Here is a 56445-nt window from a genome sequence, read left to right as displayed (position 1 = left end):
GCGGCCGAAGTCGGCCAGCCCCACGGCGGCCGGGTCCACGGAGTGGAGGTCGGCCAGGGTGTCGACCAGGGCGTCGCCGATGGCGCGGCGCTGGTCGGGGGAGTCGGCGTAGCCGGCCGGCAGCTCGCTGACGACGTGGACCCCGACCACGCGCTCCATGACGTAGAACGGGGCGCCGAGCACCGCGGGGTCGGTGCACAGGTGCAGGGTCCGGGGGACCGGCACGGGCGTCGGGCCGAGCGCCGAGATCACCCGGTGCTCGCGGGCCATGTCGTGCGCGGTGGCCAGGACGGCACCCGTCGGCGGGCGCCGGAGGATCACCGCCTCGCCCGGGCCGCCCCCCTCGGGCGTCACGACGTAGGTGAGGTTCGACATGCCCGCCGCGATGAGCTCGACGGTGACCGAACGCCATTTCTCGTGCCCCAGCGCGGAGGCCAGGTACGGGCCCACGACGGCAGGATCGGCACCCGGGGGAGTCGCCACGGCGGCAGGGTAACCTCTGCGGCTCCGCCCGCCCGCCCGACCGCTGCCGGGCCCGATGTGTCCGCTTCCAGGAGGCGGGCACAAACCGGGCTCGTCCGGCGTTGGGGGGGCTGCCGGTCCTCTGCGAGGAGGACCGGGTGGACCGGGAGCCCCAGCAGCGGGCCCCGCCTGCAGACCACCGGTCGCCCACCGGCGACAGGAAGGACGACGGCGCGCACCCGACGCCGCGTCAGACGAACGGGCACGACGCCCGAGAACCCGGAGGAGGGGCACACCCCATGGCCACCGACTACGACGCCCCGCGCCGCAACGAGACCGACGAGCTCGGCGAGGACTCGCTGGAGGAGCTTAAGGCCCGCCGGGCCGAGGCCCAGTCCTCCTCGGTCGACGTCGACGAGACCGACTTCAACGAGAACCTCGAGCTCCCGGGCGCCGACCTGTCCGGCGAGGAGCTCACGGTCCGCGTCCTCCCGAAGCAGGAGGACGAGTTCACCTGCTCCCGCTGCTTCCTCGTCCAGCACCGCAGCCGCCTGGCCGCCACCAAGGGCGACCAGCTCTACTGCCGCGACTGCGCCTAGAAGGACCCCCGTGCCCCCCACCGCTCGCAGGCTCGCGGTGGGACCCTGCACGAGGGCCGTTCCATCCGGTAGCTGAGGGGGACCGATGAGTGAACCGCGCACCGGGGCGCCCCGCGACGTGCCGCCGCCGCGGCCGGTCTCCCCGCCGCCGGCACCGCCGGTGGAGGAGAGCCCGCTCGCGCGGGCCGGCCGGGCCGTCGCCGACGCCGTCGCCGGCCTCGCGGGCACGGCTCCGGGCCGGTCGGCCGCGGGTGGCCTGCGCGACGTCGTGGGCGCCGTCGCCGGAGCCGTGGCGGGCGCGTTCGCGACGGGCTCCGACACCCCCGGCCCGACGGACGCCCGCACCGGCGACCCCGCTGCGGCACCGTCGGCCGGGCGCGGTCCCGGCGCCCTGCTCGGCGAGCTCCTGGCGGTCGCGGTCCCGCGGCTGCCGGTGCGCGACCGGGACCGGCTGCGCGCCGCCCACCCGGGCGCCTCGGACGAGGAGATCGCCGACGCGCTCGTGCAGCGCGCGGTGCGGGCGACGTCGGGCATCGGGGCCGCCGCGGGCGGGCTCTCCGCGGCCCACTGGCTGGCACCGCCCTCCCTGGTCGCGGTGCCGCTGGAGCTCGGGGCGGAGACCGTCCTGGTGGCGGCCGTGGAGATCGTGCTGATCGCCGAGCTGCACGAGCTGCACGGCCGGCGCCCACCCGGGGACGCCGCCCAGCGGGGCGAGGCCTACCTCGCGGCCTGGTCCGAGCAGCGGGCGGTCGGCGCCCAGGGCGCGAGCCTGGGCTCGGTGCTCGGCACCGCGGGCATGCGCGCGCTGCGCCGCCGGATGACCCGCCGGCTCGCGGGCGCGGTGCCGGCGGCGGCACCGCTGCTCATCGGGGCGGCGCTGTCCGGCCGCGGCAACCGGCGGGCCACCGAGAACCTGGCCCGTCGGGTCCTCGCCGACCTCCGTGCGCGGCGAGGCTAGGGTCGCCGTCGTGCCCGACCCACTCGCCGAGCCGGACGTCCCGGTCCGGCTCACCGCACCGGACGGCGCGCTGCCGAGCTACGCGCTGCCCGGCGACGCCGGCGCGGACCTCACCGCGGTCGAGGACGTCGAGCTCGCCCCCTTCGAGCGCCGCCTCGTGGGCACCGGGGTCGCCGTGGCGATCCCGGACGGCTACGCCGGCTTCGTGCACCCCCGGTCGGGCCTCGCGCACCGGCTGGGCCTCGGCATGGTCAACGCGCCGGGCACCATCGACGCCGGCTACCGGGGCGAGATCAAGGTCAACCTGATCAACCTGGACCCGCAGCGCACGCTGCGGCTGAGCCGGGGGGACCGCATCGCCCAGCTGGTCGTCCAGCCCGTCACCCGCGCGCGCTTCGTGCCGGTCGCCGAGCTGCCGGCCAGCGAGCGGGGCGAGGGCGGGCACGGGTCCACCGGCGGGCACGGCCCCACCGATCCACCAGCACGCGAGGGGCGGAACTGAGATGCCGTTCGGACGGCGGCGCAACCGCATCGACCGGAGCCTGCGCGAGCGCGGCGTCCCGCCGGAGCCGCAGCAGCGGGTCCGGGACGTCGAGGCCACCACGGGCCCCTGGGACGAGGCCGACGCACCCGAGGACGGGCTGGCGCGCATCGACCTCGGCGCGATCCGGCTCCCGGCGCTGCCGGGCATGGACCTCCGGGTCGAGCTCAACCAGCAGCAGCGGGTGATCGCCGCGACGCTCCGCTCCGGCGAGTCGCTGCTGCAGGTCTCGGCCTTCGCCGCCCCGCGGGCCGCGGGCATCTGGGACGACGTGCGCACCGACCTGGCGCGCAGCGCCTCGGGCCAGGGCGCCTCGCTGCGGGAGGTCGAGGGACCGTTCGGCATCGAGCTGGCGGGCACGATGGTGGCCCCCGGGCCCGGGCAGCCCGGCGGGCCGCCGCCCCAGCCGGTGCGCCGCCACGCGCGCTTCCTCGGCGTCGACGGGCCGCGCTGGTTCCTGCGCGGGCTGCTCAGCGGGCCGGTGGAGGACGAGGCGCGGGCCGGCGAGGAGCTGCTCGAGGCGGCGTTCCGCGGCATCGTCGTCGTCCGGGGGGCAGAGCCGATGCCCGTGCGGGAGCCGCTGCCCCTGACGCTGCCCGCCCAGGCGGCCGCGCAGCTCGCCCAGCAGCAGCAGGCCCAGCAGCAGGCGGACCGGCCCGGCGCCGGTCCCGCCTGACCGGCACGCGCCGTGGCACCCCTGTGCACCCGGTCGCACTACGCTGGTGACGTGACCGAGACCCGACCCGCCGGCTGGTGGTCGCGCACGCTGCAGCGGATCACCGCTGACGACCACGCCATCGACGCCCAGGAGCTGCGCGCCGGGTCGGCCAGCGCCGGCTGCGAGCCGGTCAGCGCCTGCCGCAAGGGCGAGGTGGTCACGGTGACCGGCCGCCTGAAGTCCGTGGTCTACACGCCGCGGGAGACGGTGCCGACGCTGGAGGCCGAGCTCTTCGACGGCTCCGGCTCGGTGACGCTGGTCTGGCTGGGCCGGCGGCGCATCCCCGGCATCGAGCCGGGGCGGTCGCTCACCGCTCGGGGCCGGTTCGCCGCCTTCGACGGCCGGCAGGTCATCTACAACCCCTGGTACGAGCTCAGCGCCGGCTGACCCGCCGGGCGGGCAGGACCGCGGGCGGGGCCGGACGGCAGGACAGGGGGACGAGCGTGACCGGAGCAGGTCCGGCGGGCGACGAGGTGGGGGACCGGGCCACGGAGCCCGCTCCCGACCGCGAGCCCTCGATGTTCGACCGCGAGATGGTCCTCGAGCAGCTCGGTGGCTGGCGCGGCATGGTCGACGCGACGCTGCCGACCGTGGCCTTCGTGGTGGCCAACGGCATCGGCGGGCTGCGCGTGGGCATCTGGGCCGCCATCCTCGCGGCCCTGGTGGTCTTCCTCCTCCGGATGGTCCGCCGGGAGACCATCCAGCAGGCGGTCAGCGGGCTGTTCGCCGTCGGGGTTGCCGTGGCCATCGCCTCGGCCTCGGGCCAGGCCCGCGACTACTTCGTCCTGGGCATCGTGCGCAGCCTCGCCGTCGGCGTCGTGCTGCTCGGCTCGATCCCGTTCCGCTGGCCCCTGGTGGGCGTGGCCGCCGAGTTCCTCGCACCCAGCCACGTGGGCTCCCTGGCCGGGCACACGCTGCGCCGGGGACGCGTCCGGCCCGAGGAGGGCGGGAGCGGGACCCCGGACGGCGAGACCGGGCAGAGCGGGGCGGACCCGGAGCCGGAGCGGCACTGGCGCGACGACCCCCGGCTGCTGCGCGCCTACACGTGGCTGACCGTGCTGTGGGCCGCCAGCTTCTTCCTGCGCGCGGGTGTGCAGTGGGTCTACTACCTGGCCGACGAGGTGGAGCTGCTGGGCACCTTCTCGGTCGTGCTCGGGCTCCCGCTCACCGCTGTCGTCCTCGCGGTGACGCTGTGGGTGGTCGCCCGGCTGCACCGCCACCGGACGCAGCCGGACGCCTGAGCCGGCGCCCCGGCGGCGTCAGCCGGCGAAGGCGCCCGGGCCGTCGGCGGCGAACACCTGCTGGAGCTGCTCCTCGGTGTCCCCGTGGGAGACGAACAGCAGCTCGTCGCCGGACTCCAGCGGCTCGTCGGGCGTCGGGGTGATGACGCGGTCGCCGCGCAGGATCGTGGTGAGCACCGTCTCCCGGGGGAGCGGCACGTCGCGCAGGGGGTGGCCGACCCAGGGGGTGTCGTCGCCCAGGGTGATCTCGACCAGGTTGGCCGCACCCTTGCGGAAGCTCATGAGCCGCACGACGTCGCCGACGCTCACCGCCTCCTCGACCAGCGCGGCCAGCACCCGCGGGGTGGAGACGGCGACGTCCACGCCCCACGCCTCGGTGTAGAGCCACTCGTTGCGCGGGTCCTTGACCCGGGCGACGACGCGGTTGACCGCGAACTCGGTCTTGGCCAGCAGCGAGACGACGAGGTTGGCCTTGTCGTCACCGGTCGCGGCGACGACGACGTCGCAGGTGGCCAGCTGGGCCTCCTCCAGGGAGGACACCTCGCAGGCGTCGGCCTGGACCCACTCCGCGCCGGGCACCGAGCGGGTGCGCACCTTGCGGCCGTCCTTCTCGATGAGCATCACGGTGTGGCCGTTCTCCAGCAGCTCCCCGGCGATGGAGCGGCCGACGGCGCCGGCGCCGACGATGGCGACGCGCATCAGTGCTGCCCTCCCTGCGGTCCGCGCTCGACGATCTCGTGCACGTGGGTGGTGAGCTCGTCGGTGGCGGCGACGATCAGCTGGTCGCCGTCCTGCAGCACCGTGGTCGCCGTCGGCAGCTGGGCCTCCCCGAAGCGGACCAGCCACGCGGCGCGCGCGCCGGTGGCCGACTCCAGGTCGGCGAGCCGCCTGCCCACCCAGCCCTCGGTGACGGTGACGCGGATCAGGAGCACCTTGCCGGTCGGCTCCCGCCACAGCTCGCTGACCTTGACGGAGAGCAGCTCGCGCAGCAGGCGGTTCACCGTCCAGGGGACGGTGGCCACGCTGGGGATGCCCATCCGCTCGTAGACCTCGGCCCGCTTGGAGTCGTAGATGCGGGCGACCACGTGCTGGACGCCGAAGGTCTCCCGGGCCACGCGGGCGCTGATGATGTTGGAGTTGTCGCCGCTGCTGACCGCGGCGAAGGCGCCCGCGCTGTCGATACCGGCGTCCAGCAGGGTCTGCCGGTCGAAGCCGAGGCCGGTGATCTGGCGGCCGGCGAAGTCGGGACCGAGCCGGCGGAACGCCTCGGGGTCCTGGTCGATCACCGCCACGCTGTGGCCGATCTGCTCCAGCCTGCGGGCGATGGCCGAGCCGACACGGCCGCAGCCCATCACGACCACGTGCACGTGTCACTCCCTGTTCCGGGCCGCGCCGGCGCCGTCCGCCCGCGCATCACCGGGCGCGAAGCTACACCCGGACCGGGCCGGCGTCGGCGCAGGCGCCCCCGTTCCCCCCAGGGGGCGAGGTGGGCCGAGTCACCCGCACGCGGTGCCGCCAGGTCCGTACCATCGCGCCGTGCCAAGCCTGTCCGACCTCGGACAACTACCGAAACGTCTCGTCGTGGGGCGCCCGGTCCGCAGCGACCGCGCGGGGGAGTCCCTCCTGCCCAAGCGGCTGGCGCTGCCGATCTTCGCCAGCGACCCGCTCTCCTCCGTGGCCTACGCCACCCAGGAGATCCTCATCGTGCTCACCCTGGCCGGGACGGCGTTCCTGTACCTGGCGCCGTGGCTGGCCGCGATGGTGGTCGTCCTGCTGGTGACCGTCGTCCTGTCCTACCGGCAGGTGGTGCGCGCCTACCCCTCGGGCGGCGGCGACTACGAGGTCGCGATGAAGAACCACGGGCAGTTCGCCGGGCTGGTGGTGGCCAGCGCGCTGCTGACCGACTACGTGCTGACCGTGGCCGTGTCGGTCTCCGCCGGCACCGACAACATCATCTCGGCGTTCCCGTCGCTCAACGAGCACCGCGTGCTGATCGCGCTGGGCCTGGTGGCGCTGCTGTCGGCGGCCAACCTCCGGGGCGTCCGCGAGTCGGGGCGCGCGTTCGCGCTGCCGACCTACCTGTTCATCAGCGGCATCCTCGTGATGATGGTGACCGGCCTCATCCGGTACTTCGTGACCGACGGCGCGCTCACCGCCGAGAGCTCGGCCTACAGCGTCACCCCCGAGCCGGGGTACACCCAGCTGGCCGGGCTGGCGCTGGTCTTCTTCGCGCTGCGGGCGTTCGCCTCCGGCTGCACGGCCCTCACCGGTGTCGAGGCGATCGCCAACGGCGTCCCCGCCTTCCGGCCGCCGAAGAGCAGGAACGCCGCCACCACCCTGGCGCTCATGGGCGGCATCGCCGCGACCATGTTCGTCGGCGTGACGGCGCTCGCCCTGCTCGCCGGCATCAAGTACGTGGAGCACCCCTGCGACCTCGACGGGTTCGCGAACTGCGAGACCGAGCCGCAGCGCACCGTCATCGCCCAGCTCGCCGCGGCCGTCTTCGGCGGCGACGGCACGGTCGGGTTCTACTTCATCCAGGCGGCGACGGCGCTGGTGCTCATCCTCGCCGCGAACACCGCCTTCAACGGCTTCCCGCTGCTGGGCTCGGTGCTGGCGCAGGACCGGTTCATGCCGCGCCAGCTGCACACCCGCGGCGACAAGCTCGTCTACAGCAACGGCATCCTCGTGCTCGCCGGCTTCGCGGCCCTGCTGATCATCGCCTTCGAGGCCGACGTCTCGCGGCTGATCCAGCTCTACATCATCGGGGTCTTCACCAGCTTCAGCATCGGCCAGTGGGGCATGGTGCGGCACTGGAACCGCGAGATGAGGAGCGCGGCCGACGCCGGCGCGCGGCGGAGGATGCGCCGCTCGCAGGTCATCAACACCGTCGGCGGCACGCTGACCACCGCGGTCCTGGCGATCATCGTCGTCACCAAGTTCACCCACGGCGCGTGGCTGGTGCTGCTGGCCATGCCGGTGCTCTTCGCGCTGATGAAGGCGATCAACCGGCACTACCGCCACGTCTCCGACCAGCTCCGGCCGGACACCGACGCCCGCACGCTGCCGAGCCGGGTCCACGCCGTGGTGCTGGTGTCGAAGGTGCACAAGCCGACGCTGCGGGCGCTGGCCTTCGCGCGGGCGACCCGGCCGGATGCGCTGACCGCGCTGACGGTGAACGTCGACGACGCCGAGACCCGCGCGCTGCGGGCGGACTGGGAGCGCTACGACATCCCGGTGCCGCTGACCGTGCTCGAGTCGCCGTACCGGGAGATCACCCGGCCGGTGCTCGACTTCGTGAAGGGCATCCGCCGCGACAGCCCGCGCGAGCTGGTCGTCGTCTTCGTGCCGCAGTACGTCGTCGGCCACTGGTGGGAGAACATCCTGCACAACCAGAGCGCGCTCCGGCTGCGCGCCCGGCTGCAGTTCCAGCCGGGGGTCATGATCACGACGGTCCCGTGGCAGCTAGAGAGCAGCATCGGCCACGACGACGACGGCGACGGGCGGCGCGGGGGCCCGGCCCCCGGCGACCTGCGGCGCGGGTTCACCGACGACCAGGTCGACGTGACGCCCTATGGCTGACGGCCGGCGACGGCACCGCCGCCCCGCCCGCCCGCGGGAGAACCGCAACGTGGGCTGGACCGGTGACGAGTTCGAGGTGACCGTCGGGCCGGTCGCGCACGGCGGGCACTGCGTCGCCCGGCACGAGGGCCGGGTGGTGTTCGTGCGGCACACGCTGCCCGGCGAGCGGGTGCGCGTGCGGGTGACCGAGGACCGGCACCCCGGCTTCTGCCGGGCCGACGCGATCGAGGTGCTGGAGGCCGCGCCCGCCCGCGTCGAGCGGCCGTGCCCGTACAGCGGGCCGGGCAGGTGCGGCGGCTGCGACTGGCAGCACGTCGACCCGGCTGAGCAGCACCGGCTCAAGGCCTCCGTCGTCCGCGAGCAGCTGGTGCGGCTGGGCGGACGGGACGCCGACGACCCGGTCGTGGCCGGGCTCGTGGTCGAGGAGCTGCCCGGCGGGGCGCTGCGGTGGCGCTCGCGGGCGCGGTTCGCCGTCGACGCCTCCGGCGCGGCCGGGCTGCGCCGGCACCGCTCGCACGACGTCGTCGTCCTCGACGACTGCCCGATCACCGTGGAGCCGGCCGCCCAGGCGGTCCTGGCCCGGCGCTGGCCCGGGGCGGGGGCCGTCGACGTGTCGATCGACTCGACCGGCGCGGTGACCACCGCGCGCCTGGACCGCCGCGGCCGTCCGCAGCTCGCCGAGGTGCTGCAGGCGGGGGAGGAGCTCCCCGCGGAGCCCGTGGGCCGTGCCGCCCGCCGCGCCGGTGGCCGCGACTGGGAGGTCGAGGGCACCGGGTTCTGGCAGGTGCACCCGGCCGCGGCCGACGCGCTGGTCTCCGCGGTCGCGGGGTTCGCCGCCGTGGCCGAGGGGGAGACGGTGCTCGACCTGTACGCCGGGGCCGGGCTCTTCGGTGGGGCGCTGGCGCCCGCGGTGGGCGAGGAGGGCCGCGTGGTGTGCGTGGAGGCCGACCTCGGTGCGTGCGCGGCCGCGGACGCCAACCTGGCCGCGCTCCCGCAGGCCGAGGTGTGGCAGGGCGAGGTGGACGCCGAGGGGCTCGAGGAGCTGCTCGCCGAGCTCGGTGGCGCACCCGACGTCGTCGTCCTGGACCCGCCGCGCGCCGGCGCGGGCAGGGCGGTCAGCCGGCTGCTGGCCGGGACCGGCGCGCGAGCGGTCGTCTACGTCGCGTGCGACCCGGCTGCCCTGGGGCGTGACGTCGCGGCGTTCGCCGAGGCGGGCTACCGGCTCGCCGGCCTGCGCGGGTTCGACGCCTTCCCCATGACCGCGCACGTGGAGTGCGTGGCGCTGCTCGTCCCCGCCTGAGCCGGTCCCGGTCCTGGTGCGGGAGGGCCAGGAGCCGCGGAGACCCGCCCGGCGCGCCGTGAGGTGGCCCACCTCGATAACGTCTGGGGGTGCCCACGTGGGAATACGCCTCGGTCATCACCGCCAACGACGCCGAGTCGCAGCGCGCAGGGGTGAGCGTCAAGCTCCCCGGCGGCCAGTCGGAGCGGCAGCAGGGCGACACCAGCTCGGTGCTCAACAAGCTCGGTGCGGAGGGGTGGGAGCTGGTCAGCTACCACTCCAGCGGCGCCGGCAGCTGGGGCTTCGAGCAGTTCTGGCTCAAGCGCCAGGTCCCCTGACACACCCCCCATCCGTCGAACAGGTGTTCGACGGATGGGGCAGAATGGCCGGGTGGACGGAACGGTGCCGCCGGGGTGGCCGGAGGAGGTGCGCCCGCCGGGCGCGCCCGACTGGGAGCGCACCGCCGTCGCCTGGCTCTTCGACCTGGTGCCGCCGGACTACCGGGCGCACGAGGTGCTGCGCCGCTACCCGGTGCTGCTCGCCCGCTTCGCGGGCGACCACGTGACCGCCGGGCTGGAGGCGGCCCGCGCGGGGTGGCGGACCGTGCGGGTGGAGCTCGCCGACCAGCTGCCGGCCGACGCGCTCGAGGCGGCCATCGCGGCCTACGAGCGGGAGGGCGCCCGGCTGGCGGCCGCCGCCCGGGGCGTCGAGGTGGTCGGGGGCGCCCTCCGCGGGGAGCGCTGGGTGCCCCGTCTGTGACGGGGTGATCGTGATCGCCCCCGGTCGTCCCCGGTTCCGCGACTACAGTGGGCCGGCGGCCTGCGTCCGGGTCGCGCTGCCCCTGGAGAGAGGACACCGCCGAGCCGTGCCGCTCCTGCGATCGCTCCGAGGCCCGGAGGACCTGCGGGCCCTCCCCGCCGAGCAGCTCCCCGCCCTCGCGGCGGAGATCCGTGACGCGCTGGTCACCAGCGTGGCGAAGACCGGTGGCCACCTCGGCCCCAACCTGGGCTGCGTCGAGCTCACCATCGCCCTGCACCGGGTGTTCGACTCCCCGCGCGAGCCGATCGTCTTCGACACCGGCCACCAGGCCTACGTGCACAAGATGCTCACCGGCCGCGTCGAGGGCTTCGACCGCCTGCGCCAGCGCGGCGGCCTCTCCGGCTACCCGAGCCGCGCGGAGAGCGAGCACGACTGGGTGGAGAACAGCCACGCCTCGACGTCGCTGTCCTACGCCGACGGGCTGGCCAAGGCCTACGCCGTGCGCGGCGACACGCGCCCCGTCGTCGCGGTGATCGGCGACGGCGCCCTCACCGGCGGCATGGCCTGGGAGGCGCTGAACAACATCGCCGCCGCCCAGGACCGCCCGGTCGTCATCGTGGTCAACGACAACGGCCGCTCCTACTCGCCGACCATCGGTGGTGTCGCCGACGCGCTGGCCACCCTGCGGCTGCGCCCCGGCTACGAGAACGCGCTGCTGCAGGTCCGCCAGGCGCTGCACAAGGCGCCGGTCGTCGGCTCGGCGCTGTACGACGCGCTGCACGCGATCAAGAAGGGCCTCAAGGACGTCCTGTCGCCCCAGGGCATGTTCGAGGACCTCGGCATGAAGTACGTCGGCCCGGTCGACGGTCACGACATCGAGGTCATGGAGTCCGCGCTGCGCCGCGCCCGGTCCTTCGGCGGGCCGGTGATCGTGCACGCCGTCACCACCAAGGGCTTCGGCTACCCGCCGGCCGAGACCGACCAGATCGACGCCTGGCACGCCACCGGCGTCTTCGACCCCGACAGCGGCGCGAGCGTCGCGGCCGCCCGCGACTGGACGACCGCGTTCTCCGACGAGCTGGTGCGCATCGGGTCCGAGCGCTCCGACGTCGTCGCCATCACCGCGGCGATGCTGCACCCGACCGGCCTGGCGGCCTTCGCCGAGCGGTTCCCCGAGCGGACCTTCGACGTCGGCATCGCCGAGCAGCACGCCCTCACCTCGGCCGCGGGCCTGGCGATGGGCGGCCTGCACCCCGTCGTCGCCGTCTACTCCACGTTCCTCAACCGGGCGTTCGACCAGCTGCTCATGGACGTCGCGCTGCACCGCCAGCCGGTGACCGTGGTGCTCGACCGGGCGGGCGTGACCGGCACGGACGGCGCCTCGCACAACGGCATGTGGGACATGTCGATCCTGTCGGTGGTCCCGGGCATCCGGCTGGCCGCGCCGCGGGACGAGCCGACCCTGCGCGAGGCGCTGCGCGAGTCGGTCGCGGTCACCGACGGGCCGACCGTCGTCCGCTTCCCGAAGGGCGCGCCGCCGGTCGACATCCCGGCGCTGGAGCGGCGCGGCCCCGTCGACGTGCTCCGCCGCGACGAGCGGCGCGACGTGCTCCTGGTCGCCGTCGGCTCGATGGTCCCGACGTGCCTGGCCGCCGCCGAGCGCGCCTCCGACCACGGCATCGGGGTCACCGTCGTCGACCCCCGCTGGGTGCTGCCGGTCGCGCCGGAGCTGCTCGACCTGGCGGCCGGGTACCGGCTCGTGGTCACCGTCGAGGACGGCGGCCGGGCCGGGGGAGCGGGCACCACGCTCACCCAGGCGCTGCAGGACCGTGGCGTCGACGTGCCGGTGCGCACGCTGGGCCTGCCGCAGGAGTTCTTCGAGCACGGCAGCCGGGGCCAGGTGCTGGCCGACGCCGGGCTCACCGAGCAGGACGTCGCCCGCCGGATCGCGGAGTGGACCTCCCGGCTGGCCGAGCGCACCGACAACCACGTCGTCGAGCCGGTCGACGGAGCCCAGCAGTGACGGTGATCGCGGAGATCCAGGTGGCGCCGTCGCCGCCGGGGACCGAGGAGAACCCGCACGCGCACGTGGAGGCCGCGATCGCGGTGATCCAGGCGTCGGGGCTGCGCTACGAGGTCGGGGCGCTGGGCACCACGCTCGAGGGCGAGGCCGACGAGGTGTGGGCGACGCTGCGGGCCGCGCACGAGGCCATGCTCGCCGCCGGCGCGAACGCGGGCCTCTCGCACATCAAGGTCGCCTCGGTGAACCGCACGATGGACAGCCTCACCAGCAAGTTCCGCTGAACCCCCAGGACGACGAACGGCCCGGTCCCCTCGACGCTGAGGGGGCCGGGCCGTCGTGGTCAGGTGGTCGCTACGCGGGCAGCGAGGCCACACCCTGCGGCAGGAACCGGGAGCCGGTCACCCGCTCCGAGACACCGGTGCGGTCCAGGTAGGCGGTGATCCCACCCAGCCAGAACGGCCAGCCCGCGCCGAGGATCATGCACAGGTCGATGTCCTGCGCCGCCTGCACGACGCCCTCGTCCAGCATCAGCCGGATCTCCTGCGCCAGCGCCTCGACCGCCCGGTCGTGCACCTGCTCGGCGGTGAGCGGGGAGTCGCCGGTGAACGCCTCGGCGAGCTCGGGGTCGACGACGCCCGGCTCCGAGAAGACGCTGGCCTTGCCCAGCTCCACGATCCGCTTGAGCCCCTCGCCGACGGCGAACCGGTCGGGGAAGGCCTCGTGCATGCGCTCGGCCACGTGCAGCGCGACCGCCGGGCCGACGAGCGACAGCAGCTCGAACGGCGTCATCGGCAGGCCGAGCGGGTCGAGGGCGCGCTCGGCCACCTCGACCGGCGTGCCCTGCTCCACGGCCGCGGTGACCTCGCCGAGGAAGCGGGTGAGCAGGCGGTTGACCACGAACGCCGGGGCGTCTGCGACCAGCACGCAGCTCTTCTTCAGCGACCTGCCGACGGCGAAGGCGGTGGCCAGCGACGCGTCGTCGGTCTGCTCGGCGCGCACGACCTCCAGCAGCGGGAGGACGGCGACCGGGTTGAAGAAGTGCAGGCCGACCACGCGCTCGGGGTGCTCGAGCTTGGAGGCCATCTCGGTCACCGACAGCGCCGAGGTGTTGGTCGCCAGGACGCACTCGGGGGAGACGATCGCCTCCACCTCGGCGAACACCTGCTGCTTGACCGACATCTCCTCGAACACGGCCTCGATGACGAGGTCGGCGTCGGCGAAGACGTCCTTGGACAGCGAGCCGGTGACCAGGCCCTTGAGCTGGTTGAGCTTGTCCTGGTTGAGCCGGCCGCGCTGGGCCAGCTTGTCCAGCTCGCCGTGCACGTAGGCCACGCCCTTGTCGACGCGGGCCTGGTCGATGTCGGTCAGCACGACCGGCACCTTCAGCTGCCGCACGAACAGCATCGCCAGCTGCGAGGCCATGAGCCCGGCCCCGACGACGCCGACCTTGGTGACCTTGCGGGCCAGCGACTTGTCCGGCGCGCCGGCCGGCCGCTTGGCCCGCTTGTTCACCAGGTCGAAGGAGTAGAGCGAGGCCCGCAGCGGGTCGCTCATCAGCAGCTCGGTGAGCGCGTCGTCCTCCGCGGCGGTGCCGGCGGTGAACGCCTCGCCCTCGACGCCGGCCCGGGCCAGGTCGAGCAGGTCCACCGACCGGACGGCGCCGGGGGAGGCGTTGCGGGTGCGCGCGGCGACGACGCCACGCGCGCGGGCGATCGCGTCGTCCCACGCCGAGCGGTCCACCTCGGGGCGGGTGACCGTCACCGAGCCGCCGAGCACGCCCACGGCCCACTCGAGCGAGCGCTCCAGGAAGTCGGCCGGCTCGAAGAGCGCGTCGGCGATGCCCAGCTTCGCTGCCTTCGGCGCCGGGGTCATCTTGTTCTGCGCCAGGGCGTTCTCGACGATGACCGTGACGGCCGGGTCGATGCCGATCAGGTTCGGCAGCAGCTGCGTGCCGCCCCAGCCGGGGACCAGCCCGAGGAACGCCTCGGGGAAGGCGACGGCGGCGCCGCCGCTGATGGTCCGGTAGTGGCAGTGCAGCGCCAGCTCGAGGCCGCCGCCGAGCGCCACGCCGTTGACGAAGGCGAACGTCGGGACCGACGAGTCCTTCAGCCGGCGGAACACCCGGTGCCCGGTCTCGGCGATCTCCCGCGCCGCGGCGGCGTCGGTCACCGACGGCACACCGGAGAGGTCCGCGCCGACGGCGAAGATGAACGGCTTGCCGGTCACGCCGATCGCCGCGGGGGCGGGGGAGTGGGCGGCGATCTCGTCCAGGGCGGCGTCCAGGGAGGCCAGCCCGCCGGGGCCGAAGGTCGACGGACGGGTGTGGTCGTGCCCGTTGTCGATGGTGATGAGGGCGAACTCGCCCGACAGGCCGGGGAGGCTCAGGTAGCGGACCTTCGCCTCGGTGACGACCTCGTTCTCGAACACAGCGGTGGTCACTTGGTGGAGCCCTCCCAGTTCGGGTTCTCCCAGATCACGGTGGCGCCCATGCCCAGGCCCACGCACATGGCGGTGAGGCCGTAGCGGACGTCGGGGCGCTCGGCGAACTGGCGGGACAGCTGGGTCATCAGGCGGACGCCGGAAGAGGCCAGCGGGTGGCCGACGGCGATGGCGCCGCCCCAGGGGTTGACGCGCTCGTCGTCGTCGGCGATGCCGAAGTGGTCGAGGAAGGCCAGCACCTGGATGGCGAAGGCCTCGTTCAGCTCGAACAGGCCGATGTCCTCGATCGACAGGCCGGTGCGGGCCAGCGCCTTCTCCGTGGAGGGCACCGGGCCGATGCCCATGACCTCGGGCTCGACGCCGGCGAAGCCGTAGCCGACCAGGCGCATGCCGATGTTCAGGCCCAGCTCCTGGGCGACGTCCTCGGCGGCGAGCAGGCAGCCGGTGGCGCCGTCGTTCAGGCCGGCGGCGTTGCCGGCGGTCACGTGCCCGTGCGGGCGGAACGGGGTCTTCAGCGTGGCCAGGCCCTCGAGGGTCGTCTGCGGCCGCGGCGGCTCGTCGACCGTCGCCACGCCCCAGCCGTTCTCCTTCGAGCGGGTCGCCATCGTGACCAGCTCCGGGCCGATCTGCCCGTTGGCGACGGCCTTGGCGTACTTCTGCTGGCTGGCCAGCGCGAACGCGTCGGCGCGCTCCTTGGTCAGGTGCGGGAACCGGTCGTGCAGGTTCTCCGCGGTGGAGCCCATGACCAGGGCGGACGGGTCGACCAGCTTCTCGCTGATGATGCGGGGGTTGGGGTCCACGCCCTCGCCCATGGGGTGGTTGCCCATGTGCTCGACACCGCCGGCGATGGCGACGTCGTAGGCGCCGAAGGCGATGCCGGACGCGGTGGTGGTCACCGCGGTCATGGCGCCGGCGCACATCCGGTCGATCGAGTAGCCGGGGACCGTCTTCGGCAGCCCGGCCAGCAGCGCGGCCGTGCGGCCCAGGGTCAGGCCCTGGTCGCCGATCTGGGTGGTGGCGGCGATGGCCACCTCGTCGACGCGGTCGGCGGGCAGCTCCGGGTTGCGGCGCAGCAGCTCGCGGATGCAGCGCACGACGAGGTCGTCGGCGCGCGTCTCGGCGTAGATGCCCCTCGGGCCGGCCTTGCCGAAGGGGGTGCGCACGCCGTCGACGAAGACGACCTCACGCAGCGAGCGTGGCCGTCGATCTTCCTGGGACACAGAACCTCCGCAGCTTTCGAGTCCAGGCCCGGCAGGGCCCGGCGGGTTCAAGTTACCCGTCGGTAACCGGACGGCCAAGCGCGGCACCGCCCCCCGTTCGAGGGGGTTCCGGATCACGGTCCGGCAACGGGGCAGGGGTGTGGTTGCGGCCACTGCGGAGGGGCGCGCAAGATGTGCCGCCGGAATTTCTCTGTAACCCCAACGAAATGGCAGGTCCCCTCATGGTGCGACGGCGCACAGTGACGACGGCGATCGCCGCCGGTCTGGTGTTCGGTCTGGCCGCTTGCGGCGGTGGCTCCGACAGCGACGGTGGGAACGGTGGCGGCGGCAGCTCCGCCGAAGGCAAGGTCGGGGTCATCCTCCCCGACACCGAGTCCTCGCCCCGCTGGGAGAGCGCGGACCGCCCGCTGCTCGAGGCGGCCTTCAAGGAGGCCGGCGTGGAGTACGTGATCCAGAACGCCGAGGGCGACGCCCAGCGGATGGCCACGATCGCCGAGCAGATGATCACCGAGGGCGTCACCGTCCTCGCGATCACCAACCTCGACTCCGCCTCGGGCGCGCAGATCCAGGAGCAGGCCGCCTCGCAGGGCGTGTCGACCATCGACTACGACCGCCTCACCCTGGGCGGCTCGGCCGAGTACTACGTCTCCTACGACAACACCGAGGTCGGCCGCCTGCAGGGCCAGGGCCTGGCCGACTGCCTCGGCGAGGAGCCGGCGAACATCGCCTTCCTCAACGGCTCGCCGGACGACAACAACGCCACCCTGTTCTCCGAGGGCGCGCACGAGGTCCTCGACGAGATGACCCAGTACACCCAGGTGGCCGAGCAGGCCGTCCCGGGCTGGGAGCCGGACACCGCCGCGACGATCTTCGAGCAGATGTACACCCAGAACGGCGGCAACATCCAGGGTGTGCTCGCGGCCAACGACACGCTGGCCAACGCGGTCATCCAGATCCTGGCCCGCAACGGCCAGACCGGCGTGCCGGTGACCGGTCAGGACGCCTCCGTCGAGGGTCTGCAGAACATCCTCGCCGGCAACCAGTGCATGACCGTCTACAAGTCGGCCAAGCAGGAGGCCAACGCCCTCGCCGAGCTCGCCATCGCGCTCATCAACGGCGAGGAGGCCGAGACCAACGGCGAGGCCGAGGACACCGAGGGCAACCGCCAGGTGCCGTCCGTGCTGCTCGACCCGGTCACCATCACCCGTGACAACGTCAAGGACGTCGTCGACGACGGCCAGGTGACGGCCGAGGAGCTGTGCACCGGCGAGTTCGCCGCCGCCTGCACCGAGCTCGGCATCTCCTAACCCCTACCGTCGGGGCGCCCTCCGCATCCGGAGGGCGCCCCGTTCGGCTTCTTCGTCCTAGGAAGGAAGCCTCGTGAGCGTGCCGCAGCCGGAGGACGGGACCCCGATCCTCGAGCTCCGCGGCGTCGACAAGAGCTTCGGCGCCATCCAGGTCCTCCACGGTGTGGACCTCAAGGTCTACCCCGGCAAGGTCACCGCGCTCGTCGGTGACAACGGTGCCGGCAAGAGCACGCTGATCAAGTCCATCGCGGGCATCCACCCGATCGACGGCGGTCAGATCCTGTTCGACGGCAAGCCCGTCGACATCTCCGGCCCGCGCGACTCCGCCGCCCTCGGCATCGAGGTCGTCTACCAGGACCTCGCGCTGGCCGACAACCTCGACGTCGTCCAGAACATGTTCCTCGGCCGCGAGCGCAAGCGGGGCATCCTGCTCGACGAGGCCTCGATGGAGCAGGCCGCCCGCGACACCCTCGCCAAGCTCTCCGTGCGGACCCTGAAGTCCGTCCGGCAGCTGGTCTCCAGCCTCTCCGGCGGGCAGCGGCAGACCGTCGCCATCGCCAAGGCGGTGCTCTGGGAGTCCAAGGTCGTCATCCTCGACGAGCCCACGGCCGCCCTCGGCGTCGCCCAGACACGCCAGGTGCTCGACCTCGTGCGCCGGCTGGCCGACACCGGCCACGCCGTCGTCTTCATCAGCCACAACATGGTCGACGTCTTCGAGGTCGCCGACCGGGTGGCCGCGCTCTACCTGGGCCGCATCGCCGCCGACGTGCCGATCAGCACCGTCGACCGGCCGCAGGTCATCGAACTCATCACCGCGGGGCGCTCCGGCGATCTCGGCATCGCGCCCGCCGTCGCCGAGGGGGTCATCTGATGACCACGTCCACCACCACCGCCGCCCAGCCGGGCGGCGCGGCACCGGCCGGGTTCGAGAACGACCGCGCCGAGGACTCCGTCGCCGGCGTCGCGCGGAGCTACCTCAACAAGATCAAGGGTGGCGACCTCGGCGCCCTGCCCGCGATCTTCGGCATCGTCGCGCTGACGCTGCTGTTCTTCGCGCTGCGGCCCGAGACCTTCCTCAAGCCGATCAACATCGCCAACCTGCTGGTGCAGGCCGCGCCGATCACGCTCCTGGCGATGGGCCTGGTCTTCGTGCTGCTGCTCGGCGACATCGACCTGTCCGCCGGTGTGGTCAGCGGTGTGTGCGCGGCCGTCATGGCCCAGCTGCTCGCCGAGCAGGGTGCGCCCTGGTACGTCGCCGTCCTGGGCGCGGTGGTCGCCGGTGCCCTCATCGGGCTGCTCACCGGCCTCCTGGTCGCGCTGATCGGGATCCCGTCGTTCGTGGTCACCCTGGCGCTGTTCCTCGGCTTCCAGGGCGTGACGCTGTGGATCATCGGCCAGGGCGGCACCGTCCCGGTGCGTGACTCCACGATCCGCGCGCTGACCAACGACTTCATGCCGGTGGGCCTGGGCTGGGGCCTCGCGGTCGCCACGATCGTCGTCTACGCCGCCATCCAGCTGAACCGCTGGCGGGTGCAGAAGGCCCGTGGGCTGGCCCGGTCGCCGCTGGCGGTCGTCGTCGCCCGCATCGCGGTCATCGCGGTCGTCGTCCTGGGCGTCACCGCCATCCTCAGCGTCGACCGCGCGCTCTCGGCCGCGATCGAGCTGAAGGGCATCCCGTACGCGGTGCCGCTGGTGATCGTGCTGCTGCTCCTGCTCACCTTCGTCCTGGGCCGCACGTCGTTCGGCCGGCACGTGTACGCGGTCGGTGGCAACGCCGAGGCGGCCCGTCGCGCGGGCATCAACGTCACCAAGATCCGCGTCCTGGTGTTCGTGATCTCGTCGTCGATGGCCGCGGTCAGCGGCATCGTGGCGGCGGCCCGGCTGAGCTCGGTCACGGCGGCCTCCGGCGGCGGCAACACGCTGCTCTACGCGGTGGGTGCGGCCGTCATCGGCGGTACCAGCCTCTTCGGTGGCCGGGGCCGGGTGCGGGACGCCGTCCTGGGTGGCCTGGTGGTCGCGATCATCGCCAACGGGCTGGGCCTGCTGGGGGTCGAGGCGTACCTGAACTTCATCATCACCGGTGGCGTGCTCCTGCTCGCCGCCAGCGTCGACGCCCTGGCCCGCCGGCGGGCCGCGGCGACCGGCCATTGACCCCTGCCGCCCGCCGTGCACTGGCCGGCGGGCGGCAGGTGATCCCCACCGACGGGGCGCTGTCCGCGAGCTGCGGACGGCGCCCCGTCGGCGTCGGTGCCGCCCGGTAGGTCGGGCGGCACCACGCGTCGGCCGGGTCAGGCCTTGGTGACGGCGTCGGTGAGGACGTCGACGGTCAGCACGACCTGCCACTCGCGCGCGCCGCCGGCACGCAGGGCCTCGGCGACGGTCGCGGCGTCGCGCGGCTCCGGCGGGCTCCACGTGATCCGGCGGACCAGGTCGGGGGAGACGATGTTCTCCACCGGCACCGAGTGCTTCTCCGACAGCTCCGCCAGCCCGGCGCGGGCCAGCTGGAGACGCTGGGCGGCGGCCGGGTCGCGGTCGGCCCAGCGGTTGACCGGCGGAGGGCCGTCACCCGGCTTGCTGTGCAGCGGCAGGTCGTCCTCCGGCAGCGCCTTGCCGCGGGCCAGGGCGGTGAACCAGTGCGCCACGAGGCGGCGGTTGGCGCGGCCCCGGAACACCGGGAGCTCGAGCAGGGCGCCCTCGTTCTTCGGGTCGGCCTGCACCGCCGCGACCATCGCCGAGTCCGGCAGCACCCGGCCGGGGGCGACGTCGCGCTTGCGGGCCAGGGTGTCGCGGGCCTCCCAGATGGCCCGGAGCATGCCGAGCTGGCGGCGGCTGCGCAGCCCGTGCACGCCCGAGGTGCGCCGCCACGGGTCCTGCTTGGGCGGCGGCGGGCCGGCGGCGAGGATCGCCTCGAACTCCTGGCGCGCCCACTCCGTCTTGCCCTGCTCCTCGAGGATCGCGGCCAGGGCGTCGCGGAGGTCGACCAGCACCTCGACGTCGAGCGCGGCGTAGACCAGCCACTCCTCGGGGAGCGGCCGGGTGCTCCAGTCGGCGGCCGAGTGGCCCTTCTGCAGCGAGTAGCCCAGCAGCGACTCGACGACGGCGCCCAGCCCGACACGGGGCAGGCCGGCGAGCCGCGCGGCCAGCTCGGTGTCGAAGATCCGCGAGGGGACCAGGCCGATCTCGGCCAGACAGGGCAGGTCCTGGTTGGCGGCGTGCAGGACCCACTCGGCGTCGGCGATGGCCGCCTGGAGCACCGACAGGTCCGGCAGCGGGATCGGGTCGAGCAGGCCGGTGCCGGAGCCGTTGCGCCGCAGCTGCACCAGGTAGGCCTTCTGCCCGTAGCGGTAGCCGGAGGCCCGCTCGGCGTCGACGGCGACCGGCCCGGTGCCGGCGCGCAGCGCCTCGGCGTACTCGACCAGCTGGGTGGACGTCTCGATGACCGGGGGCAGACCGTCGCGGGGAGCGAGGAGGGGGGTCGCCGCCGGAGCGGTCTCCTGCTCCGGCCGGGGCGTGGGGTCGGTGCTCAGTTGCCGTCCACCTTCTTGCCGGTCCTCGTCTGTCGGTCGCCGGCGCCCGGCCGGGTCGGCTGCGGCCCGGCCGCAGGATCCAGAAGAGGAGCACCGGCTGCGCGGGCTGGTGCCCTCGCGCCGGTTCGATGTTAGAGAGTCTCGCTACCGACCCGGTCGGAGGGACCCAGCAGCCGCACTCCGGGCGGCGGCAGCCCGGCCGCGTTACCGAGGACCTCGAGCCACGCCTGGAAGTGCCGGCCCAGGTCCGTGTCCTCGGCCGTCCAGGACGCCCGCATCTCGACGTCGACCGAGTGCTCGGGCCCGGCCAGCTCGCCGAACCGGGTGGAGGCGGTGCGCGTGACCGTCCCGCCGACGGTGTGGTGGCCCGCCCCGGACTCGCCGAGCGCGTCGGTCAGCCAGCTCCAGGCGACCTCGGAGAACATCGCGTCGTCGACGAGCTGCTCGTCGGTCGCGGCGGAGAGGTAGCCGACGCAGCGCATCGTCCCGTGCCAGGCCTCGTGGCCCTCCGGGTCGAACAGCACGATGAACCGCGCGCTGGCGATGTCGTCGTCCGGGTCCTCGGGGTCGGCGATGTTCGCCCCGATGGCGTGCGCGAACGGGGCCAGCCGCTGGGGCGCGGGGATGTGCTCCAGCTCGATCTCCGGCCGCGCGCGGACCGCGGCCAGGGACTCGAGGGCCGCGCGGAAGGCCGCCGGGACGTCGGCGACGTCCCGCGAGGGTTCCCCGGCACCGGCCAGGTTTCGCGGCTCCACGAGCGCAGAGTAGGCCGGGACACCGGACATGGCCGCAGACGCGCCGCATGTCCACCCGACGCGCCGGAGGACCGTGCGACGGTCGTCTGGGAGGATCGACGCTCGTGAGTGCTCCCGCGTCGGCGTCCCCGGCCGATTCCGATCTCGTCCGCGCCGCCCGTGGCCTCCCGGTGAGCCGGACCCCGGTGTGGTTCATGCGCCAGGCAGGGCGGTCGCTGCCGGAGTACCGGGAGCTGCGCGCCGGCACCAAGATGCTCGACGCCTGCCAGGACCCCGACCTGATCACCGAGATCACGCTGCAGCCGGTCCGCCGGCACGGGGTCGACGCGGCGATCTTCTTCTCCGACATCGTGCTGCCGCTCGTGGTCGCCGGCGTCGACATCGAGATCAAGCCCGGCGTCGGCCCGGTCGTGGCGAGCCCGGTGCGCACCGTCGCCGACGTCGACGCGCTCCCCGACCTCGACCCCGACCGGCTGGGCTTCCTGGAGACCGCGGTGCGCCGGCTGGTCGCCGAGCTCGGCGCCACGCCGCTCATCGGCTTCGCCGGCGCCCCCTTCACCCTGGCCACCTACCTCATCGAGGGCGGCCCCTCCAAGGAGCACGCGGGCACCAAGGCGTTCATGTACGCCGAGCCCGAGGCCTGGTCGCGGCTGCTGCAGAAGCTCTCGGTCTCGTCCTCGACGTTCCTCCGCGCCCAGGTCGACGCCGGCGCCTCCGCCGTCCAGCTCTTCGACTCCTGGGCCGGCGTGCTGTCGGCCGCCGACTACGCCGAGCGCGTGCTGCCGCACTCCCGCGCCGTGTTCGACGGGCTGGGCGAGCGCGACGTGCCGCGCATCCACTTCGGCGTGGGCACCGGCGAGCTGCTGCCGCTGATCGGCGACGCCGGGGCCGACGTGGTCGGTGTCGACTGGCGGGTCCCGCTGGACGAGGCGGCCCGCCGCGTCGGGCCGGGCCGGTCGCTCCAGGGCAACCTCGACCCCGCCGTGCTGCTGGCCGACCGGAAGACCGTGGACCGCGAGGTGCGCCGCGTCGTCGAGCAGGCGAAGGCCGCGCGCGGGCACATCTTCAACCTGGGCCACGGCGTGCTGCCCGAGACCGACCCCGGCGTGCTCACCCACGTCGTCGAGCTGGTCCACGAGCTGACGGCGTCGTCCGCCCACGCCACCACGCCGGGCCGGTGACCACCCGCCGCCTGGTCGTCGTCGGCGCCGGGATCACCGGCCTGGCCGCCGCCTTCGAGTGGCGGCGGCGCCGTCCCGACGACGAGATCGTCGTCCTGGAGGCCGGCGACCGGATCGGCGGCAAGCTGCACCGCATCCAGCTGGCCGGGCACTGGTACGACACCGGGCCCGAGGCCATGCTCGCGCGGGTGCCGGAGGCGGTCGGGCTGGTCGAGGCCCTGGGGCTGGGCGAGCGGCTGGTCGCGCCCGCGACCACGCAGGCGTCGGTCGTGCTGCCCGAGGGCCGGTTCCCGCTGCCGGCGGGCACGGTGCTCGGCGTGCCGGCGTCCGCCGACGGGCTCGACGGGTTCCTGTCGCCCGACGGCGTGGCCCGCGTGCGTGCCGAGGCCGACCTGCCGCCGCTGAGCGTGGACGGCGACGTCTCCGTCGGCGGGCTGCTGCGCGAGCGGCTCGGCGACGAGGTGGTCGACCGCCTGGTCGAGCCGCTGCTGGGCGGTGTCTACGCCGGCCGGGCGGACGAGCTCTCCCTCCAGGCCACCATGCCGGCGCTCTTCGCGCACCTGCCCGGTGCCGGGTCGGTCCTCGCGGCCGCCGCGGCCGCCCGGGACGCCGGTACCCGCAGCCGCGGCGACGCCGACGGCCCGGTCTTCAAGACCGTCGACGAGGGCATCGGCTCGCTGCCCGCGGCGCTCGTCGCGGCGGCCCGCGCCGAGGTGCGGCTGCGCGCGCCGGCCCACGCGATCCGGCGGACCCCCTCGGGACTGGAGGTCTCCGTCGGGCAGGTGGCGCACCCGGAGGTGCTCCACGCCGACGCCGTGCTCGTCGCCGCCCCCGCGGGCAAGGCCGCGCGCCTGCTCGGTGGGGTGGCCCCGGCTGCGGTGGAGCCGCTCCAGGGCATCCCGTACGCGTCGATGGCCGTCGTCGCGATGGCCTTCCCGGCCCAGGACGTCGGTGCCGGCTCGGGGCTGCTCGTGCCGCCGGTCACCGGCCGGCTGGTCAAGGGCGTCACCGTCTCCTCCTCGAAGTGGCCGCACCTGGGCGGCGACGTGCTGCTCGTGCGCTCGTCGGTGGGCCGGTTCCGCGACGAGTCGGAGCTGCAGCGCACCGACGAGGACCTCGCCGCAGCCGTCGTCGCGGACGTCGCCGACCTGCTGGGGCTGTCCCGGCCCGAGCCGGTGCAGACCGCGGTGGTGCGCTGGGGCGGCGGGCTGCCGCAGTACCTCGTCGGCCACCAGGGGCGGGTGGACGCCGTCCGGGCCGCCGTCGGGGACGTGCCGGGCCTGGGCATCGCCGGCGCCGCCTTCGCCGGCGTGGGTGTGCCGGCCTGCATCCGCGACGCCCACCGGGCCGTCGACGCCCTCCTGTGACCTCCGACCGGCCCGGGCATCACCGGTGGGCGAAGGGCGTTCTCTCCCGTGTGAGCACCACGCACCACCCGAACAAGAGGACCACCACCCACTCCACGACCCCCGCCCGCTGCCTGCGCCACCACGTCTGGATGGCGGCGTGCCACGACTGCCGGCAGGCCCACGGCGCGGTCGCGCCCCGGCCGGATGCGGCCGGCCGCGGCGACTGAGCCGTGACCCCCGCCGGGTTGCCGGGGCGGACGCCGCCCCGCAGGGTCGAGGGATGACCAGCACCTTCGTCCGCGGGCTGGCCGCCGGTGCCCTGGGCGCCGTCGTCCTCGACGCCGTCAACCACCTCGACATGGCCGTGCGCGGCCGCCCGGCCAGCGCCGTCCCGGGGCGCCTCGTCGACGCCGCCGCGGCGGCCGTCGAGCGGGACGTCCCCGGTCGCGGCGAGGCCCGTCGGAACCGGCGCAGCGCCCTCGGTGCGCTCGCCGGCATCGGCAACGGTCTCGGCACCGGCGTGCTCGCCAGCGCGCTGCGCTCGGCCGGCGTGCGCCTCCCCGCACCCGTCGGGGCGGTCGTCGCCGGCGCGACCTCGATGGCCCTGACCGACGGCGCGGTCGCCGGGCTCGGCGTCGACGACCCGCGCCGGTGGACGCGGCAGGAGTGGCTGGCCGACGTCGTCCCCCACCTGGCCTACGGCGCCGCGGTGCAGACGGTGCTGGAGAGCGTGCCCACCGAGGCGGAGCGCGCCCGCCCGGTGCGACCGGCGGGTGCGGGCCTGACGGCGCGGTCCTTCGTCCTCGGCGTCGCCGCGGGCGGCCGCAGCGCGCTGGGCCTCGCCGGCCCGGCGCTCACCGCACCCGCACGCGCGGGTGCGCCCGGGCGGCGGTCGGTCCCGACCCGGCTGCTCTCCCTCGCGGCCCTCGCCGGGGAGCTCGTGGTCGACAAGCAGCCGGCCACACCGGCCCGCACGGAGCCGGGCGCGCTCGCCGGCCGGCTGGGGTCCGCGGCGGTCGGCGGCGCCGCCCTGGCCGGACGGGAGCGGGCCAACGGGGCGCTGCCGGTGCTCGCGGCCGCCGCGGGCGGCGTCGTCGGGAGCTTCGGCGGGCTCCGCTGGCGCCGGTGGGCCGGGGAGCGGATGCCCGACCTCCGCGCTGCCCTGCTCGAGGACGCCGCCGCCATCGGCCTCGCGGCGCTGGCCTGCCTGCCCGGGCGCTCCGCGCGCCCGCTGGTCGCCGTCCCGCGGTAGATCACAGCCCCTCGGCGCCAGCGGCGGTCGCGGGCGCGCGACAATGGCGGCATGAGCGACCAGGTCGAGGAACGCAGCATCGGCAAGCGGGCGAACGAGCTGAACGCGAGCATCCGCTACACGATGTGGTCGGTGTTCAAGCTGGCGACGCCGTTCGGCGACGAGCAGCGCGCCGCGGCCGGCGACGAGGTGGCCGCCCTGATCGAGGAGCTGGCCGGCAAGGACGTCGTCGTCCGGGGCACCTACGACGTGAGCGGGCTGCGCGCCGACGCCGACCTGATGGTGTGGTGGCACTCCTCCTCGGCGGAGGCGCTGCAGGAGGCCTACTCGCGGCTGCGGCGCACCGCGCTGGGTCGCCGGCTGGAGCCGGTGTGGTCGCAGATGGCGCTGCACCGCCCCGCGGAGTTCAACCGCAGCCACATCCCGGCGTTCCTCGCCGACGAGGAGCCGCGCCGCTTCGTGTGCGTCTACCCGTTCGTGCGCTCCTACGAGTGGTACCTGCTGCCCGACGAGGAGCGGCGGGACATGCTCAAGGAGCACGGCATGCAGGCCCGGCCCTACCCGGACGTGCGGGCCAACACCGTCGCCTCGTTCGGCCTGGGCGACTACGAGTGGATGCTCGCCTTCGAGGCCGACGAGCTGCACCGCATCGTCGACCTGATGCGCGACCTGCGGGCCAGCCGCGCCCGGCGGCACGTGCGCGAGGAGGTGCCGTTCTACACCGGCACCCGCAAGCCGGTCAGCGAGCTCGTCGCCGACCTGCCCTGACCCTGCGCGCAGACGCCAAAGGGCGGCTACCGACCACTCGGTAGCCGCCCTCTGGCGTTCGGGCGCGGGTTACTCGGCCGGCTGCAGCCGGATGGAGACCGAGTTGATGCAGTAGCGGTCGCCGGTGGGCGTCTGCGGGGCGTCGTCGAACAGGTGGCCCAGGTGGCTCTCGCAGGAGGCGCAGAGCACCTCGGTGCGGATCATCCCGTAGCTGCGGTCCTCGCGGAGGATGACGTTGTCCTCGGCGGAGGCCTCGTAGAACGACGGCCAGCCGCAGTGCGAGTCGAACTTGGTCTCCGAGCGGAAGAGCTCGGCGCCGCAGGCGCGGCACTCGTAGACGCCGACGGTCTTGGTGTCGACGTACTCACCGGTCCAGGCCCGCTCGGTGCCGGCCTGGCGGAGCACCGCGTACTCCTCGGGGGACAGCTGCGCGCGCCACTCCTCGTCGGTCTTCGTGACCTTGGGCTGCGATGCGGAGGTGGTCATGCCCGGACGAACGAGCAGGGGCCGGGCACCATTCCCGAGGTCACCGCCCCAGGCCCGCCTCGCGCGCCCGCACGATGGCCTGCGCCCGGTCGGTGACGTGCAGCTTGGCCAGCACGTTGGACACGTTGTTGCGCACCGTCTTCGGCGACAGGTACAGCGTGGCGGCGATCTGCGCGTTGGAGCGCCCCGCGGCGACCAGGTCCAGCACCTCCCGCTCCCGGGCGGTCAGCTGCGGGAACGCGGTCTCGGGCCCCGTCGGGCCGGCGGAGAAGAACTCCGCGATCCGGCGATCGGGGTGCGGATCGCGATCGCCGGCCGCTGGAGGGGGGCCGCCCGCTTCTGGCCGACGGTCGCCGAGAGCTGGGCGCCGGTCACCGTCCCGACCGCCTTCCTGCTCCCCGCGGCGGCGCAGTACGTCGGTGCGGCGCACCTGCTCATCGGCTACGTGGCCCTGGGTGTCATCCTCGCGGCCCGGCCGGAGCTGACCGGGACGCGGGACTGAGGGAGCGCTCCGCCCCACCGCCCCGCTCACCCGCACGGGTGGGCGGGGCGGTGGCATGCCGGAGACTGGGGGAGTGAGCACCCCTGACGCACCGCTGCCCGACGCCTGGTTCACCCGCGACCTCCCGGTGCTGCGGGCCATCGCCCGGCTGGTCGACGGGCCGGAGCACGGCGGGGCGCCCTACCTGCTCGGCGCGGTGGTCCCCGCCAGCGGCCTGCAGAAGGCGGAGGTGGTCTCGGCGGCGAAGGCGCTGGCGGCCGCCGGGTACATCGAGCCGCTGACCAACCACGCCGGTGACATCGTCCGCATCACGGCCATCTCGGCCGAGGCCCGGCGCCTGGCCGGCCTGTGGCCGACACCCCAGGGGGAGTGGGACCGGCTGCTGGAGCAGGTGGAGGCCCGGGCCGCGAACGCGCCGACCGACGTGGAGCGGCAGCGGTGGCGCGCTCTGGCCGACGCGGCGGCGGCCGTGGGACCGGACGCCGGGGCGCTGCTCATGCAGTCGCTGATCGGCGGTTACGTGCCGCGCAGGCGCTGAGCGCCGCGGGCAGCGGACGGGCGCGGGGGACGTCGGTCCCACGCGCCCGTCCGGCCGACCTCAGCGCGTGCGGGGCCGGCGGCGTGCGCGCCAGACCAGCACGAGCCCGCCGGCGAGCAGGCCAGCGGCCAGCGTGACCAGGCCGGCCAGCTCCACGCCGGTGTGGGCCAGGGGCCCTGCGGAGCCGCGCGCGGGGGAGGGGGAGACCGCGTCGGCGGGGACCGCGGCGGGCGCCGCGACCGCGGTCGGGGTGCCGGCGCCGCCTCCCCCGGGAGCCACGACGGGGGCGGCGACGACCACGTCCCGCAGCACCGGCAGGGCGGCCGCGAACGTCGGGTCGCCGCCCTGCTGCGCCTCGACGGTGCAGGTGCCGGCGGCGTGCAGGGTCAGCGTCGAGCCGCTGACGGTGCACACCGACGGGGTGCGGGAGAGGTAGGCCACCGGCAGCCCGGAGTCGCTGACGGCGGCCAGCGGGACCGTTCCCCCGGGACGCGGGGTGCCGGTCGGCGCGGGGAAGGTGATCGCCTGGGGGGTCGTCCCGTCCGCCGTGATGTCGAACGACTGGATCACCGAGGTCGCCGGGGCGTAGGTGCCGTTCCCCGCGGCGCTGGCGGTCACGTCGCACTGGCCCTCCGCGACGTAGGTGACCACGTTCCCCGACACGGTGCAGGCCCACGGGGACCAGCTGCTGAAGGTGACCGGCAGGCCGGAGGACGAGGTGGCGGACACCTGACGGCTGCCGTCGCTGAGCCGGCGGTCCGACAGCGGGGCGAACGTGATGGTCTGCGGCATCCCGGCGAGGCTCAGGTCGTCGGTGAAGACGAGGTCGTAGCGGAACGTCTGCACCCCGGCGGGGGCCGCGGCGCCGGTGGGCAGGCCGGTCGACTGCGCGAGGTCCCAGTTGATGCCCATGCCGTTGTCGGTGAGCGAATCCGGGTTGAGGGCCGCGCTGCCCGTCGGGTAGTCCCGGCCCCGGTTCATGAACCCCTGCTCGGCGCAGTCCATGAACATGCAGGAGTACTCGCCGCTCCAGTAACCGGTCCAGACGGGACCGGAGACGTGCCGGTAGGCCTCCACCACCGTGCGGTCGTCGTCGATGACGCCGACGACGGGGTGGCTCCCCCCGCTCGCGAAGCCGGCGCCCTCGTCGCGACCGTTGAGCGTCGTGTCGATGGAGCGGTACAGCTTGACCGTCTCGGTGTTGCCGGCCGGCACGGTCACCTGCGCCGTTTCGGTGTAGAAGTCGTCGGAGGTGGCGGCGTACCCGAGGGTGAGCTGCACCTCGTAGGCGCGCGCGGTGTCCGGGTCGGTCCAGGTGAGCAGGCTGGTGATGGCGCCGGGGCCGGTGGTCGAACCGCCGGTCGCGGTGACGGAGTCCCACTCCACCGACTGCGCGACGTCACCGGCCGTGGTGGTCACCTTGCTGTGCCGCGGGCCCACCAGCGTGTCGCCGACCCGCAGGTAGATCCCGTTGAAGAGGCCGGACGTGGTGGTCGCCGCGGGCAGCTGCATCTGGCCGTACACCTGTCCCCGGCCCTCGCGACGGATCTGGATCTGCTCCGACCCGTAGTGGATCGCCAGCCCGTCGGAGGCGTTGGTGCCGCCGCTGGTGTTCACACCGACGGGCGGGTCGTAGGCCTGGGCGGGGCCGGCGCCGAGCAGCACCAGGCCGGCGGCCGTGCCGAGTGCGGTGAGGGCACGCGGGGCCAGGCGCGGGCGGGGCCGGCGCGTGGCGGTGCGGCGGGGGATGCGGTTGTTCAAGGGGGGCTACGTGCTCTCGACGGGCATCGGCGGGCCGACGCGTGGACGGACCGCGACAGCGAACTACGCCGTCAGGCCCGCCCGTCGCTCCGCCGCCGCGTGTGCCGTCCGAAGCCTGCGAGGGCGGCTGGCAAGGGCTGCCAGCACCCGTCCCGCCCGCCCCACCGGCCCCGTGCGTGCCGGGTCCTTGCGTCCGCGAACGACAGCGCCCCCGCCCGGAGAACCGGACGGGGGCGCTGCGCCGATCAGATGATCAGAGCGGGGTGACGTTCGCAGCCTGCGGGCCCTTCTGGCCCTGCTCGATGTCGAACGCGATCCGCTGGCCTTCGTCGAGCGAGCGGTACCCGCTGGTCTGGATGGCCGAGTAGTGGACGAACACATCCGGTCCGCCACCGTCAGGGGTGGCGAAGCCGAACCCCTTCTCCGCGTTGAACCACTTGACAGTTCCTTCGGGCATTGCTCGCTCCTAGCTGAGGTTGTGCATCGGGGTCCTGCCATAGCGCAGGGCCTTCCCGACGCCCCAACCCTAGCCAAAGATCGCCGGAAGGGAACACGCCGCCGCAGAACTGTGACCTGCAGCTCTTCCCGGAGGTGCCGGAGCGGCACCGGACCGTCACAGCAAGTGGCCGGGATCCTCGGGGAAAGCAGGTGCGGTCCGCCGTCGGCGCGGCGCGTACGCGCCCACCGCGTAGGTGCTCCCCGGGACGGGTGGGGGCGGCGGCGCAGTGGGCAGCGGGACCGGGTCGGCCCGCCAGGACCGGACGCCGATGGGGCCCGGGGGCGGAGCGGGGACGCGCTCCCGGTTCTCCAGGCGCAGGGCGAGGGAGGGCCCCCACCGCTCGGCGCCCAGCTTCAGCGCGAGCAGGACGGCCAGGAGGACCGAGACGGTGAGGAAGGCGTCGGTGACCGCCGTCGCCACGTCCAGGGCGGTGACCTGGGGCCACCCGACGGTCTCCAGGGAGTGGCCGACCATCTCGATGACGACGTACAGCACGCCGTACACCAGCAGCCAGACCTTCACGTGCTTCCCTCCGTCGGAACTCCTGACCTGCATCGACCCGTGGGCGGCGGTGCTGGAGCAGGCGGCCTGGGGCGGTCCGCCCGCGTCACCCGTGTGGGGGAGGGGGCCATCGGACCGGACGGGCGGAGGCCGGTCTTGCGGATTTCCTGCGGTTCTCTCGGCGTGGGCGTGCGCCTGGACCCGCACGGTCATGGAGCCGGACGGATCCGGCAGCCAGCGCCGAACCAGGAGAACCACCATGCGCCCCGCAGCAGCCACCCACGCCCCCGTCATCGCCGAGCTCGGCGCCGCCGTCCCCCTGCGGGAGATCGACGACCTGCTCGACGCCGACCTGGACCTGCTGCTGGCCGACCGGCTGGCGGAGTCGGCGGTCGCCCTCCGCGCGGCTGCGGCCGCCGCGACCCTGGCCGTCGAGATGGCCGGCCCGGCGGCGCTGGTGGCGCACCGCCTCGGCGCGCGGGCCCGTCGCCTGGCCTCCTGAGCCGCGGAGCGGCCCTCACCCGGTAGGGGGAGGGCCCTGCACCGAGCAGAGAACTCGGCGGACACGCCCGCCGATGGACGAGGGGGAGGTCGGCCAGGTCGCTAGCCTCCGCCGTCACGGCCAGGAGGCCGGACAGTTCTCTCAGTGTGCAGGTGGAGGATCCCGATGACCGACCCGAACGCTGTTCGCCCCGAGGTGAGCACGTCGGGCGACGTGACCCTGGTGGCGCGCGGTATCACCGTGACCGCGTCCGTCGAGGTCTCGACCGAGTTCGTCATCTCCGTCCGGCCCCACGGCGAGGGCACCGCGTAGAAGACCTCGGTCAAGCCCGGGGACTCCGTCGAGCTCTACTGGGTCGCCGGCTACGAGGAGCGGACGCTCCCGGCCAAGATCACCGGCCTGGACGACGAGGGCGAGGACGTCCTCTGGAACCTGACGGCGACCGGCCCCGCGGAGCGCAGCCAGCGCCGGCGCGCGGTCCGGGCGCGGGTCGAGGTGCCCGTGACCATGCCGTGGTCGGACGGCATGCTGTCCGGTCACACCGTGGACCTCAGCGAGGCCGGCCTGCGGGCGCTGGTCGACGGCTGGGGCCTGCCGCCGGACAACGGCGCCAAGATCCAGGTCGGCGTCGACCTCCGGGAGCGCACGGTGCACCTGCGGGGCGAGATCGTGCGCCAGACGGTCCAGGGCCCGCGCTGGCTGCTGTCCGTGCGGTTCCTCGACGTGCCGGAGGGCGACAGCGACTCGCTGCGCCGCCGGGTGTTCCAGGCGCTGCGCGAGGAGCGCGCCGCCGCGGAGTGAGGCGGCGTCAGCCCTCCGCCGCGGCCGGCTTCCGGGCGCGGCTGGGCTGCACCCGCATCGGCTCGCCCGGCATCTTCGGGTAGTCGGGGGGATAGGGGAGGTCGCCGAGGCCGGCGTCCCTCTCCTGCTTCTCCGCGAGCTCCAGCAGGCCCGAGATGTCGAAGGCGTGGTCGGCCAGGCCGGCGTGCTTGTCGCCGACCTCCCGGAACCGGGCCGGCATGGTCAGGACGTCGAAGTCGAACGGCGAGACGTCGGGCAGCTCGTCCCAGTCCACCGGTGCCGAGACCGGGGCGTGCGGCTTGGGCCGGATGGAGTACGCCGAGGCGATCGTGCGGTCCCGGGCCATCTGGTTGTAGTCGATGAAGATCTTCTCGCCGCGCTCCTCCTTCCACCACGACATCGTCACGCGGTCCGGGAGGCGGCGTTCCAGCTCGCGGCCGAAGGCGATGACCGCCCGGCGGACGTCGGTGAACGTCCACCGCGGCAGGATCGGCACGTAGATGTGCACGCCGCGTCCCCCCGAGGTCTTCGGCCAGCCCTCCATGCCGAACTCGTGCAGCAGCTCGCGCACGTGCGGGGCCACCCACACCGCGTCGGAGAAGTCGGTGCCCGGCTGGGGGTCGAGGTCGATGCGGATCTGGTTCGGGGACTCGACGTCGGCCTTGCTCACCGGCCAGGGGTGGAACGTCAGCGTCCCGAGGTTCGCGCACCACGCGACGACGGCGACCGAGTCCGGCGCGATCTCGTCGGCGGTGCGCCCGCTGGGGAACGTGATGTGCGCCGTCGGCACCCACGGCGGGGCGTTCTTGGGCACCCGCTTCTGGTAGAACGCGTCGCCGGTGTTGTCCACGCGGGTCGAGATCCGGGCCCCCTCGAACACGCCGCCGGGCCAGCGCTCGAGCGTCGTCGGCCGGTCCTCGAGGGCGAACAGGATGCCCTCGCCGACGGCGACGAAGTACTCGACGACGTCGATCTTGCGCACGCCCTTCTCGGCGAAGTACGGCTTCTCCGGGTTGGAGACCCGCACCTCGTGACCGTCGACGTCGAGGACGACGGCGTCCTTGCTGCTGGCCATCAAGCCGCTCCGCTCGCTCAGCCGGGGGTCAGGCCGGGCAGGTCAGCCCGTCCTGCGGTGCCACCAGGTCGATCAGGTAGGCGTTCACGGCCGCGGTGATGCAGTCGGTCTTGGGGTAGGCCGTGTGCCCCTGACCCTGCCAGGTCAGCAGCACGCCGGACTCCAGGTCCTCCGCCATGTCCACGGCTCCGGGCAGCGGGGTGACCGGGTCGCCCTGGTTCCCGACGACGAGGATCGGCGCGCTGCCCGCGGCGTCGCGCTCGGGGACCGGCGTCCGCTCGGCGTCCCACACCGAGCAGGTGAACAGCCCGGCCGCCGAGCCCGCCCCGAAGAGCGGGTAGGCCTGGCTCCACTCCGCGACCAGCCGGCGGACCTCGGTCTCCTCGACCACCTCGTCGGTGTCGGCGCAGTTCACCGCCAGGTTGGCGTCGAGCAGGTTCGAGTAGGAGTTGTCCTCCAGGCGGCCGGTGAGCTCGTCGGCCAGGGAGAACAGCGCCTTGGCGTCGCCGTCGCGGGCGGCCCGCAGGCCCTGCGCGAGCTGCGGCCACGAGGCGGTGTCGTACAGCGCGGCCTGCACGGCGGTGAGGACGACGCCCGGCGTCGCCTGCCGGGTCTCGCCCTCCTCGCTGCTCGGGACGGGGGCGCCGCCGGCCTGCGCGAGCAGCTCCTCCAGGAACCGGCGCGGGTCGTCGCCCAGCGGGCAGCCGGCGATGAGGCCCTTGCAGTTCTCGGCGAACGCGTCGAAGCCCGCCTCGAAGCCGGCGGCGCTGGCCTCGGCGTCGGCGACGACGTCGGTGTCCGGGTCGACGGCGGCGTCGAGCACCATGGCCCGCACCCGGTCGGGGAAGAGCTCGGCGTAGGTCGAGCCGAGCGTGGTGCCGTAGGAGTAGCCGAGGTAGGTCAGCTGCTCGTCACCCAGGGACTTGCGCAGCTGCTCCATGTCCCGCGCGGTGTCCACGGTGTTGAACGTGCCCAGGGCGTCGCCGTACTCCTCGGCGCAGCCGTCGGCCATCTCGCGGGAGAGGGCGAACACGTCGTCAAGCTGCTCGGCGGTGGTGGGCCGCGGCTCCGAGGCGATCACCCGGTCCTTGAGCTCGGCGGGGATGCAGTCCACCGGCGTGGAGAGGCCGACGCCGCGCGGGTCGAAGCCGACGATGTCGAAGCGGCCCAGGACGTCCTGGGGGAGGGTGAGCGCCAGCCCGATGGCGGCGTCGGCGCCGGAGCCGCCGGGCCCGCCCGGGTTGACCACCAGGGAGCCGATCCGCTCGGTCTGGCCGGCGGGGGTGGCGCGCACGAGGAACAGCGGCAGCGTCGCGCCGGCGGGCTCGTCGTAGCTGATCGGCACCTCGGTGCGGCCGCACTCGAAGAGCAGGTCCCGCTCGCTGCCGGGCTGGCCCTCGATCAGCGGCTGGATCTGGGCGTCGCAGTCGCTCCACTCGATCGGGGCCGCCTCCACCTCCGTGGGGGTGGCGCTGGCGGCGGCGGGCTCCTCGGAACCCTCGCCGAACGAGGTGCAGCCGGCCAGCGCCAGGGGGAGGGCGAGCAGCAGGCTGGACGCGACGGCCGGGAGGCCTCGGTTCAGACGCATGATCACGAGACTAGGAGGCGCGAGCGCCCGCTGCAGGCGCGCGCGCCCCATCGGGGGACCTCTCCGGCGCCGTCGTGACCGCGTGTCAGCCGTCGAGGACCTCGCCGAGGTCGTAGCGAACCGGCACGTCGAGCTGGTCGTACGTGCAGCTGCGGGGGTCGCGGTCGGGGCGCCAGCGGAGGAACTGGCCGGTGTGACGAAGTCGTCGCCCCTCGAGCTGGTCGTACTTGATCTCGACCACCAGCTCGGGGCGCAGCGGCACCCAGGAGAGGTCCTTCTTCGCGTTCCACCGGCTGACCGCGCCGGGCATGCGCTGCTCGCCGTCGGCCTGCACCTGGGCGTTGGCCCAGTCCTGCCACGGGTGCCCGTCCAGGGCCTCGGCGCGGTAGGGCGCCAGCTCCTCGACCAGCTCGGCCCGGCGCTTCATCGGGAAGGACGCCGCGACGCCGATGTGCTGCAGCTCCCCGTCGGAGTAGAGCCCCAGCAGCAGCGAGCCGACGATGGGGCCGCTCTTGTGCCAGCGGAACCCGGCGACCACGCAGTCCGCGGTGCGCACGTGCTTCACCTTGGTCATCAGCCGCTGGTCCGGCCCGTAGGGCAGGTCGGCGGACTTGGCGACGACGCCGTCGAGGCCGGCGCCCTCGAAGGTCTCGAACCAGCGCTGCGCGGTCGCCGCGTCGCGGGTGACGCTGGTCAGGTACACCGGCGGGCGGATGCCGGACAGGGCGTCCTCCAGACGGGCGCGGCGCTGCGCGAACGGCGACTCCAGCAGCGGCTCGTCGCCCAGCGCGAGCAGGTCGAAGGCGACGAACGAGGCCGGCGTCTGCTCGGCCAGCAGGTTGATCCGGGACTCTGCGGGGTGGATGCGCTGCAGCAGCGCCTCGAAGTGCAGGCGGTCGCCGCGGGGCACGATGATCTCGCCGTCGACCACGCACCGCTCCGGCAGGTTCTCCTTGACCGCGGCGACCACCTCGGGGAAGTAGCGGGTCAGCGGGCGCTCGTTGCGGCTGCCCAGCTCCACCTCGTCGCCGTCCCGGAAGACGATGCAGCGGAAGCCGTCCCACTTCGGCTCGTAGAACCACTCGTCGCCGGTCGGCACCTTGGTCGCGGCCTTGGCCAGCATCGGCTTCACCGGCGGCTGCACGGGGAGATCCATGCCGGCCAGTCAAGCAGCCGGGGCCGAGGTCCACGGCGCCCGCGGGCGTGGCAGGGTGCGGGCATGGCGACGATCCACCGGACGACGATGGCCCCGACCAAGCTGGAGCTGCTGACCGGGTGGCTGCCGGGCCGGCCCTGGTACCGGGGGACCGGCGCCCCGCAGCTGGCCCGGGCCGGCGGCTTCCGGCTCGACGACCCGGCCGGCAAGGTGGGGCTGGAGTTCATGGTCGTCCACGACGCCGACGGGACCACCTACTTCACGCCGCTGAGCTACCGCGGTGCCGCGCTGCCGGGGGCGGAGCCCGGGCTGCTGGGGACCTCCGAGCACGGTGTCCTGGGCACGCGCTGGATCTACGACGCCGCCTACGACCCGGCGGCGGCGGCCCAGCTGCTGGCGTTCCTGTCCGGGCAGGCCGAGGCCCAGCACCAGAGCGAGAGCGACACCCCTGACCCCTCGGTCCAGCGGCGCTGGACCCTCGACGCGGTGACCGGCGTGACGCCGCTGCGGGTCACCGAGGACGAGGCCGAGCGGACGACGGTGACGCTCGCGGCCGACGGCGGGCGGCAGCTCGCGCTGGACCTCGTCCGGGTGCTCCAGCCGGCCAACGACGAGCAGCCGGGGGCGGGGTCGGTGACCGCCGAGTGGGCCGGGGCGGACGGCAGCCCGGTCCGCGGGACGGTGGTCGTGGTCCGCTGACCCGGCTCGCGAGCGGGGCCGTCGCGCCGATGGCGTGGCCACGGCCGCTCCGCTAGCCTCCAGGTCCTTCACCCAAGGGAGCGGGCGATGAGCGAGTCCGACGAGAACGACCCGTTCGAGGGCCTGGTGACCACGAGCTCGCTCGAGTCCCAGCGCGAGAGCAGGAGCCACGAGAGCGAGTTCGCGCACGGTGGTGACGAGCCCGGGCGGGACGCGGACCGGCGTCCCTCGCGCACCGACGATGTCCGAGAGCGGTGACTCCGTCGATGTCGGCACCGAGTACGCCGAGTACTTCTCCGGCCTGAGCCAGGCCCAGGAGGCCCGCAAGGCGTCGCTGGAGCAGCGCGGGCTGGCCGTCATCACCACCAGCGGGGCGCTGGCCACGTTGCTCTTCGGCCTCACCGCGCTCGTGAGCGGCGCCGAGGGCTTCGACCTGCCGCGGCAGGCGGGCGGCCCGCTGGGGGTGGCTCTCGTCGCGTTCGCGGTGGCCGCGCTGCTCGCCCTGCTGACGAACGTGCCGCTGCCCTACGCGAACGCCGCGCTCGGGGACACCGCGGACGAGCTGCGCGTCCTGTGGTCCAAGGGCCGCGAGCACGCGCTCAAGCTGATCACCGGCACCCGGGTGAAGATGCTCAAGCGCGCCAGGGCGATGAACGACGTCAAGGCATGGCTGCTCATCGCGGCGATGCTGGCCGAGGTCATCGGGGTGGGCGCCGTCGCGGTCGCCGTGGGCGAGGTCCTCCGCCACGGGTGACCGGTCACCGGGCCGGGGGGCCGCCCACCGCGTAGCGGGTGAACAGCATCCCGTCCTCCTCGAGCACCTGGCGCAGCGACAGCCGGACCGCACCGCCGAGGGCGTCGTCGAGCAGCCGGGTCTCGCCGCCCACCAGGGCCGGCGAGACCGACAGGTCCAGCTCGTCGACCACCCCGGCGGCGAGCGCGGTGCGCAGGAGCTGCGGCCCGCCCTCGCAGGTCACCTGCTCCAGCCCGCGGTCGGCGAGCGCGTCGAGCGCGGCCGGCAGGTCGACGTCGTCGTCCCCGCAGACCAGCACGTCGACGCCGGCGGCCGCGAGCGCTGCCCGCCGGCCGGCGTCGGACGCGCCGCAGGTCACCAGGATCGTGGGGGAGACCGCATCGGCGACCAGGCCGCTCGCCGGGTCCAGCGACGCCCGGCGGGAGACCACCGCGACCGGCATCGTCGGGCTGCGGCCGAGCGACTCCCGGAGCCGGCCGACGGCGGACCCGAGCAGCACCGGGTGGTAGCCCTCCGCCGCCGCGGTGCCGTGGCCGACGAGGACGACGTCGGCCAGCGCGCGCAGCACGCGGAACACCCGCCGGTCGCCCGGCGACCCCAGGCCCTCGCTCACCCCGTCGACGGTGATGGCGCCGTCGAGCGAGGCGATGAAGTCCATCCGGAGCCAGCGCCCCGGCGGGCAGCGGTAGGCCTCGACCAGGCCGTCGTCGTCGAGCTCGGCCTGGTCGGGGAACAGCCGCCGCACGTCAGCGGGTGCTCAGGATCGCCGCGCTCTCCGCGGGGAGCGTCACGGTCGTCCCGTCCAGTGTCGGCTCGTCACCGGTGGAGAAGACCACGCCGGTCGCGGCGCGGTCCAGGGCGACCTCGCGCGGCCCGTCGGCCAGGTTGGCTACCACCCGCAGCGCTCCGCGGTGCACCGTCATCGTCCGGTCCTCGTCGTCCCAGCTGACCTCGACGGCGGACAGGTCGGGGTCGACCAGGTCGGGGTGCTGCTTGCGCAGCGCCAGGAGCGTCTTGGTGATCCCGAGCAGCCGGGCGTGCGGCTCCTTCGTCGGCTCCGCCCAGTCGAGCTTGGAGCGGGTGAAGGTCTCCGGGTCCTGGGGGTCCGGCACGGTCTCGGGGTCCCAGCCGTGCTCGGCGAACTCGCCGATCCGCCCCTTCGCCGTCGCCTCGCCCAGCTCGGGCTCGGGGTGGCTGGTGAAGAACTGCCACGGCGTGCGGGCGCCCCACTCCTCGCCCATGAAAAGCATCGGCGTGAAGGGCGCGGTGAGCACCAGCGTCGCGCCGACGGCCAGCAGGCCGGGGGAAAGGGTCTCGGAGATCCGGTCGCCGGTGGCGCGGTTGCCGATCTGGTCGTGGTCCTGCAGGTAGCCGAGGAACTTCCAGCCGGGCAGCCGCGCGGTGTCCACCGGGCGGCCGTGCGAGCGCTTCCGGAAGCTCGACCAGCTGCCGTCGTGGAAGAACGCGCCGGTGAGCGTCTTGGCCAGCCCGCCGAGGCCCGCCTCGGCGAAGTCGGCGTAGTAGCCCTGCCCCTCGCCGGTCAGCGTGGTGTGCAGCGCGTGGTGGAAGTCGTCGCTCCACTGCGCGTGGATGCCGCTCCCGCCGGCGGCGCGCGGGGTGACCATCCGGGGGTCGTTGAGGTCGCTCTCGGCGATGAGCGTCAGCGGCCGGCCGACGGCGACCGAGAGCGTGTCCACCTCGGTCGACATCTGCTCGAGGATCGGGGTGGCGCGCTCGTCGACCAGCGCGTGGACGGCGTCCAGGCGCAGGCCGTCGACGTGCATGTCGCGCAGCCACATCAGCACGTTGTCGAGGATGTAGCGGCGGACCTCGTCGGAGTCCGGGCCGGAGAGGTTGATCGAGTCGCCCCAGGTGTTCGACCCGCCCTCGGCGAAGACCGGGAAGAACAGCGGCAGGTAGTTCCCCGACGGGCCGAGGTGGTTGTAGACCACGTCCTGGATGACGCCGAGGCCGCGCTGGTGGCAGGCGTCGACGAACCGCTGGTAGGCCTCGGGGCCGCCGTAGGTCTCCTGCACGGCGTACCAGAGCACGCCGTCGTAGCCCCAGTTGTGGGTGCCGTTGAAGGCGTTGACCGGCAGCAGCTCGACGAAGTCGACGCCGAGGTCGACCAGGTGGTCCAGCCGCTCGATCGCCGAGTCGAGCGTGCCCTCGGGGGTGAACGTCCCGATGTGCATCTCGTAGACCACTCCGCCGGCCAGCGGACGGCCGGTCCAGGCGGAGTCGCCCCAGGCGTACGCCGACGGGTCGAAGCGGCGGGACAGCCCGTGCACGCCCTCGGGCTGGCGGCGCGAGCGGGGGTCGGGGCGCGGAGCGTCGTCGTCGCCGAGCAGGAACCCGTAGTCGGCGTCCGGGCGGGCCTCGACCTCGGCCCGCCACCAGCCGCCGTCGTCCCTCCGCATGTCGTGGACGGTGCCGTCGACCTGCACTCGCACGCGTTGGGGCAGGGGCGCCCAGACGGCGAACTCGACAGGAGCGGGCATGCGGGAGCCTCCGATGACGGGGGACGGCGGGAGCGCAGGGGTTCTGCCCGCGTTGGGGCAGCCCAACCATCGCCGGACCGGGATCACTGCTGCTCACCCGCGGAGGGCCGTCCGCGTGCCGCGACGGAAACGGGCCGTGACCGGGTGCTCACCCGCTATCGTCCCGCGCCACCGGTACCGCTCGGTGCCCTATCGGTCGGAGGCCCCTGTGGGAACGGTCCGCACCCTCGTCTTCCCCGCGCTGCGGTTGCTCGTCTGGTCGGTGATCGCGGTCGCGCTGGTCGTGCTCGCCTTCCGTGGTGGCAGCGGCACCGAGCCCGCCGCCGGCCCGGGCGCGCCGGTGCTCGACCTCACCTCGCCGACCATCCCCGTCGCGCGCGGCACCGTCGCCAACACCGTGTCGGTCAGCGGCACCGTCGTGGCCGACGACCCGGTGCCGGTCCGAGCCACCGCCGCGGGCACGGTCCGCCGGGTCCTGGCAGGCAAGGGGACGACCGTCACGGCCGGGCAGGGGCTGCTGGAGATTCGGGTGGAGGAGCAGCTCCAGCCGACCACGGGCACCGACGCCGAGGGCAACCCGACGGTCACGCCCCGGCCGCCCCGGGTCCGCACCGTCACGGTCGCCGCCCCCAGCGGCGGCACGGTCTCCGCGATGGACGCCCTCGTCGACCAGGTCGTGGCCGTGGGGGACAAGATCGGCGAGATCTCTCCCGGCAGCCTCTCGGTCACCGCGAGCCTGACCCAGGCCGAGCAGTTCCGCCTGCTCGCGCCGCCGTCGACCGCGGAGGTCACCGTCGAGGGCGGCCCCGCGCCGTTCACCTGCACCGGCCTGACCCTGGGCGCGGCCCCGGCCTCGCCCGGCGGGGACGAGGGGGCCGGCGGCGGGTTCGGGCCACCGCAGGCATCGGGAGGCACCACCGCCCGCTGCGCCGTCCCCGCAGGGGCGACCGTCTTCGCGGGCATGGCGGCCACGGTCGCGGTGAACGCCGGTACCGCCGAGGACGTGCTGGTCGTGCCCATCACCGCCGTCCAGGGGTCGGTGCAGCAGGGCAACGTCTGGGTCGTCGGGGAGGACGGCACCGAGGAGGAGCGGCCCGTGGTGCTCGGCCTCAGCGACGGCGACCAGATCGAGGTGCGCGAGGGCCTGGCCGAGGGCGAGCAGGTGCTGCAGTTCATCCCGGTGCCCGACGACACCGTCGACGACCAGATGATGGGCGGGCCCTTCGGATGAGCCTGCTGCAGCTGAGCGGCATCAGCCGGCAGGTCGACCTGCCGGACGGGAGCCTCCTGCCGATCCTCACCGGCGTCGACCTCGAGGTCGCACCCGGCGAGCACGTGTCGATCGTGGGGCGCTCGGGGTCGGGCAAGTCGACGCTGCTGAACATCCTGGGGCTGCTGGACAGCCCGACCGACGGCACCTACCTGCTCGACGGGGAGCCGACCGACCACCTGCGGACCCGCCGGCGGTCGCGGCTGCGGGGCGAGGTCTTCGGGTTCGTCTTCCAGCAGTTCAACCTCCTGCCGCGGCGCACCGCAGTGGAGAACGTCGCGGCCCCGCTGCTCTACGCCCGGGGCCGTGACTTCCTCCGCCGGCGCCGGACCGCCGCCGAGATGCTCGACCGGGTGGGTCTCGGTGCCCGGGCCGACCAGGTGCCCGAGCGGCTCTCCGGTGGCGAGCAGCAGCGGGTGGCCATCGCCCGCGCGCTGGTGCGCGCCCCGCGGGTGGTGCTCGCCGACGAGCCGACCGGCGCCCTCGACGTCGAGACCGGCGCCCAGGTCATGGCGCTGCTGGCCCAGGCCACCGCGGAGAACGGCGCGGCGCTGATCACGATCACCCACGACCTGTCCGTGGCCGCGCTCGCGAGCCGGCGCTACCGGCTGGACGGCGGCCGGCTCTCGCCCCTGGTCGAGGCCGGCTCCCTCGGCGCCGCGACGGCGGACCGGGGGACGGTGTGACCGGCGTCCTCGGCGCGCTCTCGGAGGCGTGGGACGAGGTCCGCGTCCACAAGAGCCGGGTGCTGCTCTCGCTGGTCGGCGTCTTCCTCGCGGTGTTCGCCATGACCACCGTGACGGCGCTCGGCCTGATCGTCGCGCAGGTGCAGCAGGAGAACGCCGAGCGCACGGGTGGCCGGTCGGCGACGATCGTCGTCCAGGCCTTCGACCCGATGACCGGCATGCCCCCGGCGGCCGAGGAGTGGGATGCGGCGGTCGCCGAGCTGGTCGAGCGATACGGGATCACCACCTCGGCGAACATGGCCTACGGCGAGGGGCTGTACCGGCTCCCCGGTGGCACCCAGCGGGTGCAGACGATCCGGGTGTCGCCCTCCTACGGCGAGCTGCACCGCAAGGAGCCGGTCCAGGGGCGCTGGTTCCGCGAGGGCGACCGGACCTCGCTGAGCCCGGCGCTGGTCGTGAACGAGGCGTTCATGGAGGCGCTCGGCGTCCCCGACCTGGGCTCCCGGCCGACCGTGGTGCTCGGCGGGCCGACGCCGGTGACCGCCACCATCGTCGGCGTGGTCCGCGAGGGCTACGGCACCGAGCTCGTCGCCTACCGGGTCGACCGCTCCGGAGGGCCCTGGGGCGAGGCCGGCACGGTCGACCCGGTGCAGGCGATGTACGGCGGGCCGACCAACCTCGAGCTGTGGGTCGGCCCGGACCAGGCAGACCAGGTCATGGAGACCGTCGAGCGGGACCTCGGGCTGGCGCTCGACGGGGCGCAGGTCGACGCCTACCGGCAGGACGTCGAGGGCATGGAGGAGACCATGGCCACGCTGCGGCTGGCCATCCGCGGCGCCGGGATCGTCGTCCTGGTGCTCGGCGGGCTGGGCGTGCTCAACATCGGCCTGGTCACCGTGCGCCAGCGGATCCGCGAGATCGGCGTCCGCCGCAGCTTCGGGGCCACCTCCGGCCGGGTGTTCTCCGCGGTGATGCTGGAGAGCGTCTGCGCCACGGCGCTCGCGGGCGTGGCGGCGGTCGGTGCCGCGGTCGTGCTGGTGCGCAACCTGCCGATCGAGCGGTTGTTCAACGACGGCATCCCGCTCGCCGACGCCCCCGGTTTCCCGGTCGCCGCGGCGGTCGAGGGGATGCTCGCCGCGACCGCCGTCGGCGCGCTGGCCGGCCTGCTGCCCGCGATCATCGCGGTCCGCGCCAAGGTCATCGACGCGATCCGCTTCTGAAAGGACCCCCTCGCCCCCCGACCCTCGCTCCGCTCGGGCCGGGTCCCTGCGAGGGGGCCGGCCCGAGCGGGCGGGGGTCCTTGGTCAGTCGCGGACGAGGAGGGCGACCGGGAGCTTCGCGAGCAGGGCGTCGGCGGCGATGCCGGCCACGTCGGAGACCACCCGCTCACCGGTGAGCAGGTCCCGCCAGGCGCCGTTGGGCAGCTGGACGGCGGTGTCGCCCCAGCCCTGCTCCGCCAGCTTCGCGGGCAGCCGGGTGGCCACGACGACCACGCCGTCGGCGTCCTCGAAGCCCCGGTCGAACGCGACCACGTGGTCGGCGCCCGAGCCGGTGACCTGCACGGGGGAGTAGCCCGCGAACCACTCCGGGTGGTCCCGCCGCGCGCGCAGCACCCGGGACACGACGAGCAGCTTGGCCGCGCCGGTCTCGTCGACCCCGGGCACCTCACCGGCGTCGAGCCGGGCCAGCAGCTCCCGGCGCAGCGCGTAGTCCACCGGACGGCGGTTGTCCGGGTCGACCAGCGAGTAGTCCCACAGCTCGGTGCCCTGGTAGACGTCGGGGACGCCCGGCATCGTGAGCTGCAGGAGCTTCTGGCTCAGCGAGTTCGACCGGCCCAGCGGCGCGATGCGGGCGACGAACGCCTCGATCTCCGCCGTCGTCGTCGGGTCGTCGTAGGCGGCGTCGACCAGCGCGTGCAGCTGCTCCTCGAACTCCTGCACCGGGTTGGTCCAGGTGGTCGAGGTGCCGGCCTCGCGGGCGGCCTTCTCCACGTAGGCGTGCGCCCGCTCGCGGGAGAGCGGCCAGGCGCCCACGAGGTTCTGCCACACCAGGTGCGCCAGGGAGCGGTCGGCCAGCGGGTGCCGGGACAGCCAGCCGCGCACCAGCTGCGCCCACTCGCTCGGGATCTCGGCCAGCACCGCCAGCCGGGCCCGCACGTCCTCGCTGCGCTTGGTGTCGTGCGTGGACAGCGTGGTCATCGACCGCGGGCGCTTCTCCAGCCGTCGCTGCTGCGCCTCGTGGAACTCCGCGACCGAGGTGCCGAACTCGGCCGGGTCGCCGCCGACCTCGTTGAGCGCCACGAACCGCGCCCACCGGTAGTAGGCGCTGTCCTCCACGCCCTTGGCCATGACCGGGCCGCTGGTCTGCTCGAACCGGGTCGCCGCCTCGGTGCCGGCCTGGGAGAGCACCGGGTGCAGGGCGTCGAGCGCCGCGGTCAGGTCGGGCCGGCGCTCGCGCACCGCGGCCACCGTGGTGTCCAGGTGCTCGCGACCGTCGGGCAGGTAGCTGCGGTAGACCGGGAAGCTCGCCAGCAGCTCGGCCAGCGCCTCGGTCTGCTGCTCCCGGTCGACGCCGGGCAGCTCACCGATCACCCGCACCAGGCGGGCGACCTCCGAGCCGAGCATCCCGTCGGTGACCTCGCGCTTGCACCTCCGCACCAGCTCCGCGTAGTCGACCTGCGTGCCGGCCAGCTCGGTGTCCAGGGCGGTGATCGCAGGCTCGCCGGCCGGGTCGACCAGCACCTCGTCGACCTCGGCGAGCGCGTCGTACCCGGTCGTCCCCGCCGTCCGCCAGGACTCCGGCAGGTCCTCGCCGGGCTCCAGGATCTTCTCGACGACCGTCCACCGGTCGTCCGACGCCTCGGCCAGGCGGTCGAGGTAGCCCTTCGGGTCGGCCAGCCCGTCCGGGTGGTCGATCCGCAGACCGTCGACGGCGCCCTCGTGCACGAGCCGCAGCACCAGCTCGTGCGTGGCGTCGAAGACGGCGGGGTCCTCGACCCGCAGGCCGGCGAGGGTGTTGATCGCGAAGAACCGCCGGTAGTTCAGGTCGGAGTCCGCGCGCCGCCAGTCGACCAGCTCGTAGTTCTGGCGGGCGTGCACCTCCTGGGGGGTCCCGCCCTCGGTGCCCGGCGCGATCGGGAAGCGGTTGTCGTAGTAGCGCAGCTCCCCGTCCACCACCTCCAGCTTCTCGACGTCGTCCGCCGACCCGAGCACCGGGATGCGGACCTTGCCGCCCCCGACCTCCCAGTCGATGTCGAAGGCGCCGGCGTGCGCGGACCTCTGGCCGTGCTGGAGGACGTCCCACCACCACGGTGCGGCGGCCGGGTCGTCGACGCCCATGTGGTTGGGCACCAGGTCCAGCACCAGGCCGAGGCCGTGCTCGTGCAGCGCGCCGACGAGCCGGTCGAAGCCCTCCTGCCCGCCCCGCGCCTCGTCGATGTGGGCGTGGTCCACGGTGTCGTAGCCGTGGTTGCTGCCCTCGGCCGAGCGCAGCAGGGGGGAGGAGTAGGCGTGCGAGACGCCGAGGTCGGCCAGGTAGCCGGCCAGCTCCGCGGCGTCCTGCAGCCGGAAGCCCGCGTGCACCTGCAGCCGGTAGGTCGCCGAGGGCACGCCCCGGCGCGGCTCCTCGTCCGGAGCCAGGACCGGGCCGGTCACGCCGACGGCCCGGTCAGCACGACGATCGCCCGGCCGTCGACGGTGACCGTCTCGCCCGGCTTCAGCTCGACCGGCTCGACCTCGCCCATCTCGGCGGTGTCGAGGACCGTCGTCCACCCCTGGCAGTAGTCCTCGCCGGGGAGGGTGAACTCGATCGGCTGGTCGGAGGCGTTGAACGCCAGGTAGAAGTGGTCGTCCTTGACGTACTCGCCGCGCTCGTCGGTCTCCCGGATGCCCACGCCGTTCAGGTAGACGGCCAGGGACTTGGCGTAGCCGACGTCCCAGTCCTCGTCGCCCATCTCGTCGCCCTCGGGGGTCAGCCAGGCGATGTCCGGCACCGGCTCGCCCAGCCCGCGGGGCACGGGACGGCCGTGGAAGAACCGGCGACGGCGGAACGTCGGGTGGTCGCAGCGCAGCTGCGTCACCTTCTTGGTGAACTCCAGCAGCCCCTCGTCGACGTTGTCCCAGTCGATCCAGGTGAGCTCGGAGTCCTGGCAGTAGCCGTTGTTGTTGCCGCCCTGCGAGCGGCCCAGCTCGTCGCCGTGCAGCAGCATCGGCACGCCCTGGCTGAGCATCAGCGTGGCGATGAAGTTCCGCTGCTGGCGGGCCCGCAGGTGCAGGACCTCCGGGTCGTCGGTCTCGCCCTCGACGCCGCAGTTCCAGCTGCGGTTGTGGCTCTCGCCGTCGTTGTTGCCCTCGCCGTTGGCCTCGTTGTGCTTCTCGTTGTAGGAGACGAGGTCCTTCATCGTGAAGCCGTCGTGGGCGGTGACGAAGTTGATGCTGGCGACCGGGCGGCGGCCCGAGTGCTGGTACAGGTCGGCCGAGCCGGAGATGCGGTCGGCGAACTCGCCGATCGTCCCGCCCTCACCGCGCCAGAAGTCGCGGACGGTGTCGCGGTACTTGCCGTTCCACTCGGTCCACAGGGCCGGGAAGTTGCCGACCTGGTAGCCGCCGTCGCCGATGTCCCACGGCTCGGCGATGAGCTTCACCTGGCTGACGACGGGGTCCTGGTGCACCAGGTCGAAGAACGCCGACAGCCGGTCGACCTCGTGGAACTGGCGGGCCAGGGTGGAGGCGAGGTCGAAGCGGAAGCCGTCGACGTGCATCTCGGTGACCCAGTACCGCAGCGAGTCCATGATCAGCTGCAGCGACTGCGGGACGCGGACGTTGAGCGAGTTCCCGGTGCCGGTGGTGTCCATGTAGTACTGCTCGTCGCCCTCGACCAGCCGGTAGTACGTCCGGTTGTCGATGCCCTTGAACGACAGCGTCGGGCCCAGGTGGTTGCCCTCGGCGGTGTGGTTGTAGACGACGTCGAGGATGACCTCGATGCCCGCCTCGTGCAGGGCCCGGACCATGCCCTTGAACTCCTGCACCTGCTGGCCGTTGCTCGCCTGGGCGTACTCGTTGTGCGGCGCGAAGAAGCCGATCGTGTTGTAGCCCCAGTAGTTGCGCAGGCCCTTCTGCTGCAGGGTGTCGTCCTGCACGAACTGGTGCACCGGCAGCAGCTCGATCGCGGTGATGCCGAGCTCCTGCAGGTGCTCGATCGTCGCCGGGTGCGCGACGCCGGCGTAGGTGCCGCGCAGCTCCTCGGGGATCCTCGGGTTGGTCATGGTCAGGCCCTTGACGTGGGCCTCGTAGATGACCGTCTTGTTGTAGGGGGTCTTCGGCGGGCGGTCCACGCCCCAGTCGAAGTAGGGGTTGACGACGACGGACTTCGGCATGTGCGCCGCGGAGTCGTCGTCGTTGCGCTCCTTGGTCTCGAAGTCGTAGCCGAAGACCGACGGGTCCCAGTCGATCTGGCCGTCGACCGCCTTGGCGTACGGGTCGAGCAGCAGCTTGTTCGGGTTGCAGCGCAGGCCCTGCTCCGGCTCGTAGGGGCCGTGTACGCGGAAGCCGTACCTCTGCCCGGGGTGGATGCCGGGGAGGAAGGCGTGCCAGACGTAGCCGTCCATCTCGGGGAGCCGGATGCGCTCCTCGTTGCCCTGCTCGTCGAACAGGCACAGCTCGACTTTCTCGGCCACCTCGCTGAAGATCGCGAAGTTGGTGCCGGTGCCGTCGTAGGTGGCGCCGAGGGGGTAGGCACTACCGGGCCATACCTGGGTCATCGTGTGGAGTTCCTCCTGCATGGGGCCCCGAGGGCTGGGGGCCGGGCCGGCGCGCGTGCTGGCGCGGCCGACCGGGACGGGCGACGGTGACCCGTTGCCCGCGCGAGGGCCCCGCCACACCTGGACGCGGTGTGAGTCCTGACGGCCGTCCCACGGGACCCGTCCGCCCCGAGTTGCCTGGTCGGCGCGCAGACGACGACGCCCCCGGCGGCAGGGCCGCAGGGGGCGTCGTGCGCAGGTCCGGCAGGGGCGCCGCAGCGCCCCCGCCGCCGGGGCGGCCACGCGCAGCGGGCACCGACCTCGCCCGGGTGGGGGCCCGGGTGGCGCTGGTACCCGATGGTGACCGCTCCTGCGACCAGGCACGCTAGGGAAGTCCGCGGGAGGAGACAAGTACCCGCCCTGCCCCTCGGCTCGCGGGTGCACCACGGGTCGCACGAGCGCGCTCGGGACGCGTTCTGTCACACCGCCGACGTACTTTCGTGGGGTGCGCACGACCACCGACCTCCGGCCCACCCAGGGGCGTTTCCGCGTAGTCAGCGAGTACGAGCCCGCGGGTGACCAGCCCGCGGCGATCAAGGCGCTGGCCGAGAAGGTGAACGCGGGGGAGAAGGACGTCGTCCTGCTCGGGGCCACGGGGACCGGCAAGTCGGCGACCACCGCCTGGCTGATCGAGCAGGTGCAGCGCCCGACGCTGGTCATGGCGCCGAACAAGACCCTCGCCGCGCAGCTGGCCAACGAGTTCCGCGAGCTCCTGCCGAACAACGCCGTCGAGTACTTCGTCTCGTACTACGACTACTACCAGCCCGAGGCCTACGTCCCGCAGACCGACACCTACATCGAGAAGGACTCCTCGATCAACGAGGAGGTCGAGCGGCTGCGGCACTCGGCCACCAACAGCCTGCTGACCCGGCGCGACGTCGTCGTCGTGGCCACCGTCTCCTGCATCTACGGCCTCGGGACGCCGGAGGAGTACGTGGACCGCGCGCTGAAGATCTCGGTGGGGGAGGAGCGCGACCGCGACGAGCTGCTGCGCACCCTGGTCACCGAGCAGTACACGCGCAACGACCTCTCCTTCACCCGCGGCACGTTCCGGGTGCGGGGCGACACGATCGAGGTCTTCCCGGTGTACGAGGAGCTCGCCGTCCGCATCGAGATGTTCGGCGACGAGGTCGAGCGGCTGTACTACCTGCACCCGCTCACCGGCGAGGTCGTGCGGGAGGTCCAGGAGCTGTTCGTCTTCCCGGCGAGCCACTACGTCGCCGGCCCCGACCGCATGGAGCGGGCGATCCGCGGCATCGAGGCAGAGCTGGAGCAGCGGCTGGCGGAGCTGGAGAAGCAGGGCAAGCTGCTGGAGGCCCAGCGGCTGCGCATGCGCACGACCTACGACATCGAGATGATGCGCCAGGTCGGCTTCTGCTCCGGCATCGAGAACTACTCGCGGCACATCGACGGCCGCACGCCCGGCTCCGCCGGTGCCTGCCTCATCGACTACTTCCCGGACGACTTCCTCCTGGTCGTCGACGAGTCGCACGTGACCGTGCCGCAGATCGGCGGCATGTACGAGGGCGACATGAGCCGGAAGCGGACGCTCGTCGAGCACGGCTTCCGGCTGCCGTCGGCCATGGACAACCGCCCGCTGAAGTGGGAGGAGTTCACCGACCGCATCGGCCAGACCGTCTACCTGTCGGCGACCCCCGGCGACTACGAGCTCGGCCGCACCGGCGGTGAGGTGGTCGAGCAGGTCATCCGCCCGACCGGGCTGGTCGACCCCGAGGTCGTCGTCAAGCCGACCAAGGGCCAGATCGACGACCTCGTGCACGAGATCCGGGTCCGCGTCGAGAAGGACGAGCGGATCCTGGTCACCACGCTGACCAAGAAGATGGCCGAGGACCTGACCGACTACCTGCTGGAGCTGGGCATCAAGGTCCGGTACCTGCACTCGGAGGTCGACACCCTGCGCCGGGTGGAGCTGCTGCGCGAGCTGCGGCAGGGCGAGTACGACGTGCTGGTCGGCATCAACCTGCTGCGCGAGGGCCTGGACCTGCCCGAGGTGTCGCTGGTGGCGATCCTCGACGCCGACAAGGAGGGCTTCCTCAGGTCGGGCAAGTCGCTGATCCAGACCATCGGCCGCGCGGCGCGCAACGTGTCCGGCCAGGTGCACATGTACGCGGACAAGATCACCCCGTCGATGGCCCAGGCCATCGAGGAGACCGAGCGCCGGCGCGAGAAGCAGATCGCCTACAACCTCGAGCGGGGTGTCGACCCGCAGCCGCTGCGGAAGAAGATCGTCGACATCCTCGAGGGCATCTACCGGGAGGCGGAGGACTCCGACGCCGGGGAGCTGCTGGGCGGCTCGGGGCGCCAGCAGTCCCGCGGGAAGTCGCCGGTGCCGGGGCTGTCGTCGAAGAAGGCCGGCAAGGCCGGTGCCATCGACGTCCAGGGGCTGCCGCGCAACGAGCTCGCCGACCTCATCACGCAGATGAACGAGCAGATGCTCGCCGCTGCGCGGGAGCTGCAGTTCGAGGTGGCCGCCCGGCTGCGCGACGAGCTCAACGAGCTGAAGAAGGAGCTGCGCCAGTTCGACGCCGCGCACGCCTGACCGGAGCCGGGTCGCCGGCGCCGGCTCCCCACGCCGGGTGAGATCCGGGGTCCGCGGACGGGCGATCGGCGCGGCCTGGGCCGGAGTGCGGGCCGCGCACGGTAGAGTGGCGGCACCGTGACCGGCGGCGATGACGCCTGACCGTGAACGGATGCGAAGGGGAGTATTCCTCCGCGGCGGTGTCGTCAGTACGAGACCGGGCCTCGCAGCCCGGGATCCGGCACCGTCGGCCACCGGCTTCCAGCCGGCGGCGGAAGAGACCTTCGGACACTGACGACTGCCAGTCTCCGGAGGTTTGTGCATGGACGTGCCCATGTGGGTGTGGGGTATCACCGTCGCCGCGATCATGGCGATGCTCGTCTTCGACTTCGTCGGCCACGTGCGCACGCCGCACGCGCCGTCGCTGCGTGAGTCGGCCATCTGGTCGGCGGTCTACGTCGGCCTCGCCGTGGTCTTCGGCGTCCTCGTGCTGGTCTTCTCCGGTGCGCAGTTCGCCGGCGAGTACTTCGCCGGCTACATCACCGAGAAGAGCCTGTCGGTCGACAACCTCTTCGTCTTCGTCCTGATCATGGCGAGCTTCGGGGTGCCCCGGGAGCTCCAGCAGAAGGTGCTGCTCTTCGGCATCACCTTCGCGCTCGCGCTGCGCACCGTCTTCATCCTCGTCGGCGCCGCCGCCATCGAGAACTTCAGCTGGGTCTTCTACCTCTTCGGCGCCATCCTGATCTGGACCGCGTGGGTGCAGGCCCGCAGCGGCGGTCACAGCGGCGACGAGGACTACAAGGAGAACGCCGTCCTGCGGTTCGCCCGGCGCGTGCTGCCGACGACCGACGAGTACCACGGCGACCGGATGACCGTCCGGGTCGACGGCCGCCGGCTCATCACCCCGCTGGCCATCGCGTTGCTGGCCATCGGCACCGCCGACGTGATCTTCGCCGTCGACTCGATCCCGGCGATCTTCGGCCTGACCCAGGAGACCTACCTGGTCTTCACGGCCAACGCGTTCTCGCTGCTGGGCCTGCGCCAGCTGTTCTTCCTCATCGACGGGCTGCTCGACCGCCTGGTCTACCTGTCCTACGGGCTGGCGGTCATCCTCGGGTTCATCGGCGCCAAGCTGGTGATCCACGCGCTGCACACCAACGAGCTGCCGTTCGTCAACGGTGGTGAGCACGTGACCCTGATCCCCGAGGTGCCCACCTGGCTGTCGCTGTCGGTCATCCTCGTGACGCTGGTCGTCACCACGGTGGCCAGCCTCGCCAAGAGCCGCAGGGACCGTGCGGAGCGGGCGGTCGCCGGCCGGCACGGTGGTTCCCGGGACCTGCCCCGGGGCACCGAGGGGACCGGCTCCGCCGAGCCGGTGCCCGTGAGCGCGGAGCCCCGGACCGACGGGGCGGCCACGCACTGAACGAAGGCCCGGCGGGGCCCCCGTGAGGGGGTCCCGCCGGAGTTCTGTCCGCACCAGCGCCGGCGCGTCCCAGGGCCGGTCGACCCGTAGAGTGAGGCCTCGTGGAGCTCCCCGTCTGGTTCGAGATCGCGACGTTCGTGGGGCTCACAGTCCTGCTGCTCGCCGACCTCGCCATCGTCACCCGCCGTCCGCACGAGCCCTCCATGAAGGAGGCGGGACTCTGGGTCGGCTTCTACGTCGCCCTCGCCCTGCTCTTCGGCGTGCTGGTGCTCGTCTTCACCAACGGCACGTACGCCACCGAGTTCTACGCGGGCTGGCTGACCGAGTACTCGCTCTCGGTCGACAACCTCTTCGTCTTCGTGATCATCATGGCCCGCTTCCGGGTGCCGCGGCACCTGCAGCAGGAGGCCCTGATGGTCGGCATCATCATCGCGCTGGTCCTGCGCGGCATCTTCATCCTCGCCGGCGCCGCCCTCATCGAGCGGTTCACCTGGATCTTCTACTTCTTCGGCGCCTTCCTCGTGTACACGGCGGTCAACCTCGTCCGGCACCGCGGTGAGGACGACGACTACGAGGAGAACGCCTTCATCCGCCGCATGCGGAAGGTCCTGCCGATCAGCCAGGACTTCCACGGCGCCAAGATCCGCGTGGTCGAGAACGGCAAGAAGCTCTGGACGCCGATGATCATCGTCTTCCTCGCACTGGGGACGACGGACCTGATCTTCGCGCTGGACAGCATCCCGGCGATCTTCGGCCTCACGAAGGAGCCGTTCATCGTCTTCACCGCGAACGTGTTCGCGCTGATGGGCCTGCGCCAGCTCTACTTCCTGCTCGGTGGCCTGCTCAAGCGCCTGGTCTACCTCTCGCTCGGCCTCGCCGTCATCCTGGCCTTCATCGGCGTCAAGCTGGTGATGGAGGCGCTGCACACCAACGAGCTGCCGTTCATCAACGGCGGCGAGCACATCGAGTCGGTCCCGGAGATCCCGATCGTGGTGTCGCTGGGGATCATCCTCGGCGTCCTGGTGGTGGCCACCGTCGCCAGCCTCATCCGCACCCGCGGCCAGCTGGTCGACGTCGACGAGCCGGTCGTGGACCCGGAGACCGCGAAGTCCGTCCCCACCGGCGGTCCGGAGGCGGCGGCCGCCGCCGAGTCGAAGATCGCCGGTGGCGAGGGCGCGTCCACCGACGAGGGCCGCACCACCCGCTGACCCGTCCACCCGGCGGCTGCCCACCCTCCTCCCGGAGGGCGGGCGGCCGCCGCTGGGTTAGCGTCGCCTGATCATGCGGCCGAACGATCTCGCGCTCCTGCGCACGCCGGGGACGCCGACCGTCTCACCGGACGGGCGCATCGCCGTCGTCGCCGTGAGCTGGCCCGACCTCGAGGCCGACGAGTACCGCAGCCAGCTCTGGGCCGTCCCCACCGACGCCTCGGCCCCCGCCCGGCCGATCACCTCGGGGCAGCGGGACACCGCCCCCGCCTTCTCGCCCGACGGCCGGTGGCTGGCCTACCTCGGCGCCGAGCCGGGCGGCCGGCCCCAGGTGCTGCTCCTCCCCGCCGCCGGGGGCGCCCCGCGCCGGCTGACCGCCCACCCCCTGGGCGCCGGGGCCCCGGTGTGGTCACCGGACTCCCGTCGCCTGGCCTACGTCGCGCGCGTCCCCGGAGCCGGCCGGTACGGCACCGCCGACCGGACGGACGCCGCCGCGGAGCCACCACGGCTGGTGACGAGCCTGCGCTACCGGCTCGACGGGGTCGGGTTCACCGGCGACCGGCCGAGCCAGGTGTTCGTCCTCGACCTGCCCGCCGACCTCGCCGACGACACGGCGCCGCTGCCGGAACCGGTGCAGGTGACCGCCGGGACCGCGGACTGCGCGGACGTCACGTGGCGGCCGGACGGGGGGGAGCTGGCCTTCGTCTCGGCCCGGCACCCGCGGGCGGAGCGGGACGTGGTGCGCGACGTCTACGCCGTGGCGCCGGACGGCAGCGGGCTCCGCCTGCTCACCGGCGGCCGCGGGGACTGCTCGCGCCCGGCCTGGACCGCCGACGGCGCGGCCGTCGTCGTCACCGCCGTCCCGGACCTCGGGCCCGAGGGGCTGGACGTCGTCGCGCGCCAGGCGGTGCCCTGCCTGGTGGCCGCCGACGGCGGACCGCTGCGACCGCTGCTCGACCCCGAGGAGCACCAGCGGGGCGACGAGACGCCGACGACCGTGCTGGCCGGCGACGCGGTGCTGCTCGGGGTCGAGCGCCGGGGAGCGGTGGAGCTGCTGCGGGTGCCCCTCGGCGGCGGGGCGCCCGAGACGCTGGTGGACGGCCCCTTCGTGGTGCGCGCGGTCGCGGCGGCGGGCGAGGTCGTCGTCGCCACTGTGGCGCACGACCGCTCGGCGGGCGAGCTGCTGTCGATCACCCCTGGCGGCCGGCGGCTGCTGACCGGCTTCGGGCGCGACCTCGGTGCCACCGGCCGGCTGCACCGCCCGGTGGAGCGGACCGCGACGGCACCGGACGGCTACCCGGTGCACGGCTGGGTCACCACGCCGCCCGGCCCGGGCCCCCACCCGGTCCTGCTGACCGTGCACGGCGGTCCCTTCCGCCAGTACGAGCGCAGCCTCTTCGACGAGACGCAGGTCCTCGTCTCCGCCGGGTACGCCGTCGTGCAGTGCAACCCGCGGGGCTCCTCCGGGTACGGCGCGGCCCACGGCCGGGCCATCCGCCACGCCTGGGGCGGGCTGGACGCCGACGACGTCCTGGCCTTCCTCGACGCAGCGCTGGCCGATGCCGCGCTGGACGGCGACCGGGTCGGGATCATGGGCGGCTCGTACGGGGGGTACCTCACCGCGCTGCTGCTCGGCCGGACCGACCGCTTCGCCGCGGCGGTGGTCGAGCGGGCGCTGGTGGACCCGGTGAGCTTCGTGGGGTCGGCGGACATCGGCTGGTACTTCGTCGACCAGCACCTCGGCACCGACCCGGTACGGCTCGCCGCGCAGAGCCCGATGGCCTCCGCGTCGCGCATCACCACGCCGACGCTGGTCGTCCACTCGGAGGAGGACTGGCGGACGCCGCTGGAGCAGGGGCAGCGGCTCTTCGTGGAGCTGCGACGCCGGGGTGTCCCCTCCGAGCTGCTGCTGTTCCCGGGCGAGGGGCACGAGCTGTCCCGGTCCGGGCGGCCGAGGCACCGGCTCGCCCGGTTCGAGCACGTGCTGCGCTGGTGGGCGCGCTGGCTACCGACGGCGGAGCGCCCGGCCGCCGGTTGAGCCGCTCGACGCATGACTGAAGGTCACGGTTCGTGACGCAGTGCATCGTCCCGCCCGTCGGCGTGTCGCAGGTCACAGGCAAACGCCCAGGTCAGCGGCACGTTGACATTCGACCGTCTCTTGTGCTCGCGCTCGGTCATCGTGACCTTCCTCTTTGCAGCCGGCGCGCGCGCGGGTGAGGGTCGGGTGCCGACAGCGACGTCGGCCCGGCGCGGTCCACCCGTCGCCGGTGACCGATCGAAGGGATCCAGCGTGAGCGACCGACGGACCGCCTCCCCCCGACGGACGGCGGCTCGGGCCATCGCCCTGGGCAGCAGCGGAGTGCTGCTGGCACTGGCGCTGCCCGCCACCGCGGCCACCGCCGCACCGGGCAACGCCTGCGACAACCGCACCAACAACAGCTACGACAAGCTGCTCACGTGCGTGACGCTCGACGGCGTCGTCGAGCACATGGAGGCGTTCCAGCGGATCGCCGACGAGAGCACCGACCCGGTCTACCCGGGCTCGCGAGCCGCCGGCACCGAGGGCTACGCGGACAGCGTCGACTACGTCGCCGGCCTGCTGCGCAACGCGGGGTACACGGTCACGCTCGACCCGGTGCCGGTCACGTTCTTCCGCCCCTCGACGCTGAGCCAGGTCACGCCGACCGCTGCCGAGCACCCCATCGCGATCGCCACCGGCTCGGGGTACGGCACGTTCTCCGGTCCGGTCATCCCCGTGGACGTCAACCTCAGCGGGGACCGGGTCAACAGCAGCGGCTGCGAGGCCGGCGACTTCGCGGGCCTGGACTTCGGTGGGCCCACCGACATCGCGCTCGTCCAGCGCGGGACCTGCAGCTTCGAGATCAAGGCCCGGAACGCAGAGGCCGCCGGGGCCGAGGCCGTGGTCATCTTCAACCAGGGCGACACGATCGGCGGGGGCGACCGGCTCGGCGTCGTCAGCCCGACGCTCGGCGCGTTCCAGGCGGAAGGGCCGGTCGTCGGCACGAGCTTCGCCGCGGGCGAGGCCCTGGCCCGTGCAGGCTCCACCGCGCTCATCGACGTGCAGGAGCCCGAGCAGCGCACCGACTACAACGTGATCGCCGAGCTGCCGGGCGAGAACGTCGACAACGTCGTCATGGCCGGGGCCCACCTCGACAGCGTGACGGAGGGCCCGGGCATCAATGACAACGGCTCGGGCTCGGCCGCGCTGCTGGAGACCGCGCTCCTGATGGCGAAGTCCAAGACGCCGAACACCCTGCGGTTCGGGTGGTGGGCGGCCGAGGAGGAGGGCCTGGTCGGCTCCCGCGACTACGTCGCCGGCCTCTCGCAGGCGGAGCGCGACCGCATCGCCCTGTACATGAACTACGACATGGTGGGCTCGCCGAACTACTACCTGGGCGTGTACGACGCCGACGAGTCGACCTTCCCGGCCCCGGTGGTCGTGCCGGAGGGCTCGGAGGCGATCGAGGACGTCTACGAGGCCTACTACACCAAGGTCGGGCAGCCCTACGACGACAGCGAGTTCTCCGGGCGCAGCGACTACCAGGCGTTCATCCAGAGCGGCATCCCGTCCGGTGGGCTCTTCACCGGCGCCGAGGTGCGGAAGACGCCGGAGCAGCAGGCCGTCTGGGGCGGCACGGCCGGGAACCAGTTCGACCCCTGCTACCACGCGGCGTGCGACGACATCGCCAACTACGACGCCGGGGCCCTCGAGGTGAACAGCGACCTGATCGCCTACGCGATGCTGCACTTCGGCTACTCGACGGAGGCCGTGAACGGCGTCCCGGGCAAGAAGGTCCCGGGGCCGGCCTTCACGCTGCCGGCCCCGGCGGGGCCGGAGGGCACCTTCGCCGGCGGCGGCGGCGGTCTCGCGCACGACCACGTGCACGACCACGACCACGAGCGCGAGAGCGCCTGACGGCCCGGAAGTGAACAGCGGCGGGGCCGGTCCGGTGACCGGCCCCGCCGTCGCGTCCCGGGGCTACCAGCCGCGGGCGCGCCACTCCGGCAGCGACGGGCGCTCGGCGCCGATCGTGGTGTCCTTGCCGTGCCCGGGGTAGACCCACGCCTCGTCCGGGAGGGTGCCGAACAGCCGCTGCTCGACGTCGTCGACCAGGCTGGCGAAGCGCGCGGGGTCCTGCTGGGTGTTGCCGACGCCGCCCGGGAACAGGCTGTCGCCG

Annotated in this window: 56 protein-coding genes (2 of these 56 running past the window's edge); 36 read left to right on the top strand and 20 right to left on the bottom strand. The window is 73.8% G+C overall.

Features of this window, described 5'->3' with window-relative positions:
• Positions 1-483, bottom strand: the start of a protein-coding gene (locus tag E4P43_RS03095) for a phosphotransferase family protein (RefSeq protein ID WP_135143962.1). 564 nt of this gene lie to the left of the window's left edge; the window shows 483 of its 1047 coding nt (coding positions 1-483); it begins with the start codon at positions 481-483; the stop codon falls past the left edge of the window.
• A gap of 278 nt (positions 484-761) precedes the next feature.
• Here E4P43_RS03095 and E4P43_RS03090 point away from each other — a divergent pair, with 278 nt between their 5' ends.
• The 6 genes from E4P43_RS03090 (at position 762) to E4P43_RS03065 (ending at position 4519) form a co-directional block, all read left to right on the top strand.
• The gene (locus E4P43_RS03090; RefSeq protein WP_113796886.1) at positions 762-1061 is read left to right on the top strand and encodes a DUF4193 domain-containing protein; all 300 of its coding nucleotides are present in this window, start codon (positions 762-764) and stop codon (positions 1059-1061) included.
• Positions 1062-1146: 85 nt separating this feature from the next.
• Positions 1147-2019 (top strand): hypothetical protein, encoded by an 873-nt coding sequence (locus tag E4P43_RS03085; RefSeq protein WP_135143961.1) that lies wholly within the window; start codon positions 1147-1149, stop codon positions 2017-2019.
• A gap of 10 nt (positions 2020-2029) precedes the next feature.
• Positions 2030-2521, top strand: coding sequence for a dUTP diphosphatase (gene dut, locus E4P43_RS03080; protein ID WP_135143960.1), 492 nt, complete (start codon positions 2030-2032; stop codon positions 2519-2521).
• 1 nt (position 2522) lies between these two features.
• The gene (locus E4P43_RS03075; protein WP_135143959.1) at positions 2523-3236 is read left to right on the top strand and encodes a DUF3710 domain-containing protein; all 714 of its coding nucleotides are present in this window, start codon (positions 2523-2525) and stop codon (positions 3234-3236) included.
• Between the two features lie 51 nt (positions 3237-3287).
• Entirely contained in the window at positions 3288-3665 is a 378-nt protein-coding gene (locus E4P43_RS03070; RefSeq protein WP_135143958.1) for an OB-fold nucleic acid binding domain-containing protein, read from the top strand.
• 56 nt (positions 3666-3721) lie between these two features.
• A complete protein-coding gene (locus tag E4P43_RS03065) occupies positions 3722-4519 on the top strand; it encodes a DUF3159 domain-containing protein (RefSeq protein WP_245158910.1) in 798 nt (265 codons plus the stop codon).
• Between the two features lie 18 nt (positions 4520-4537).
• Here the strand turns inward: E4P43_RS03065 and E4P43_RS03060 are convergent, their stop codons facing one another.
• Positions 4538-5218 (bottom strand): TrkA family potassium uptake protein, encoded by a 681-nt coding sequence (locus E4P43_RS03060; RefSeq protein WP_135143957.1) that lies wholly within the window; start codon positions 5216-5218, stop codon positions 4538-4540.
• Positions 5218-5886: a TrkA family potassium uptake protein gene (locus E4P43_RS03055; protein WP_135143956.1), complete on the bottom strand. Its 669-nt coding sequence runs from the start codon at positions 5884-5886 to the stop codon at positions 5218-5220. The genes E4P43_RS03060 and E4P43_RS03055 overlap by 1 nt, the downstream gene beginning before the upstream one ends.
• Positions 5887-6055: 169 nt before the next feature.
• Here E4P43_RS03055 and E4P43_RS03050 point away from each other — a divergent pair, with 169 nt between their 5' ends.
• The 6 genes from E4P43_RS03050 (at position 6056) to E4P43_RS03025 (ending at position 12443) form a co-directional block, all read left to right on the top strand.
• Positions 6056-8101, top strand: coding sequence for an APC family permease (locus tag E4P43_RS03050; protein ID WP_135143955.1), 2046 nt, complete (start codon positions 6056-6058; stop codon positions 8099-8101).
• Positions 8094-9401 carry a TRAM domain-containing protein gene (locus tag E4P43_RS03045; RefSeq protein ID WP_135143954.1) on the top strand — a complete coding sequence of 436 codons (1308 nt, stop codon included), beginning with the start codon at positions 8094-8096 and terminating at the stop codon, positions 9399-9401. Before E4P43_RS03050 ends, E4P43_RS03045 begins: the two co-directional genes overlap by 8 nt.
• A gap of 89 nt (positions 9402-9490) precedes the next feature.
• Positions 9491-9718 (top strand): DUF4177 domain-containing protein, encoded by a 228-nt coding sequence (locus E4P43_RS03040; protein WP_135143953.1) that lies wholly within the window; start codon positions 9491-9493, stop codon positions 9716-9718.
• A 52-nt stretch (positions 9719-9770) separates the two neighbouring features.
• On the top strand, positions 9771-10139 hold the full coding sequence (locus E4P43_RS03035; protein WP_209313692.1) for a hypothetical protein: 369 nt from the start codon (positions 9771-9773) through the stop codon (positions 10137-10139).
• A 106-nt stretch (positions 10140-10245) separates the two neighbouring features.
• Positions 10246-12162 (top strand): 1-deoxy-D-xylulose-5-phosphate synthase, encoded by a 1917-nt coding sequence (gene dxs / locus E4P43_RS03030; protein ID WP_135143951.1) that lies wholly within the window; start codon positions 10246-10248, stop codon positions 12160-12162.
• Positions 12159-12443 (top strand): thiamine-binding protein, encoded by a 285-nt coding sequence (locus E4P43_RS03025; protein WP_135143950.1) that lies wholly within the window; start codon positions 12159-12161, stop codon positions 12441-12443. The genes dxs and E4P43_RS03025 overlap by 4 nt, the downstream gene beginning before the upstream one ends.
• A gap of 70 nt (positions 12444-12513) precedes the next feature.
• On the opposite strand, the gene E4P43_RS03020 is transcribed toward E4P43_RS03025, so the two are convergent.
• Both E4P43_RS03020 and E4P43_RS03015 read right to left on the bottom strand, forming a co-directional pair.
• The gene (locus E4P43_RS03020; protein ID WP_135143949.1) at positions 12514-14601 is read right to left on the bottom strand and encodes a 3-hydroxyacyl-CoA dehydrogenase NAD-binding domain-containing protein; all 2088 of its coding nucleotides are present in this window, start codon (positions 14599-14601) and stop codon (positions 12514-12516) included.
• Positions 14598-15821 (bottom strand): thiolase family protein, encoded by a 1224-nt coding sequence (locus E4P43_RS03015; protein ID WP_135143948.1) that lies wholly within the window; start codon positions 15819-15821, stop codon positions 14598-14600. Before E4P43_RS03015 ends, E4P43_RS03020 begins: the two co-directional genes overlap by 4 nt.
• Positions 15822-16027: 206 nt before the next feature.
• On the opposite strand from E4P43_RS03015, the gene E4P43_RS03010 reads away from it, so the two are divergent.
• The 3 genes from E4P43_RS03010 (at position 16028) to E4P43_RS03000 (ending at position 19279) form a co-directional block, all read left to right on the top strand.
• Complete coding sequence (locus E4P43_RS03010) at positions 16028-17128, top strand: substrate-binding domain-containing protein (RefSeq protein ID WP_245158909.1); 1101 nt, start codon at positions 16028-16030, stop codon at positions 17126-17128.
• Between the two features lie 73 nt (positions 17129-17201).
• On the top strand, positions 17202-17999 hold the full coding sequence (locus E4P43_RS03005; RefSeq protein ID WP_245158908.1) for an ATP-binding cassette domain-containing protein: 798 nt from the start codon (positions 17202-17204) through the stop codon (positions 17997-17999).
• On the top strand, positions 17999-19279 hold the full coding sequence (locus E4P43_RS03000) for an ABC transporter permease (protein ID WP_135143947.1): 1281 nt from the start codon (positions 17999-18001) through the stop codon (positions 19277-19279). The genes E4P43_RS03005 and E4P43_RS03000 overlap by 1 nt, the downstream gene beginning before the upstream one ends.
• Positions 19280-19416: 137 nt before the next feature.
• Here the strand turns inward: E4P43_RS03000 and E4P43_RS02995 are convergent, their stop codons facing one another.
• Positions 19417-20655, bottom strand: a complete 1239-nt coding sequence (locus tag E4P43_RS02995; protein ID WP_135143946.1) for a ribonuclease D — start codon at positions 20653-20655, stop codon at positions 19417-19419.
• A 131-nt stretch (positions 20656-20786) separates the two neighbouring features.
• Positions 20787-21410: a DUF3000 domain-containing protein gene (locus E4P43_RS02990; protein WP_245158907.1), complete on the bottom strand. Its 624-nt coding sequence runs from the start codon at positions 21408-21410 to the stop codon at positions 20787-20789.
• A gap of 104 nt (positions 21411-21514) precedes the next feature.
• On the opposite strand from E4P43_RS02990, the gene hemE reads away from it, so the two are divergent.
• The 5 genes from hemE to hemQ are packed head-to-tail and all read left to right on the top strand — an operon-like array spanning position 21515 to position 25960.
• The gene (gene hemE, locus E4P43_RS02985) at positions 21515-22591 is read left to right on the top strand and encodes a uroporphyrinogen decarboxylase (RefSeq protein WP_245158906.1); all 1077 of its coding nucleotides are present in this window, start codon (positions 21515-21517) and stop codon (positions 22589-22591) included.
• On the top strand, positions 22588-23958 hold the full coding sequence (gene hemG / locus E4P43_RS02980) for a protoporphyrinogen oxidase (protein ID WP_135143943.1): 1371 nt from the start codon (positions 22588-22590) through the stop codon (positions 23956-23958). The genes hemE and hemG overlap by 4 nt, the downstream gene beginning before the upstream one ends.
• A gap of 50 nt (positions 23959-24008) precedes the next feature.
• Positions 24009-24167, top strand: coding sequence for a hypothetical protein (locus E4P43_RS19760; RefSeq protein WP_167759042.1), 159 nt, complete (start codon positions 24009-24011; stop codon positions 24165-24167).
• Positions 24168-24220: 53 nt separating this feature from the next.
• Positions 24221-25192, top strand: coding sequence for a hypothetical protein (locus E4P43_RS19755; RefSeq protein WP_167759041.1), 972 nt, complete (start codon positions 24221-24223; stop codon positions 25190-25192).
• 51 nt (positions 25193-25243) lie between these two features.
• On the top strand, positions 25244-25960 hold the full coding sequence (hemQ, locus tag E4P43_RS02970; RefSeq protein WP_135143942.1) for a hydrogen peroxide-dependent heme synthase: 717 nt from the start codon (positions 25244-25246) through the stop codon (positions 25958-25960).
• Positions 25961-26029: 69 nt separating this feature from the next.
• On the opposite strand, the gene msrB is transcribed toward hemQ, so the two are convergent.
• Positions 26030-26446 carry a peptide-methionine (R)-S-oxide reductase MsrB gene (gene msrB, locus E4P43_RS02965; RefSeq protein WP_135143941.1) on the bottom strand — a complete coding sequence of 139 codons (417 nt, stop codon included), beginning with the start codon at positions 26444-26446 and terminating at the stop codon, positions 26030-26032.
• A 40-nt stretch (positions 26447-26486) separates the two neighbouring features.
• A complete protein-coding gene (locus tag E4P43_RS20375; RefSeq protein WP_348522092.1) occupies positions 26487-26729 on the bottom strand; it encodes a response regulator transcription factor in 243 nt (80 codons plus the stop codon).
• A 12-nt stretch (positions 26730-26741) separates the two neighbouring features.
• Here E4P43_RS20375 and E4P43_RS20370 point away from each other — a divergent pair, with 12 nt between their 5' ends.
• Complete coding sequence (locus E4P43_RS20370; RefSeq protein WP_167759035.1) at positions 26742-26948, top strand: hypothetical protein; 207 nt, start codon at positions 26742-26744, stop codon at positions 26946-26948.
• Between the two features lie 73 nt (positions 26949-27021).
• Positions 27022-27486, top strand: coding sequence for a hypothetical protein (locus E4P43_RS02955; RefSeq protein ID WP_245158904.1), 465 nt, complete (start codon positions 27022-27024; stop codon positions 27484-27486).
• A gap of 60 nt (positions 27487-27546) precedes the next feature.
• On the opposite strand, the gene E4P43_RS02950 is transcribed toward E4P43_RS02955, so the two are convergent.
• The 3 genes from E4P43_RS02950 to E4P43_RS02940 all read right to left on the bottom strand — a co-directional run bounded on the left by E4P43_RS02950 (position 27547) and on the right by E4P43_RS02940 (position 30268).
• Positions 27547-29247, bottom strand: coding sequence for a hypothetical protein (locus E4P43_RS02950; protein WP_135143939.1), 1701 nt, complete (start codon positions 29245-29247; stop codon positions 27547-27549).
• A gap of 253 nt (positions 29248-29500) precedes the next feature.
• Complete coding sequence (locus tag E4P43_RS02945; RefSeq protein ID WP_040339721.1) at positions 29501-29704, bottom strand: cold-shock protein; 204 nt, start codon at positions 29702-29704, stop codon at positions 29501-29503.
• A gap of 156 nt (positions 29705-29860) precedes the next feature.
• On the bottom strand, positions 29861-30268 hold the full coding sequence (locus tag E4P43_RS02940) for a hypothetical protein (RefSeq protein WP_135143938.1): 408 nt from the start codon (positions 30266-30268) through the stop codon (positions 29861-29863).
• Between the two features lie 238 nt (positions 30269-30506).
• Between E4P43_RS02940 and E4P43_RS02935 the strand changes: the two genes are divergently transcribed.
• The 3 genes from E4P43_RS02935 (at position 30507) to E4P43_RS02930 (ending at position 31550) form a co-directional block, all read left to right on the top strand.
• Positions 30507-30749 carry a hypothetical protein gene (locus E4P43_RS02935; protein ID WP_135143937.1) on the top strand — a complete coding sequence of 81 codons (243 nt, stop codon included), beginning with the start codon at positions 30507-30509 and terminating at the stop codon, positions 30747-30749.
• Between the two features lie 165 nt (positions 30750-30914).
• On the top strand, positions 30915-31061 hold the full coding sequence (locus E4P43_RS19745; RefSeq protein WP_167759040.1) for a hypothetical protein: 147 nt from the start codon (positions 30915-30917) through the stop codon (positions 31059-31061).
• 78 nt (positions 31062-31139) lie between these two features.
• A complete protein-coding gene (locus E4P43_RS02930; protein ID WP_348522091.1) occupies positions 31140-31550 on the top strand; it encodes a PilZ domain-containing protein in 411 nt (136 codons plus the stop codon).
• Between the two features lie 7 nt (positions 31551-31557).
• Here the strand turns inward: E4P43_RS02930 and E4P43_RS02925 are convergent, their stop codons facing one another.
• The 3 genes from E4P43_RS02925 to E4P43_RS02915 form a co-directional block, all read right to left on the bottom strand.
• The gene (locus E4P43_RS02925; RefSeq protein WP_135143935.1) at positions 31558-32625 is read right to left on the bottom strand and encodes a DNA polymerase domain-containing protein; all 1068 of its coding nucleotides are present in this window, start codon (positions 32623-32625) and stop codon (positions 31558-31560) included.
• 28 nt (positions 32626-32653) lie between these two features.
• A complete protein-coding gene (locus tag E4P43_RS02920) occupies positions 32654-34213 on the bottom strand; it encodes an alpha/beta hydrolase (RefSeq protein ID WP_135143934.1) in 1560 nt (519 codons plus the stop codon).
• Between the two features lie 85 nt (positions 34214-34298).
• Complete coding sequence (locus E4P43_RS02915; protein WP_135143933.1) at positions 34299-35369, bottom strand: ATP-dependent DNA ligase; 1071 nt, start codon at positions 35367-35369, stop codon at positions 34299-34301.
• A 63-nt stretch (positions 35370-35432) separates the two neighbouring features.
• Between E4P43_RS02915 and E4P43_RS02910 the strand changes: the two genes are divergently transcribed.
• The 3 genes from E4P43_RS02910 to E4P43_RS02905 all read left to right on the top strand — a co-directional run bounded on the left by E4P43_RS02910 (position 35433) and on the right by E4P43_RS02905 (position 36822).
• The gene (locus E4P43_RS02910) at positions 35433-36068 is read left to right on the top strand and encodes a 1,4-alpha-glucan branching protein (RefSeq protein WP_135143932.1); all 636 of its coding nucleotides are present in this window, start codon (positions 35433-35435) and stop codon (positions 36066-36068) included.
• 87 nt (positions 36069-36155) lie between these two features.
• The gene (locus E4P43_RS19740; protein WP_167759039.1) at positions 36156-36326 is read left to right on the top strand and encodes a hypothetical protein; all 171 of its coding nucleotides are present in this window, start codon (positions 36156-36158) and stop codon (positions 36324-36326) included.
• On the top strand, positions 36310-36822 hold the full coding sequence (locus E4P43_RS02905; protein WP_135143931.1) for a hypothetical protein: 513 nt from the start codon (positions 36310-36312) through the stop codon (positions 36820-36822). The genes E4P43_RS19740 and E4P43_RS02905 overlap by 17 nt, the downstream gene beginning before the upstream one ends.
• Before the next feature lie 4 nt (positions 36823-36826).
• Here the strand turns inward: E4P43_RS02905 and E4P43_RS02900 are convergent, their stop codons facing one another.
• A complete protein-coding gene (locus E4P43_RS02900) occupies positions 36827-37567 on the bottom strand; it encodes a dihydrofolate reductase family protein (RefSeq protein WP_167759038.1) in 741 nt (246 codons plus the stop codon).
• Position 37568: 1 nt separating this feature from the next.
• A complete protein-coding gene (gene treZ / locus E4P43_RS02895) occupies positions 37569-39323 on the bottom strand; it encodes a malto-oligosyltrehalose trehalohydrolase (protein WP_135143930.1) in 1755 nt (584 codons plus the stop codon).
• Positions 39324-39531: 208 nt separating this feature from the next.
• Between treZ and E4P43_RS02890 the strand changes: the two genes are divergently transcribed.
• Genes E4P43_RS02890 through E4P43_RS02880 form a run of 3 tightly spaced genes read left to right on the top strand, consistent with a single transcriptional unit; the run spans position 39532 to position 42499 of the window.
• Complete coding sequence (locus E4P43_RS02890; protein ID WP_135143929.1) at positions 39532-40554, top strand: efflux RND transporter periplasmic adaptor subunit; 1023 nt, start codon at positions 39532-39534, stop codon at positions 40552-40554.
• Complete coding sequence (locus E4P43_RS02885; RefSeq protein WP_135143928.1) at positions 40551-41279, top strand: ABC transporter ATP-binding protein; 729 nt, start codon at positions 40551-40553, stop codon at positions 41277-41279. Before E4P43_RS02890 ends, E4P43_RS02885 begins: the two co-directional genes overlap by 4 nt.
• Positions 41276-42499, top strand: a complete 1224-nt coding sequence (locus E4P43_RS02880) for an ABC transporter permease (RefSeq protein WP_135143927.1) — start codon at positions 41276-41278, stop codon at positions 42497-42499. Before E4P43_RS02885 ends, E4P43_RS02880 begins: the two co-directional genes overlap by 4 nt.
• A gap of 84 nt (positions 42500-42583) precedes the next feature.
• On the opposite strand, the gene treY is transcribed toward E4P43_RS02880, so the two are convergent.
• Together treY and glgX are read right to left on the bottom strand one after the other, a co-directional pair.
• Entirely contained in the window at positions 42584-44932 is a 2349-nt protein-coding gene (gene treY / locus E4P43_RS02875) for a malto-oligosyltrehalose synthase (protein WP_135143926.1), read from the bottom strand.
• Positions 44929-47037, bottom strand: coding sequence for a glycogen debranching protein GlgX (glgX, locus tag E4P43_RS02870; protein WP_135143925.1), 2109 nt, complete (start codon positions 47035-47037; stop codon positions 44929-44931). The genes treY and glgX overlap by 4 nt, the downstream gene beginning before the upstream one ends.
• A gap of 484 nt (positions 47038-47521) precedes the next feature.
• On the opposite strand from glgX, the gene uvrB reads away from it, so the two are divergent.
• The 5 genes from uvrB to E4P43_RS02845 all read left to right on the top strand — a co-directional run bounded on the left by uvrB (position 47522) and on the right by E4P43_RS02845 (position 56183).
• On the top strand, positions 47522-49636 hold the full coding sequence (gene uvrB, locus E4P43_RS02865; RefSeq protein ID WP_135143924.1) for an excinuclease ABC subunit UvrB: 2115 nt from the start codon (positions 47522-47524) through the stop codon (positions 49634-49636).
• A gap of 301 nt (positions 49637-49937) precedes the next feature.
• The gene (locus tag E4P43_RS02860) at positions 49938-51038 is read left to right on the top strand and encodes a TerC family protein (RefSeq protein ID WP_135143923.1); all 1101 of its coding nucleotides are present in this window, start codon (positions 49938-49940) and stop codon (positions 51036-51038) included.
• Positions 51039-51139: 101 nt separating this feature from the next.
• The gene (locus tag E4P43_RS02855; protein WP_135143922.1) at positions 51140-52246 is read left to right on the top strand and encodes a TerC family protein; all 1107 of its coding nucleotides are present in this window, start codon (positions 51140-51142) and stop codon (positions 52244-52246) included.
• Positions 52247-52319: 73 nt separating this feature from the next.
• On the top strand, positions 52320-54284 hold the full coding sequence (locus E4P43_RS02850; protein WP_135143921.1) for a S9 family peptidase: 1965 nt from the start codon (positions 52320-52322) through the stop codon (positions 54282-54284).
• A gap of 252 nt (positions 54285-54536) precedes the next feature.
• Positions 54537-56183 carry a M20/M25/M40 family metallo-hydrolase gene (locus E4P43_RS02845; protein WP_167759037.1) on the top strand — a complete coding sequence of 549 codons (1647 nt, stop codon included), beginning with the start codon at positions 54537-54539 and terminating at the stop codon, positions 56181-56183.
• A 63-nt stretch (positions 56184-56246) separates the two neighbouring features.
• Here the strand turns inward: E4P43_RS02845 and E4P43_RS02840 are convergent, their stop codons facing one another.
• A protein-coding gene (locus E4P43_RS02840; RefSeq protein ID WP_135143920.1) for an MBL fold metallo-hydrolase crosses the window boundary here: on the bottom strand, positions 56247-56445 show its 3' end. The gene runs 470 nt beyond the window's last position; the window shows 199 of its 669 coding nt (coding positions 471-669); the start codon falls outside the window, past its right edge — the gene reads right to left on this strand; it ends in the stop codon at positions 56247-56249.

Origin of the sequence: Blastococcus sp. TF02A-35, from assembly GCF_004571075.1 — a bacterium.
Lineage (GTDB): Bacteria > Actinomycetota > Actinomycetes > Mycobacteriales > Geodermatophilaceae > Blastococcus.
The sequence above is the reverse complement of the archived record's forward strand: the minus strand, read 5'-3'. Positions and strand labels throughout refer to the sequence as shown.

What these genes read in the sequence shown, in the direction of transcription:
- E4P43_RS02860 (WP_135143923.1), top strand. Translation starts at nt 49,938, where the DNA reads ATGGACGTGCCCATGTGGGTGTGGGGTATCACCGTCGCCGCGATCATG.
- E4P43_RS02935 (WP_135143937.1), top strand. Translation starts at nt 30,507, where the DNA reads ATGCGCCCCGCAGCAGCCACCCACGCCCCCGTCATCGCCGAGCTCGGC.
- E4P43_RS03010 (WP_245158909.1), top strand. Translation starts at nt 16,028, where the DNA reads ATGGCAGGTCCCCTCATGGTGCGACGGCGCACAGTGACGACGGCGATC.
- hemQ (WP_135143942.1), top strand. Translation starts at nt 25,244, where the DNA reads ATGAGCGACCAGGTCGAGGAACGCAGCATCGGCAAGCGGGCGAACGAG.
- msrB (WP_135143941.1), bottom strand. Translation starts at nt 26,446, where the DNA reads ATGACCACCTCCGCATCGCAGCCCAAGGTCACGAAGACCGACGAGGAG.
- E4P43_RS03090 (WP_113796886.1), top strand. Translation starts at nt 762, where the DNA reads ATGGCCACCGACTACGACGCCCCGCGCCGCAACGAGACCGACGAGCTC.
- E4P43_RS02905 (WP_135143931.1), top strand. Translation starts at nt 36,310, where the DNA reads ATGTCCGAGAGCGGTGACTCCGTCGATGTCGGCACCGAGTACGCCGAG.
- E4P43_RS02915 (WP_135143933.1), bottom strand. Translation starts at nt 35,369, where the DNA reads ATGGATCTCCCCGTGCAGCCGCCGGTGAAGCCGATGCTGGCCAAGGCC.
- E4P43_RS03075 (WP_135143959.1), top strand. Translation starts at nt 2,523, where the DNA reads ATGCCGTTCGGACGGCGGCGCAACCGCATCGACCGGAGCCTGCGCGAG.
- E4P43_RS02945 (WP_040339721.1), bottom strand. Translation starts at nt 29,704, where the DNA reads ATGCCCGAAGGAACTGTCAAGTGGTTCAACGCGGAGAAGGGGTTCGGC.
- E4P43_RS03060 (WP_135143957.1), bottom strand. Translation starts at nt 5,218, where the DNA reads ATGCGCGTCGCCATCGTCGGCGCCGGCGCCGTCGGCCGCTCCATCGCC.
- E4P43_RS02850 (WP_135143921.1), top strand. Translation starts at nt 52,320, where the DNA reads ATGCGGCCGAACGATCTCGCGCTCCTGCGCACGCCGGGGACGCCGACC.
- E4P43_RS19740 (WP_167759039.1), top strand. Translation starts at nt 36,156, where the DNA reads ATGAGCGAGTCCGACGAGAACGACCCGTTCGAGGGCCTGGTGACCACG.
- E4P43_RS02885 (WP_135143928.1), top strand. Translation starts at nt 40,551, where the DNA reads ATGAGCCTGCTGCAGCTGAGCGGCATCAGCCGGCAGGTCGACCTGCCG.
- E4P43_RS19745 (WP_167759040.1), top strand. Translation starts at nt 30,915, where the DNA reads ATGACCGACCCGAACGCTGTTCGCCCCGAGGTGAGCACGTCGGGCGAC.
- E4P43_RS03000 (WP_135143947.1), top strand. Translation starts at nt 17,999, where the DNA reads ATGACCACGTCCACCACCACCGCCGCCCAGCCGGGCGGCGCGGCACCG.
- E4P43_RS19755 (WP_167759041.1), top strand. Translation starts at nt 24,221, where the DNA reads ATGACCAGCACCTTCGTCCGCGGGCTGGCCGCCGGTGCCCTGGGCGCC.
- E4P43_RS02920 (WP_135143934.1), bottom strand. Translation starts at nt 34,213, where the DNA reads ATGCGTCTGAACCGAGGCCTCCCGGCCGTCGCGTCCAGCCTGCTGCTC.
- treZ (WP_135143930.1), bottom strand. Translation starts at nt 39,323, where the DNA reads ATGCCCGCTCCTGTCGAGTTCGCCGTCTGGGCGCCCCTGCCCCAACGC.
- E4P43_RS03045 (WP_135143954.1), top strand. Translation starts at nt 8,094, where the DNA reads ATGGCTGACGGCCGGCGACGGCACCGCCGCCCCGCCCGCCCGCGGGAG.
- E4P43_RS03085 (WP_135143961.1), top strand. Translation starts at nt 1,147, where the DNA reads ATGAGTGAACCGCGCACCGGGGCGCCCCGCGACGTGCCGCCGCCGCGG.
- E4P43_RS02910 (WP_135143932.1), top strand. Translation starts at nt 35,433, where the DNA reads ATGGCGACGATCCACCGGACGACGATGGCCCCGACCAAGCTGGAGCTG.
- E4P43_RS02925 (WP_135143935.1), bottom strand. Translation starts at nt 32,625, where the DNA reads ATGGCCAGCAGCAAGGACGCCGTCGTCCTCGACGTCGACGGTCACGAG.
- glgX (WP_135143925.1), bottom strand. Translation starts at nt 47,037, where the DNA reads ATGACCCAGGTATGGCCCGGTAGTGCCTACCCCCTCGGCGCCACCTAC.